The organism is Pseudomonas sp. PSB11 (assembly GCF_014596605.1).
In the GTDB taxonomy this organism is placed as follows: Bacteria; Pseudomonadota; Gammaproteobacteria; order Pseudomonadales; family Pseudomonadaceae; genus Aquipseudomonas; species Aquipseudomonas umsongensis.
This window is the reverse complement of the sequence record NZ_NOIO01000018.1, coordinates 1-54421: the sequence shown is the minus strand read 5'-3', so window position 1 is coordinate 54421 and position 54421 is coordinate 1. Positions and strand designations below refer to the sequence as shown.

The following is a 54421-nucleotide window of genomic DNA, read 5'->3' as shown; positions in this document are numbered from 1 at the left end:
TCGGTGGCTTCGGTGCGGCCATAACCCAGGGTGATCAGCGGAATCCTGTCGACTTCCGCCCGCTCACTCAGGGCATAGGCCGCCGGCGCGCCGTTAGGTTGATAGACCGCCACGGGCGCGCCATCCAGGCCATTCTTGAAGCGCTCGTAACATTCGATGCCCTTCTCCGCCGTCCACTCGGTTTCGCATTCCTGCCAAACCAGTTTCACCCCATTGATCCCGCCTTCGACCTCGTTGATGTAGTTGAGGTAATCGATCATCCCGGCCCACACCTGTACGCCGCTGGAGGCGTAGGCGCCGACCCGGTAAGTGGCCAACGGAAAGAACTGCTGGTCCGCCGAGGCCTGGGCCATCGGTACTGCACTGCCGAAAACCGCCAGCGCCAAAGCGGCGCCGAGCAGGGAGCGTTTCAAGGATGCGCGCATGTTGTTTCTCTAGTAGTGGGAAGGATTCAGAAGCGCAGCGGCCAGTGGCCCAGCCGTTCACGAAGATTGCCCAGCAGGCGGATCAAGCCTTCCGGTTCCTTGATCAGGAACAGGATGATCAGCACGCCGAAGATGATTTTTTGCAGGTTTTGCAGCTGCCCGGCATCCACCGCGCCACCGAGCAAGGCTTGGCCGAGGTGGCTGAGCAGGATTGGCAACAGGCTGATGAATGCCGCGCCGATGAAGTTGCCGGCGATGCTGCCCATGCCACCGATAATGATGATGAACAGGATCTGGAATGATCGATTGATATCGAAACTGCTGGCACTGGCGGTGCCCAGGTAGGCAAAGGCCCACAAGGCGCCGGCGATGCCCAGGTAAAACGAGCTGACGGCAAATGCCAGGAGCTTGTAGCGCGCCACGGGAATACCGATGACGGCAGCGGCGGTGTCCATGTCGCGGATCGCCATCCAGTTGCGGCCGATCTGGCTTTTCACCAGGTTCACCGCGACCCAGGTCAGCAGCAGCACAGTGGTCAGGGTCAGCCAATAGCGGCCCAGCGGCGTGTTCAGGTCATGGCCGAACAGCGCCAGTTTCGGTGCGGTAATGGTGCCGGACGAGCCGTAGTTGTAGAACCAGGGGAATTTGACGAACAGCCACTCCAGGAAAAACTGCGCCGCCAGGGTGGTGACCATCAGGTAAAAGCCCTTGATCCGCGAACTCGGCAGCCCGAAGAAAAAACCCACCACCGCACTGATCAAACCGCCACCCAGCAACGCCACTGGCAGACCCAGTTCAGGCAAGCGCAACAGAAAACCGTACGTGGCAAACGCCCCGACCGCCATGAACCCGGCCGCACCCACCGAGGTTTGCCCGGTGTAGCCAGTCAGCAGGTTCAGGCCAAGTCCGGCCAGGGACAGCACCAGGAACGGAATCAGAATGGCGTTCAACCAATAGTCGTTGCCGGTCAGTGGAACGACGACAAACGCGATCAGCAACAAGCCGACCAGACCGAATGGCACGCGGCGCCGGACCAACACCGCCGGTGCGGTTTCACGGGTAAGGGAAATCGACATGGGTTCAGACTCGCTCGATGGCGCGCTCGCCGAACAGGCCGGCGGGACGGATGTAGAGGAAGGCCAGGGCCAGGACATAAGCAAACCACGGCGTGATGCCGCCACCGATCAGCGGGCCGATGTAGACCTCGGCGAGGTTCTCCGCCGCCCCGACGATCAGCCCGCCGACGATCGCCCCGCCAATCGAGGTGAAACCGCCGATGATCAACACCGGCAACGCCTTGAGCACCACCAGCGACAGGGAAAACTGCACCCCTTGTCGCGCCCCCCAGAGCAACCCGGCCACGAGTCCGACCACCCCGGCCACGGCCCAGACGATCTGCCAGATGCGGTTGAGGTTGATGCCGATGGACAGCGCGGCGGTGGTGTCGTCCGCCACCGCCCGCAACGAGATGCCGATGCGGGTCTTGTTGAACAGCAGTGCCAGCACCGTCACCAGCACGATGGCCGCAGCGGCGGCGATCAGGTCGAACTGACTGACCATCATTGCGCCGATGAACAGCGGCACGTCGTCGATGCCCAGGTCCAGCGCCCGGACCTGCGAGCCCATCAGGCCTTGCGCCAGGCCTTCGATGATGAAGGACAGGCCGAGGGTGGCCATGAACAGGGTGATCTGCGAGCGATTGACCAAGGGTCGCAGCACCAGCCGCTCGATCAACAGCGCGCCAACGATCATTACCAGCACTGTCAACAGCAGTGCCAGCGCAAACGGCACACCCTGATCGTGCAGGCTGACGAAGGTCAGCGCGGCGAACAACAGCATTGCGCCCTGGGCGAAATTGAACACACCGCTGGCCTTGTAGATCAGCACGAAGCCGATGGCGACCAGCGAATACAGGGTTCCGGCGAGCAAGCCGCCGAGCAGGGTTTCGAAGAAGAACGTCATCAGTGCACCACTCCCAGATACGCCGCGATCACCTCGGGGTTGGCCTGCACCTGGGCAGGCGTGCCATCGCCGACCTTGCGCCCGTAGTCGAGTACCACCACATGGTCGGACAGGCCCATCACCACGCTCATGTCGTGTTCGATCAACACCACCGTGGTGCCAAGGTCACGGTTGATGTAGGCGATGAACCGGGCCATATCCTGTTTTTCCTCGGCGTTCATCCCGGCCATCGGCTCGTCGAGCAGCAACAGGCTCGGGCCGGCGATCAGGGCGCGGCCCAGTTCGACGCGCTTTTGCAGGCCGTAGGCGAGGTTGCCCACCGGCACATCGCGTTGGGCTTGCAGTTCGAGGAATTCGAGGATGCCTTGGGCCTGCTGGCGAAACTGTTCGGCTTCAAGCCGGGCTCGCGGCAAACCCAATGCCTGCTCGATGAAGCTGCTGCGCAGATGCCGCGACAGGCCGGTCAGCAGGTTGTCGATCACGCTCATTTTCTTGAATAGCGCGTTGTTCTGGAACGTGCGGCCGATGCCCCGGCGCGCAGCGCTCAAGGGATCGATGCGCTTGAAAGACTGCTGCTCGAACACGATCGAACCGGCATCGAATCGGTACACGCCGTTGAGCACATTGAGCAACGAACTCTTGCCCGCCCCGTTGGGGCCGATCAACGCGCAGATCTCGCCACGGCGCACATCGAACGACAGGTCGTTGATCGCCTTGACGCCTTTGAAGGACAGGGAAATACCGCTGACTTGCAGGATGGAATCGGTCGAGATCATGCGATGTTCCGTTTGAATTCGGCGAGCCAGGCAGGCGTGGGTTGCGCTTGCGCGGTGCGCGTGGCTTGCCAGATGAAGTGCAGGTTGTGAAAGCCCAGCAGGCGGCGCACGCGGGTCTTGATCAGGCGTTGCAGGGGCTTTTGCGGCTGGGCGATGGCCCAGTCGCACAGGCGGCGGCGCCAGGTGCCCGGTGACGCGAGGCGTCTATCGATTTCCGCGGCGAGCGCTTGCAGGCGCTCGGCGGAAAGCAGCAGGCCCGCAGGCGCCACCTCGCGGCGATCACGACTGGCACTGCCGGGGCTTTCCGGGAAGGCCAGGGTTTGCCCGACACCGAGCCATTGTTTGAACAATACCGCCAGGCCATCCCGCCACTCGGTACCCTCCTCGCTCCATAACTGCTCGGCGTTCACACCGAGGCGAAGCCGTTGCGGATGCTCTGTCGGGCCCAGCAGCTCGGCGAAGTCGAGCAGCGACTGGCCCTGGTTGAGCCAGAGTTGCCGCGCCTGCCGGCCCTGCACGAAGGCGTGGCCAGGGTTGCTGCGCCACAGGACGTGGTGCAAGGCGGGGGCGTCGAGGTTGTCGGCGATGGCCAGCACCTCGCCGCCGATGTGCTGAGCCGCCAGGGCCAGCAGCAACAGGTTCGGCTCGAAGGCGCCACTGACGGCCAGCCGCGAACCCTCATCGAATCCTTGCTGGCGCAAACCATCGGCCAGGCGCTCGACATCGCGCAAGACATCGATCCAGCGCCAGGCAAACCATTGCCCGTGACGCTTGTGCCGCAATGCCGGCTGCAACGGGCGGACTTGCGCCCAATGGCGCAATTGCTCCAGCGCCTTGGGCGCGCTGACCTGCCATTCCTTGATGTCCGCAACCGGCGGACGCTTGAGTTCGTGCACGCTCATGGGTTGACCTCTATGTCATGGGCAAAAGCGTGCGGTGGTCCGCTGGGCTGTGATCTATGCAACGACCGCGATCCCATGTGGGAGCGGGCTTGCTCGCGAAGAGGCCGGCGAATCCAACAGCGTTTTCGTCTGTTAAACCGCTTTCGCGAGCAAGCCCGCTCCCACAGGGATCTGTGGTGTGCGCAGGTTTTCAGGCGCTAGCCACCTTCTTCTCCTGCTGCCGCAACCCCACCAGATCGCGATAACCGCTGGCCGGATGAATCTGCGGCAAGCGCGGCCCCTCACCGAACAGCTTCTCGCGCAAGGTCCCCGGCGCGTATTCGGTCTTGTACACACCGCGTTTCTGCAACTCCGGCACCAGCAACTCCACCGCATCGATGAACGTTTCGTGGGTCAGTGCATAAGCCAGGTTGAAGCCATCCACATCGGTCTCCTCGACCCATTCCTGCAACAGATCGGCAACGGTTTCCGGACTCCCGACAAACAACGGGCCAAAGCCACCGATGCCTACCCAGTCGGCCAGTTCATTGGGGGTCCAGACCTTGTTCGGATCGGCCGTGGAGAACGCCTCCACCGCCGATTGAATGGCATTGGTGTGCACATGCTTGAGCGGTTCATCCGGTTTGAACTGACTGAAATCGATGCCCGTCCAGCCGGAAATCAACGCCATCGCGCCCTCATAACTGACCCAGCGCTTGTATTCCTCGAACTTGGCCTTGGCCTTGGCGTCGGTCTCGCCGAGGATCACCGTCTGCAGGTTGAAAATCAGGATCTTCGACGGATCACGCCCCGCCTGCGCCGCACGCCTGCGGATGTCGGCCACGGTTTTCTTCAGCAGCACTTTCGACGGTGCGGCGACGAACACACACTCGGCATGCTCGGCGGCGAACTGCTTGCCGCGACTTGACGCGCCCGCCTGGTACAACACCGGAGTGCGTTGCGGCGAGGGCTCGCAGAGGTGAATCCCCGGCACCTGGAAGTGTTTGCCGACATGTTGGATCTCGTGGATTTTGCTCGGGTCGCTGAAGATCCGCCGCTCGCGATCGCGCAGGATCGCGCCCTCTTCCCAACTGCCTTCCCAGAGCTTGTAGCAAACCTGCAGGTACTCTTCGGCAAAGTCGTAGCGGGCGTCGTGTTCAGTCTGGGTTTTCTGCCCGAGGTTCTTCGCCCCGCTCTCCAGGTACGAGGTCACGATGTTCCAGCCAGCGCGGCCCTTGGTCAGGTGATCGAGGGTCGACAGGCGTCGGGCGAACGGGTACGGATGCTCGAACGACAGCGACGCGGTCAGGCCAAAGCCCAGGTGTTCGGTCACCAGCGCCATCGGCGGGATCAGTTGCAGCGGGTCGTTGACCGGCACCTGGGCCGCCTGGCGGATCGCCGCATCGCCGTTACCGCGGTAGACGTCGTAGATGCCAAGCACGTCGGCAATAAACAGCCCGTCGAACTTGCCGCGCTCGAGGATTTTCGCCAGATCGGTCCAGTATTCCAGGTCCTTGTACTGCCAGGAACGATCCCGCGGATGCGCCCATAACCCCGGCGACTGATGGCCGACGCAGTTCATGTCGAAAGCATTGAGACGGATTTCACGGGCCATCAAACGGCTCCCTTGGTTGATGTGTGCAAGCTGGGTGGGTGAATGCCGTTGAGGCGAAAGTTGCCGATGAGCTGGAGCTTGCCGCGCAGCGGATCGTGCAACGAACCCGGCAACGCGGTGCGCTGCCCCGTGAGTTCGAATTCGGCGTTGCTGGCTGTGCTCAATGCCTCGGCACTGGCCAGACGGGATTCGGCTTCGGCGATGCTGACTTCGATGTCGTCAGTGCCACTGGCGAGAAATTCTTCAGCGCGTTCCAGCAGCGCCGCGGCCACTTCGATGCGGATGTGCACATCGCCAAGACGGCTGATCACCAGAGGCTCATCAGTTGCCTGGTTGTGCTGGCGGACGAAACGCAAGGTCGCATCGAGCAGACTGCGCGCGTTGTGCAGGTCATGTCGGCTGTTGGCCAGGGGTTGTTGCCCGGCAGCAATCGGTTGGGTCAAGGCGTTCATGGTGGGCTCCTCAGTTCCAGGCGTGGCGCGCAGGCTTTACGCCGTTGAGCAGGTAGTTGCCGATCAAGTGGTATTTCCAGCGTGCCGGGTCGTGCAGCGTATGGGTGCGGGCGTTGCGCCAGTGACGGTCGAGGTTGTATTTGCCGAGCACCGAGCGGGTACCGGCCAGTTCGAAGAGCTTGCTGCTGGTGAGCAAGGCGATTTCGGTGGACAGTACTTTCGCCTGGGCGACCACCACCGAGGCGTGCGCCACCGTGTCTTCATTGGCGTCGAGCAGCGCGGCGTCAATGGCCTGGCCGGCCTTTTTCAGGATCGCTTCGCTACCCCGCACACGCCATTCGAGATCGCCGATGGCGGCAATGCTGAACGGGTCCTGCCAGCCGTGGTCCTGGCCGCTGTCGATCCATGGCCGCGCTTCACGGGCGTAGCGCTTGGTTTCTTCCAGGGCACCCACGGCGATACCGGTGTCCACGGCGGCCTGGATGATTTGTGAGATCGGGCCGTCGGCGGTTGGCTCATCGAAGGCTTTGTGGGCCGGGATCACCGCGCTGAGCGGGACCTGCACCGCGTTCAGGGTCACGCCTCCGCTGGCGGTGGTGCGCTGGCCGAATCCGTCCCAACTGTCGATCACCGTCAAACCGGGATTGTCGCGCTCGATGAAAGCGATGAACGCCTGGTTCTGTTCGTTGACCGCCACCGCCGGCACGATGTGCGCAAACAGCGCGCCGGTGCAGTAGAACTTCTCGCCGTCGATTTGCGCGGTGTCGCCGTTGAAGTGAATACGGGTTTCAAAAGCCCCGGCGTTTTTGCTTTTCGATTCCGAGAAGGCGTTGCCGAAGCGGTAACCCTGCAGCACTTTGCCGAAGTAGTATTGCTTCTGCTCTTCGCTGGCGGTTTGCGCCAGGATGTCGAGCACGCCAAGGTGGTTTTGCGGGATCTGGCCCAGGGAAGAGTCGGCGGCGGAAATGATCTTGATCACTTCGGCGACGGTCACATAAGACACTCCGGCGCCACCGTAGGCTTTTGGCACGGTGATGCCCCAGAGGCCGCTGGCGGAGAACTCGTCGAGCTCGGCAACCGGGAGGCGGCGCTCGCGATCACGAATGCTGGCTTCGACGGCGAAACGCGCAGCCAGCCTGTGGGCTACGGCAATCGCCTCAGCGTCTGAGCGAATCACATGGGCAGTACGGGGGGATTGGGCTGAGGCTGTCATGGGCCGACTCCGGTTTCTGGGTGAATGCACCAGAGCTTTTGCAGGAGTCGTGCCTGAATTTAAATTCGTTATTTATCAATATGTTAACGAATTATTAGAGAAAAGCTTTTAGCTTCAGAACAGCAAAATGTTTATCCAGTGTTGACCGGCCAACAGTTCAGATCACCACATTGCGCACGAAGCGCACCGCGACTTCTCCCTCGTTGCGATAGGAATGCGGCTGGTTGCTGGCGAACATGAAGAACTCGCCGGCTGCGATCTTGTGCGGCACCTCGCCGACCATCACCGTCAGGCAGCCTTCGAACACGTAGAACTGTTCACTCCAGCCTTCGGCGTCAGGCTCCGACGGATAATGCTCGCCCGGTTCCAGGCGCCATTCCCAGAGTTCGACTTCACGGGTGGCATTGGCCTTGGCCAGCAGTACCGCCTTGCTACCGGGGATCGTACCGGCCCAGGCCAGTTCGTTGATGCGGCTGTGGTCGCGCACATCGGGGGCCTGGATCAGGTCGCTGAAGGCCACGTCCAATGCTTCGGCCACACGGTCGAGGGTGGTCAGGCTAACGTTCTTTTCGCCGGCCTCGATCGCCACCAGCATCCGGCGACTGACACCGGATTTTTCCGCCAGTGCGGTCTGGCTCATATCGGCGGCATGGCGCAACCGCCGAATGTTCTGGCTGACGTGCTGCAGGACCGAAGCCCGGGGCGAGGAATCTTTGTGCACTATATTGCTCACTTAATGGTGTTGCGCAGTATACTGCCCAACTTCGGGCGCATTGTGCGTCCCCCTCAAACAGTGTGCAAGATCATGACGTCGGTGAACTCCTCCCAGGCTCCCTCCCGTTTCCTGCGACTCAGCAAGGCCGAGTGCGTGCTGGTGTTGATCACCATGGTCTGGGGCGGGACCTTTCTGCTGGTCCAGCATGCGATGACCGTCAGCGGCCCGATGTTTTTCGTCGGCCTGCGCTTTGCCGCCGCCGCGATAATCGTCGCCCTCTTCTCCTGGCGCAGCCTGCGGCAATTGACCTTGTTCGAGCTCAAGGCCGGCGCTTTCATCGGCGTGGCAATCATGCTCGGCTATGGCTTGCAGACGGTCGGGTTGCAGAGCATTCCCAGCAGCCAGTCGGCGTTCATTACCGCGTTGTACGTACCTTTCGTGCCATTGCTGCAATGGCTGGTATTGGGGCGTCGTCCGGGCCTGATGCCGAGTATTGGCATCATGCTGGCATTTACCGGGTTGATGCTGCTGTCGGGCCCTTCCGGGGCGGCATTGAACTTCAGCCCCGGTGAAATCGCTACCTTGATCAGCGCCATTGCCATTGCGGCGGAGATCATTCTGATCAGCAACTTTGCCGGTCAGGTCGATGTGAAACGGGTGACGGTGGTGCAACTGGCAGTCACCTCGCTGCTGTCTTTCCTGATGGTGGTGCCGACCCAGGAACAGATTCCTGATTTCTCCTGGTTGCTGTTGTTCAGTGCTCTTGGGCTGGGCGCGGCGAGTGCGGCGATCCAGGTGGCGATGAACTGGGCGCAGAAAAGTGTTTCGCCAACCCGGGCCACATTGATTTATGCCGGTGAGCCGGTGTGGGCGGGGATTGTGGGGAGGATCGCCGGGGAACGGCTGCCGGCGATTGCGTTGCTGGGGGCGGGGTTGATCGTGGCGGCGGTGATTGTCAGTGAGTTGAAGACCAAGGGTAAGGCCGCTCTGGCTGAGGAAGCGTTGGAGCGGGAAACCCAGGGTTAACCGCAAAATCTGCAACGTCTGGAAGATAGCTTTCGCGAGCAGGCTCGCTCCCACAGTTGAAATGCATTCTCCTGTGGGAGCGAGCCTGCTCGCGAAGAGGCCGGACCTGCTGAACGCAGGCTTCGAAACAATGTGAAGCAAGACTTTTCCGTCTACCTTGTAGGATTCTGCGACAGCTTGGCGTTTGGCGATCCGGGAGCTGGCACGTATGATGCTTTACAAACTTCCGCAGATTAGAAGCCTATGTCCCTGATAGTTCTACTGCTTCTGCCTTTCATAGGCAGCTGTCTGGCAGCGGTGCTGCCTCACAACGCGCGTAATACCGAATCGTTATTGGCTGGCCTGGTCGCTTTGATCGGCACCGTCCAGGTCGCCCTGCTGTACCCGCAAATCGCCCATGGCGGCGTGATCCGCGAAGAGTTCCTTTGGCTGCCCAGCCTTGGCCTGAACTTCATCCTGCGCATGGACGGTTTTGCCTGGCTGTTCTCGATGCTGGTGCTGGGCATCGGCACGCTGGTGTCGCTGTACGCCCGCTACTACATGTCACCGGACGATCCGGTACCGCGTTTCTTCGCGTTTTTCCTGGCGTTCATGGGCGCCATGCTCGGGCTGGTGATCTCCGGCAACCTGATCCAGATCGTGTTTTTCTGGGAGTTGACCAGCCTCTTCTCGTTCCTGTTGATCGGCTATTGGCACCACCGGGCCGACGCGCGACGCGGTGCATATATGGCGCTGATGGTCACCGGCGCGGGCGGCTTGTGCCTGCTGGCGGGGGTCATGCTGCTTGGCCATGTGGTCGGCAGCTATGACCTGGACAAGGTCCTGGCCGCCGGCGACCTGATTCGTGCTCATGCCCTCTACCCTATCCTGCTGCCCCTGATCCTGATCGGCGCGCTAAGCAAAAGCGCGCAATTCCCCTTCCACTTCTGGCTGCCCCACGCCATGGCCGCGCCGACACCGGTTTCGGCCTATCTGCACTCGGCAACCATGGTCAAGGCCGGGGTGTTCCTGCTGGCTCGCCTGTGGCCGTCGCTCTCGGGCAGTGAAGAATGGTTCTACATCGTCAGTGGAGCCGGCGCCGCCACCCTGCTGCTCGGCGCGTACTGCGCGATGTTCCAGAACGACCTCAAGGGCCTGCTGGCTTACTCGACCATCAGCCACCTGGGCCTGATCACCCTGCTGCTGGGCCTGAACAGCCCGCTGGCCGCCGTCGCCGCGGTGTTCCACATCCTCAACCACGCCACGTTCAAGGCCTCGCTGTTCATGGCGGCCGGCATCATCGACCACGAAAGCGGCACCCGCGACATCCGCCGGCTCAACGGCCTGTTCAAGCTGATACCGTTCACCGCGACCCTGGCCATGGTCGCCAGCGCTTCCATGGCCGGCGTGCCGCTGCTCAACGGTTTCCTGTCCAAGGAGATGTTCTTCGCCGAGACCGTGTTCATCAACGCCACGGCCTGGATCGAAGCCACCCTGCCGATCGTCGCGACCATCGCCGGGACCTTCAGCGTCGCCTACTCCTTGCGTTTCACCGTTGACGTGTTCTTCGGCCCGACCGCCACCGACCTGCCCCACACCCCGCACGAGCCGCCGCGCTGGATGCGCGCGCCGGTCGAGCTGCTGGTGTTCACCTGCCTGGTGGTGGGGATCTTCCCGGCGCAAGTGGTCGGCCCGTTGCTCGCCGCCGCCGCGCAACCGGTCGTGGGCGGCACCTTGCCCGAGTACAGCCTGGCGATCTGGCACGGCTTGAACGCGCCGATGATCATGAGCCTGATCGCCATGTCCGGTGGCATCGTGCTGTACCTGCTTTTGCGCAAGCAGCTCAAGCTCGGTCGCTTCCATTACCCGCCGTTGATTGGCCGCTTCAACGGCAAGCGCCTGTTCGAACGCAGCCTGGTGCTGATGATGCGCCTGGCCCGACGCCTGGAGCCACTGATCAGTACCCGGCGCCTGCAGATGCAATTGTTCCTGATGGTGCTCGCCGCGGTCCTGGCCGGGTTGATCCCGATGTTGCACAGCAGCCTGCACTGGGGCGACCGGCCGAAGATCCCGGGCTCGATCGTGTTCGTCATCCTCTGGCTGCTGGCGATTGCCTGCGCCCTCGGCGCCGCATACCAGGCCAAGTACCATCGTCTGGCCGCCCTGACCATGGTCAGCGTCTGCGGCCTGATGACCTGCGTGACCTTCGTCTGGTTCTCGGCCCCGGACCTGGCGTTGACGCAACTGGTGGTCGAAGTGGTGACCACGGTGTTGATCCTGCTGGGCCTGCGCTGGCTGCCACGGCGAATCGAAGAGGTTTCGCCGCTGCCGAGCAGCCTGCGCAAGGCGCGCATCCGCCGCATCCGCGACTTGCTGCTGTCGGCCGTGGTCGGCGGCGGCATGGCATTGCTGGCCTATGCGATGCTGACCCGACAGACGCCGAACGACATTTCCTCGTTCTACCTGAGCCGCGCCCTGCCCGAAGGCGGCGGCAGCAACGTGGTCAACGTGATGCTCGTGGATTTCCGCGGCTTCGACACCCTGGGTGAAATCACCGTGCTGGTGGCGGTGGCCCTGACCGTGTTCGCCCTGCTGCGGCGTTTCCGTCCGCCGAAGGAAAGCCTGCAGTTGCCGGCCCAGCAGCGCCTGCTCGCGCCGGACGTGGTCACCGACCTGGTCAACCCGCGTCACGCCAGCGACACCGCGCTCGGCTTCATGATGGTCCCGGCGGTGCTGGTGCGTCTGCTGCTGCCGATCGCCCTGGTGGTCTCGTTCTACCTGTTCATGCGCGGGCACAACCAGCCGGGCGGCGGCTTTGTCGCGGGCCTGGTGATGTCGGTGGCGTTCATCCTGCAGTACATGGTCGCCGGCACCCAATGGGTGGAAGCGCAAATGAGCCTGCGCCCGTTGCGCTGGATGGGCGTCGGCCTGCTATTCGCCACCGTGACCGGCCTGGGCGCAATGGTCGTCGGTTATCCGTTCCTGACCACCCACACCTGGCATTTCGACCTGCCGCTGCTGGGCGACATTCACCTGGCGAGCGCGCTGTTCTTTGACGTCGGCGTGTACGCCGTGGTGGTCGGTTCGACGCTGTTGATCCTGACCGCCCTTGCCCACCAATCGGTGCGGGGTCACAAGACCGCGGCCCAGCCCAAACTTGTCGTCATCAAGGAGGCTGTCTGATGGAAGAAGTCATCGCCATCGCCATCGGCGTCCTGGCCGCGTCCGGCGTCTGGCTGATCCTGCGTCCACGGACGTTCCAGGTGGTCATGGGCCTGTGCCTGCTGTCCTATGGCGTCAACCTGTTCATCTTCAGCATGGGCAGCCTGTTCATCGGCAAGGAGCCGATCATCAAGGACGGCGTACCCCAGGATCTGCTGCATTACACCGACCCGCTGCCACAAGCGCTGGTACTGACTGCGATCGTCATCAGCTTCGCCATGACCGCGCTGTTCCTGGTGGTCTTGCTGGCGTCCCGGGGCTTGACCGGCACCGACCATGTGGATGGCCGGGAGCCTAAAGAATGAATCCGATGTCGCACCTGATCGCCGCGCCCATCCTGCTGCCGCTGCTGACCGCCGCGATCATGCTGATGCTCGGCGAGAAACATCGCCCGCTCAAGGCCAAGATCAACCTGTTCTCCAGCCTGCTGGGGCTGGGTATTTCAGTTCTGCTGTTGCAATGGACGCAAACCACCGGCATCGCCGGTTCCATTGGCGTGTATCTGCCGGGCAACTGGCAGGTACCGTTCGGCCTGGTGCTGGTGGTCGATCGCCTGTCGGCGCTGATGCTGGTGCTGACCGGCATTATCGGCGTCTGTGCGCTGCTGTTCGCCATGGCGCGCTGGGACAGCGCCGGTTCGAGCTTCCATGCGCTGTTCCAGATCCAGCTGATGGGCCTGTATGGCGCCTTCCTGACGGCGGACCTGTTCAACCTGTTCGTGTTTTTCGAAGTGCTGCTGGCCGCGTCCTACGGCCTGATGCTGCACGGGTCGGGCCGGGCGCGGGTGTCGTCGGGGCTGCATTACATCTCGATCAACCTGCTGGCTTCGACCCTGTTCCTGATTGGCGCGGCGCTGATCTACGGCGTCACCGGCACCCTGAACATGGCCGACCTGGCGCTGAAGATCCCGCTGGTGCCCGAAGCCGATCGCGGCCTGTTGCATGCAGGCGCGGGCATCCTGGCGGTGGCGTTCCTGGCCAAGGCCGGGATGTGGCCGCTGAATTTCTGGCTGGTGCCAGCGTACTCCTCGGCAAGCGCGCCGGTGGCGGCGATGTTCGCGATCATGACCAAGGTCGGCATCTACACCTTGCTGCGCCTGTGGACCCTGCTGTTTTCCGGTCAGGCCGGCGCCTCGGCGTACTTCGGTGGCGATTGGCTGATCTACGGCGGCATGGCCACTATCGTCTGCGCGGCCGTGGCGATCCTCGCGGCCCAACGCCTGGAGCGCATGGCCAGCCTGAGCATCCTGGTGTCGGCGGGGATTCTGCTGGCGGCGATCGGGTTCGGCCAGCCAAACCTGATCGCTGCGGCACTGTTCTATGTGGTCAGCTCGACCCTGGCGCTGAGCGCGCTGTTCCTGCTGGCGGAGTTGATCGAACGCTCGCGCTCGGCCAACGAAATGCCCCTGGAGGATGAAAACGAGATGCTGCCTCGGCCGCTGGAATCGTTGTATCCGATCAAGGGCATCAACCTCGACGACGACCAGAAAGCCGTGGTCGGCCAGGTGATTCCCTGGACCATGGCGTTCCTCGGCTTGAGCTTCATCGCCTGCGCCCTGCTGATCATCGGCATGCCACCGCTCTCAGGCTTCATCGGCAAGCTCGGCCTGCTCAGCGCCTTGCTCAATCCGATGGGCCTGGGCAACGCTGGCGACGCGCCGGTTTCGAATGCCGCGTGGGGCTTGCTGACGCTGCTGATCCTCTCGGGCCTGGCGTCGTTGATCGCCTTTGCCCGCGTCGGCGTCCAGCGTTTCTGGACACCGGCAGAACGCCCCTCGCCTGCGCTGCGGCGCCTGGAATGCGTACCGATTTTCGCGCTGCTGGGGTTGAGCATCCTGCTCACGCTCAAGGCCGAACCGCTGCTGCGCTACACCCAAGCGGCCGCCAACGCCTTGAACAACCCGCAGCAGTACGTGATGGCCGTGCTCGGCACCCGCGTGGTGCCAGGCCCGCAGGCCAGTGCAGCGCTGCTGGAGGTGCAACCATGAAGCGCCTGCTGCCTGCGCCATGGCTGTCGCTGGCCCTGTGCCTGTTGTGGTTGCTGCTGAACCTGTCGCTCAGTCCCGGCAACCTGTTACTGGGCGCCCTGTTGGGGCTTTGCGCGCCTTTAATGATGCGCAAGCTGCGTCCGCTGCCGATTCGCATTCGTCGGCCCGGGGTGATCCTGCGTCTGTTCCTGCTGGTCGGTCGCGATGTGCTGGTGTCCAACCTGGCGGTCGCCTTCGGTGTGCTCAATGCTCGCCGCCGACCGCCACGCTCAGGGTTCGTCAAGGTGCCGCTGGACCTGCGCGACGCCAATGGCCTGGCCGCGCTGTCGATGATCTGCACGGTGGTGCCGGGCACGGTCTGGTCGGAGCTGGCGCTGGATCGCAGCATCCTGCTGCTGCATGCCTTCGACCTGGATGACGAAGTGCTGTTCATCCAGCACTTCAAGGCGACCTACGAGCGCCCGTTGATGGAGATTTTCGAATGAGCAGCTTGTTGTCCAACGCCATCCTGCTGAGCCTGTTCCTGTTTTGCGTGGCGATGATCCTGACCCTGATCCGCCTGTTCAAGGGTCCATCGGCCCAGGACCGGGTCCTGGCCCTGGATTACCTGTACATCGTGGCGATGCTGATGATGCTGACGCTGGGCATTCGCTATGCCAGTGACACTTACTTCGAGGCCGCGTTGCTGATCGCGCTGTTTGGCTTCGTCGGCTCGTTCGCCCTGGCGAAATTCCTCCTGCGCGGCGAGGTGATCGAATGAGTGCGCCATTGTCCTTGTGGGTGGAAATACCCGTGGCCATCCTGCTGGTGCTCGGCAGCCTGTTTGCCCTCATTGGCGCCACTGGCCTGTTGCGGATGAAGGATTACTTCCAGCGCATGCACCCACCGGCCCTGGCCTCGACCCTGGGCGCATGGTGCGTGGCCCTGGCTTCGATCATCTTCTTTTCTGCGCTCAAGTCCGGGCCGGTCCTGCACGCCTGGTTGATACCGATCCTGCTGGCGATCACCGTACCGGTGACCACCTTGCTGCTGGCCCGGGCGGCGTTGTTTCGTAAACGCATGGCGGGGGATGATGTGCCGGCGGAGGTTTCTAGTCGGCGTACGGAGAGTGGGGGTTGATTGAAAGAGCTTTGGCGTACATATCCATTGCTGCGGTAACGGATATGTACACATGAAAGACAATTATCGCCTGCCAGGACGCCATCGCCGGCAAGCCTGGCTCCTACAGTGGGGGATCGGGGACATCCGCCCGCGCCGAGGCGTCAACGAGAAGCAAAGCTGATCCTAAACCCAGGCCACCGCCAACAACCCAGCCCCCAGCACCACACACAAGGGCGAATAGACCCAGGTGTCCAGCCGGGCAAACCGCGACCCCTTGACCTCCTTGAAAAACCCCACCAGCTCCGAGTCGCCAATGGCCCGGGCAAACAGCAATAGCGCAATGGCGCTGATCACCCACTGCAACCCGCGATGATCCACCTGCGGCAGCCACCAGCCAACCCGCAAGCACACCAACAGGGCAATGGTCAGCAACGCCGCCGCCACCAGCATCGTCATCCAGCCACGGGGCTTGAAGGCCGGCTGCAATCGCGCTCCGCCCTCCACCGGCACCTGCGGCACCACCGCCACGACGGCCCATTTACCACCCAACGCCCAATACACGTGTGCCAGGGCGATTGCCGCAATTACCGTCGCCAGCCATTGAGCCAACACGAAGGTCATGGTCTGAAATCCTTGAAAGGGATTTGAACAGACTCATCCTAGTTGGCTTTTTTCGCCGTGCACGCGCTCAAGCCAACGACCCGACCAACGCGTTTGCAGCCGCTGCCTACAAGGCGGCTGATACCTTGTCCGCGATATCCTTGGGCAACCAGGCCTTCCAGACCTGCGGATGGGCCTTCATGAACGCTTCGGCGGCCTGACGCGGTGGCGTGTGCTTTTCACTCATCTCGGCCAGCGCCCGGTTCAACGGGTCGATGGGAAAATCGACCTTGGCAAAGAACTCGGCAATCTGCGGGTACTGCTTCTGGAACGGCGTGGACACGCCGATAGACAGCTTCGAGGGCAGCGAGCGGGTCGGTTGCGGATTGGGGTTGTCGGCGTCGGTCAGGGTTTTCCAGGCCTGCGCATCGAAGGGCGGCTCCTCCAGCTGGATCAGCTTGAAGCGACCGAGCAGCGGCGTGGGCGACCAGTAATAGAACAACACCGGTTTACCCCGGCGAATCGACGAGCTGATCTCCGCATCCAGCGCAGCGCCCGAACCGCTGCGAAAATTCACATAGCTGGCATCGAGCCCGTAGGCCTTGAGCTTCTGCTTGTTGACCACTTCCGAGGTCCAACCGATAGGGCTGTTGAGAAAGCGTCCCTTGTTCGGCGCTTCAGGGTCCTTGAACACGTCTTTGTACCTGGGAAGGTCGGTGACACTGCGCAAGTCCGGCGCCAGCGCCTTGATGCCCTTGGCCGGGTCGCCCTTGACCACGTACTCAGGCACCCACCAGCCTTCCGTGGCGCCCTTGACCGTGTCGCCCAGGCTCACGACCTTGCCTTCCGCCTCCGCCTTGACCCAGACCGGGCTGCGCCCCGCCCACTCCTCACCAATGACCTGGATGTCATTGTTGGCCAGTGCGGTTTCGAGGGTGATGGTAGTGCCTGGCAAGGTGTCGGTCGGCAGCCCATACCCTTTTTCGACGATGATCCGCAGGACATCGGTGATCAGGCTGCCGCTTTCCCAATTGAGGTCGGCGAAGTGGATCGGCGCGCTGGCAGCCAGCACCGCAGCGGGTGACGCCAACAATCCGAACGTGGCCACGACAGCGGCCAGCAACCGGCGAATGCCTTTCATGCTTGTGCACCTCGTGCTGTTCACAGCAATAGCAGGATGGCCTGGCAGAAGACCGCAAAGCCTCTGAATACTCAGTCAACTGACTGTAGTAGAGGTTCCTGCTTTCGAGGGACGCGGATCACTTTTCACAGGTTTGCTGCAGGCAGGCCAGCTCTCTCCTGACCATGCTGGCGTACGCCGCCGGTTGCAACGCGTAGATTTGCGAGGCCACCCAGTTCAGCCAGGCACCCTGCAGGACCGCCTTTTGCTCAAACAGACGCTGGGCCTCGGCTTGCGCACGGGCCTGGTGCTGTTGGTGGAAATCGGCACGGGGCAGGACCACTATTCACTGGCCTTGAACGTCACCAGTTCGCCCTTGCGCCACTTGGCGGCCTTGCCGGTCACGGCCTTGAGGGTCTTGGTAAGGCCTTCCTGCAGCTGCTGGTGGGCGGCGAATACCGTCACCACGTTGTGCCCTTCCTTGAACAGGATGGCTTGGCCGTCGGCCGTGGTCACGAAGGCGTAATCGCCCAGGCCGTAGACTGTCAGCTTGATGTCGCGGAACTTGATTTCCAGTTTGCCACCTTCGCGGCTGGGCAACACCGACGCGCTGAAATGATCGCCGACCTTGAGTTTGAGCCCCGGTTTATCGTCCACCACGAGCGCTGACTCGGTGTCGATCTCGGCAATGTAAATGCCTTCGGCGCTCTGCTCGGTAATGTAAACAAAACGTGACTGAAACTGTTTAACCAGCTTTGCGCGCAAATCGCCCAGCACGAACAAAGCATGCATATCGAGATTACTTACTGCCAAGGAAACATCCCCACATCTGAAAATGACGCCGCACGCGAAAAAAGCGCACGGCCAAAAAAGCGGCAATGCCGAGGTGAAGCCAGATAACCCGGGTTGAGATCCTGGATGCGCAGAGCGCTCATCCCTCTCGAAGCTTGAGCAGATTACTGGATGCTGCTCACGTCGTCTCGCCCGGCGTTCGACAAAGGCTGAAGGAAAACACCCTTGGAACCGCCAGAGAAATACGGACTATCAACTTTAGGGAAAAAACTCTTATAAAAAAGCACTTTTCTTACATATCGCCAGCCAGAAATTGCTTTAGATAAGCCTTGTCCACCCACCAGTGACGCTGATTCTAGAGCAGCGATGCTCACCGAGACTACCCATTACGACGTACATTACGTCGGCTAACCCAAGAAAAGGACTTCATATGTGCACACTGACACACTTTGCCCATCCCCAGGCATCTTACTCCAACACCCCACCTTCCCTGCACCCCGCCGAGTTCCTTGCGACCGAAGACGCTCCCCGCTGCCCCTCGCCACCACGATTTCATGTGGTTCTGGCGGGTATCGCCTTCTTTCATATCAAAGAAACTTCCACGGGGCACGTAAGAGGTTTCCGCGGCGATCATAACCAGGCCTGTGCCCTCGCCCGCGCGCTCGAGTCACATAGGTGACACTTTCATCCCGTTTTCCCGGAAGGTTTCGTCAAGCCGGCGACTTTACTCAGCCGCCGGCCTCCAACTACTGCCATACTCCCCGACCAATCAAACGCGCCTTCCCGTGGCGGGCGCGCTAAACAACAATATTTCATGGGAAGGCCGTAACGTGACGGAATTTGATATCGGCGAGTTTTTCATCAGGGGCGAAGCCAGAGAGATCGACGGCGAGTTCCAGGCCGTGATCGTGATGCGCGCCAAGCCACCGCTGAAAACCGTGACCTATCATCAGGTCGAGAAAGATCGCTGGTTCAAGTCCTCCGACATCGCCGCCCTTGCCGCGCAGGAGTCGGCCAAGGAACTGAAGGCGGCCGTCGATGCAGGCGCCTTGAAAACCTGACACGCGCCATTGCGGTCTATGCTCACTGCTGCGTTGGAACATCGTTTTCGAACTTAATGAAGCACGGCTCCCTCAGATGCAACAGAGACGTTCTTCATCTCTATCACTCGACACGACAGATGACCTGCAAGGAGATCAAGATGGAATCACCGACCCACGACCTGAAAGGCTTGTTCGACCAGCTCGGGCTGGATTCGAGCCAGCGAGCCATTGACGATTTCATTGCCAGCCATTCTCCCCTGCCCGACGACAAGAAACTCATCGATGCCGAGTTCTGGACCCCCCAGCAGGCAGGCTTCCTCAAAGAACAATTGCGTGAAGACGCCGACTGGGCGCGAGTGGTCGACGACCTGAACCTGCGCATGCATCAGGTTCACTAGGATCAGGCACAGTGCAGGTTGCCTGGCGATTCGGCGTGCAATTGCGCCAGCCAGGCGGCCTTGCACGCTTCAGCTTCATTGCGACTGGAATAGGCCGTGCCACGGCGTTCGCCATTGAGCAGCACCACCCAGCAGATACTTTGCCCCAACGCCCGCAAACTGGCGGGTACTCCGCTCCCGATCATGACCGCGACATCAACTTTACTGTGCATGTTGCGCCTCCAACTCCGTTAGCAACCTAACTAATAGAGGTATGGTAACGACTCCGTGGGCGCGCAAACAATATCGGCTTTGTACAGATTCGTTACCAAAACTGTAACAGTCGCAATCCATTATCGAGGGTTTTGCGGTTTGTAGCCCAGGCGCAAACCACCCCAATGACGCCCCTTGAGCATGATCGGCACTGACAGGTCGTGCATGAGCTCTCCAGTGTCACGGGTATAGGTTTGCAACAGCACGGCTTGCTGATGACTGCCACAGCGGATCCCCGTCCGGTCGGCGAACTTGCGTTTGCTGCGGTTGTGCAGGGTATCGTGTTGTATATCGCCGGTCAGTGGTTGGCTGAACGCCTGGTTATGCGTCGGCACATAGCCCTGCTGGGTACAGGCAATGGCGAATACCAGGCCTTCGTGGCGTGGCAGCAGCGGCTCCTGGATCGCCGGCAGGACCTGATCGGTGTAACGATCAAAGCGCGTTCGGTATTTGGCCGGGTGGGTATCGGGAATCGCCTGGTAATGCCGGTCGAACAGGTCTTCGAGGCTGATCTGCCCCGCATCGATATCTGCTTCGAAGCGCGCGGCAATCTGGCTCGCGCCTTCCCTGGCCAGGTCATAGATCCGCTGGTGATAGTCATCCAGGCCGACTTCGGCGAGGCGCTCGCTGATGGTCTCGGCCTGGCCTTCCATCTGCACCGCTGCCAAGGCCAGGCGCTGGGTCTGTTGGTCACTGATCGCAAGGTCGCTGCGCATCTGCTCGATGGCGTGAAACAGGCTATCGAGTTGTTCACGGTTGGTTTCGGCACCGCGAGCGATTGCCCCGACCTGGCTTTCGACACCGGCAGCCAGGCGGGCAATGTTTTCCAGGTGCTGGCCCGTCTGTTCGACCTGGCCTACGCCGGTGTCGAGGTCGCTGGACAACTGGCGGATCTGCTCGACCACTTGTGCGGTGCGCTGCTGGATATCGGCCACCATGTCGCCGACCTCTCCGGTGGCCGTGGCCGTGCGCGCGGCAAGCCCGCGAACCTCATCGGCCACCACCGCAAAGCCACGACCGTGCTCACCGGCTCGCGCCGCTTCGATGGCCGCGTTCAAGGCCAGCAAGTTTGTCTGGCTGGCAATGGACTGGATCACCAATGTGACCCGCTGAATGTCATCGCTGCGCAAGCTCAGGGCTTCGATCAGCTCACGGCTGTTATTGGCCCGCTGGCTGAGTTGGTGCATGCGGGCAATGGATTCGATCAACTCGGTACGCCCGGCCACGCCGCTTTGATGCGCTTCACTCGCGGCACTCAGGGCCTGGTGACTGAGGGCCGAGGTGGCCTGCTCGGTCGCGATCATGACTTCGGCATTGCCAACGATTTGTGCTGCCGCCCCCAGTTGCGATTGCAACTTGTCGGCCAGTTGCTTGACTGAAAAGGCCACGCCAGCGGCGGACAACGCGTTATGACTGGTGGTGTAGGACAGTTCGCGGGTTAACGCCGAGAGTGTGCCGGACGTATCGGCAGGCACGGCTTCAGGCATTGCGCGCGAGCGCAGGCGTGGCAGCCAAATGATCAGCACGGCCATCGGCAGGCCAAGGTAGAGCGACCAGCCGCCCAGGGTCATGCCACACAATAGCAGCATCAGGGCGATGCTTTGCAGTGTCGGCGTCAACCAGCGGTTGTTCGGCAAAAGCGTGGGTGCAGGCACGGCCGCCACCCGAGATCCGTCTCTCGTCATCGTTATCACCCCGCCAATTTCTAGTTGTTGTCTTCGCATTAAACGCCAGCACAAGGCCATTATCCATGAGCCTTTAGTCGGGGACGTTGCAGCAGATCAATAGAAGTTCGGGGGGATTGTGTAGACGTCGAAAAGCAAAGATCGCAGCCTGCGACAGCGCCTACAGGGGGCTGCCAACGGCTGCGATCTTTTCCAGGCAGCCCAGGTTAAGTGGGCTGCCCAACAGAATCAGGCCTGACGCTGGTGTTTGTCGATTTGCTCGTGGCGTTCTTGAGCTTCGATGCAGTACTTGGTGGTCGGGCTGATCAGCAGGCGCTTGAGGCCAATAGGCTCGCCGCTGTCATCGCACCAGCCGAAGCTGTCTTCCTTGATGCGTTCCAGGGCTTGTTCCAACTGAGGCAGCATGCGCTGATCACGATCAATCGCGTTCACCAGCCAAGTGCGCTCTTCTTCGACGGAAGCGGCGTCCGCCGGGTCGGCCGGGGTGTCCAGGCTTTCGATGGCGATGCGGTTCTGTTCGATGCGCTCATGGGTTTCGACTTTCATGTTTTGCAACAGCTCAGAGAAAAAAGCATGTTGCTCGGCATTCATGTAGTCATCCGCCGGCATGGCCAGCAACTTGTCCTTTGTCATTGATATCTCTATAAAAAACGTGCATTAAGGCGAATTAGGGAGCGTTGCGGCGGACCATCGAAGGTCATCGCAACGGCGCCGTTTATACCAAGCGCCACCCGGCACTCAATTTACGAGGGGCGGCAGTCTAAGGCCGACTTGACGCCTCAGCAACTGAAAAGACAGCGAATTTGTCCGACAAAGCCTCGAAAATGCTCTAAGACAGGCATCCAGGCGGATATCGGAGTGCGTTTATAGCAAGAAATTCAATCCTGCGAAGCTTATATAAAAGACAAACCGCTGAGCTGCATGCCCCGGTTTGCAGGTCGACCGGGCTCAGCTAAGGTTGTCGCTCGCGTAATGGCTATCTCAAGGAGCGGTTAAATGAAGCTGATCGGCATGCTGGATTCACCTTACGTGCGACGCGTCGCCATTTCTGCCAAGCGCCTGGGCATCGCCCTGGAGCACGAATCGGTGTCGGTGTTCAGGACCTTCGAGCAATTTCGGCAAATCAACCCGGTGGTCAAGGCGCCGACCCTGATACTGGATGACGGTGAAGTGTTGATGGATTCGACGCTGATCATCGATTACCTGGAAGCATTGGCCGGCCCGGATCGCAGCTTGATGCCTGCGGGTATCGAACATCGCCTGCGGTCACTGCGCCTGATTGGCCTGGCATTGGCTGCCAGCGAAAAGTCGGTGCAGCTTTATTATGAACGCAACCTACGCCCGGCAGAGATTCAATACGAGCCTTGGGTTAAACGGGTCGAGGGGCAATTGGCAGCCGCCTATTCGGCGCTGGAACGAGAGCTGGAAAAGCAGCCGCTGAAAAATGACGGCTCGATTGACCAGGCTGGTATTACCCTCGCTGTTGCGTGGAGCTTTACCCAGTATGTGGTGCCGGATCAGGTTCCGGTTGAGCGGTTCCCAAAAATCGCTGCGTTCACCCGCTATGCCGAGGGGCTTGAGGTGTTTATCGACACGCCGATTGACTGACGGCGTTACGGCCACCATCGCATCGCCAGCAAGCCGGCTCCTACAGGTGCGTTTCACACCTTTACATCCACCAGCAAAAACGCCGCTTCTGCCAAAAAGGCAGAAGCGGCACAGGCACGAGGCCAGGAACTATCAGTGCATGAACAAGGCGATCAGGATGATGATCGGGATCGGTACGCCGAGAAAGAACAGTAGTAATGAACGCATGATGTTTCTCCTGGGTTAACGAATCGGTGCGGTGGTGACGTAAGTGTCGGTTTCCAGATACACCACGGCATCCCGGCGACGACCGCCGAAGGTGGCAGCCAGGCTGGCGAAGAACGCACCGGCCAGCAGCGCGACGAACATCCACAAGGTGGTCCAGGCTGCTACTTTGGCGGCGGTGTCGGCCGCTTGTTGCGCAGCCAGCTTGGCGTCCGCCACGGCTTTTTGCGTGCGGGCATAGACTTCGTCGACACGACGTTCAGCATCTGCTTGTGTCATGTTGGTCCGTTGCGCCACCAGTTGTGCCAGGTAAGTACGGTCTTCAGCTGCCAACTGACCGTCTTTAAGTGAGCGCACGAAAATGCGCGTCACTGTGCCTCTGGCGGCGTCATCGCTGACGGCGGCTGGCTGGTCATTACGAAACAGGCTGTCGATGTAGTAGCCGTACTGATCGCTGTCAGTGTTGGCTGCCGCGGTGCCCGCTGCTGCTGTCATGGCAGTGGCGGCGCCACCGGCCACCTGCGCCCCGGCCTGCACGCCACCACTGACGATGCTGCTGACCGAACCGGCGACCAACGTGGCCGTCACCAGTGTCGCTACGCACCAGGCGAGGAAACCATGGGCGGTATCGCGGAAATAAACTTCATCGCCATGCATATAAGCCCACTTCACCCGCAGCCGGCCGGCGATATAGCCACCGGCGCCGGAAGCGACGATTTGCGTGACAGCCAGCCAGACAATCGTCGAAATGCCCAGGCCCTTGGCGCTCATGCCTTCATTGGCCCACGGCGAAACGGCCGAAAACCCAAGGCCGAATCCAAGCAGTACCAGGATCAGCGACAACGCCGCCGCCGCCGCGGCCCCGGCGAAGATCGCCCCCCAGGACACGCCCGACACTGTGCTCGATTCATCCGTGGCGGGATAGAAACCCTCAGAGGATCTATTCATTGTTGTATCGCTCCAGGCAGAAAGATGGTGTTACAAGTCTCGAAAGAGCAATTGCAGTCGCCGTGCCAGTCGCGGGCTTTCAATAAATCCTTTTATTTCAGCAGCTTAGAAACTTTGAACTTCCCAACCCCATGCAAATTGCAATGAACGGCTGGATGCAGCGGGTTTTATGCATTGACCGACGATGGATTTGTCCATGAACTTTTATTTAGTAAGCCTTCGATCATTTCTTGGCAAAATGCTGCACTACGTTGTGAATACCTAATCAGGCCAGCCTTATGACCCGCATCTTGACCATCGAAGACGACGCCGTGACCGCACGGGAAATTGTCGCCGAACTGAGCAGCCACGGGCTCGACGTCGATTGGGTCGACAACGGTCGAGAGGGACTTGAGCGTGCGGTCAGCGGCAACTATGACCTGATTACCCTCGACCGCATGTTGCCCGAGCTCGACGGCCTGGCGATTGTCACCACATTGCGCACCATGGGCGTGGCCACGCCTATCCTGATGATCAGCGCCCTCTCCGACGTTGACGAGCGCGTACGCGGCTTGCGTGCCGGGGGCGACGATTACCTGACCAAACCCTTCGCCACCGATGAAATGGCCGCCCGGGTCGAAGTCCTGCTGCGCCGGCAGAACACCGTGACGGCCCAGGCGACCACGCTGCGGGTGGCAGACCTGGAGCTGAACCTGATCAGCCACGAAGCCAGCCGCGACGGCCAGTTGCTCACCCTGCTGCCCACCGAATACAAACTGCTGGAATTCCTGATGCGCAACACCGGGCAGATCCTCTCGCGGATGATGATTTTCGAAGAGGTCTGGGGTTATCACTTCGACCCCGGCACCAATTTGATCGACGTGCATATCGGCCGCCTGCGCAAGAAAATCGACCCACCTGGCAATGTTCCATTGATTCGAACGGTGCGAGGCTCGGGTTATGTCATTGCCGAACCCGTCTAAAGGCTGGCGTTCTTCGACCAGTCGCCTGCTGGCCCTCTACAGTGCGTTGTTCGTGGCCTGGAGCGGGATTCTCATGGGGGTCATGTATTACGAGGTGTCCGCTTACCTCGACAACCTGGCCAAGCACTCGCTGATGCAACGCCAGCATCTGTTCTCGCACTTCCAGGGTGATCAACTGACGGACGCCCTTGCCGTCAGCATGACCTTCGACATCCGCGGCATTGACGCCTACGGCCTGTTCGATGCCGAACATCGTTATCTCAGTGGCGCCCTGCGCCACATTCCCAAAGGCCTGCCGCTGGACGGCAAGATTCACATGCTCAACGACTGCGCCGAGTCCGACGACCCGACCCTGCCCGTCGACAGCTGCGACGCGGTGGCAACCCAGACGAAAGATGGTCGCTGGCTGATCCTGGTGCGGGACAACGGTTCGTTGTTTGCCGTGACCCGGATCATCCTCCATGCCTTGTTCTGGGGCGTGACCCTGACCATCTTGCCCGGCATCGTCGGTTGGCACCTGTTGCGCCGCCGACCGCTAAGGCGGATTCGAGCGATCCAGGGCAGCGCCGAAGCCATCGTCGCCGGGGACCTTACCCGGCGTCTGCCGCTGTCCAATCGCCGCGATGAACTGGACATGCTGGCCGCCATCGTCAACGCCATGCTCGAACGCATCGAGCGCTTGATGAACGAGGTCAAGGGCGTGTGCGACAACATCGCCCATGACTTGCGCACTCCGCTGACCCGCCTGCGCGCGCAGCTCTACCGCATGCAACAACAGGCCGGCGAAGGGTCGCCGCAAGCGACGCAATTGGACGCGGTGCTGGCCGAGGCCGACACCCTGATGGCGCGTTTTCGCGGGCTGCTGCGGATTTCCGAACTGGAGGATCGCCAGCGCCGGTCCGGTTTCGTGCAATTGGACGCGGTGTCCTTGCTACAGGAACTGCATGAGTTTTATCTGCCGTTGGCCGAGGACGATGGCCTGACGTTTGAACTGCAACTGCCCACATCGCTGCCTTCGCTCAATGGCGATCGCGCCCTGCTGTTCGAAGCGGTGGCCAATCTGTTGAGTAACTCGATCAAATTCACCCCGCCCGGTGGCCAGGTGATTTTGCGTGGGGTCAATGAGAACGGGCACACCCGGATCGAAGTACTCGACTCCGGCCCCGGCATTGCGGAGGTTGAACGCGAGGCGGTGTTCCAGCGCTTCTACCGCGCAGAGGCGGGCAATCAGAAAAGCGGTTTCGGCTTGGGGCTGTCGATCGTCGCGGCGATTGTCGGCCTGCACGGCTTTACCCTGGAGGTCGGCACCAGCGAACTGGGTGGCGCACGGTTGGCGATCGATTGTCGGGAGAGCCTGATTGCCCCGACCTGATACAAATCTGCAGAACTGACACAGAACCTGTGGGAGCGGGCTTGTGTGGCGAGGGGATTTATCCCCGTTGGGCTGCGAAGCGGCCCCGGCATTCCTTCAGGCATACCGAGTTGGCTGGCTCTGCGACTGCTTCGCAGCCGAACGGGGATAAATCCCCTCACCACATTCTATGGTTGAGGGCTTCCCCTCAACCATAGAATCTCCCACGGCGGATCTGTGGTGTTTGTCAGGCCGGGTAATTGGCCCGCAGGGCCTCAAGCCCGCCCTGATAAATCCCGGTAAACAACGCCACCACTTCCTCATCGCTCACACCCACCGGCTCAAACCGACCGGACCAGGTCACCCGGGCGCCCTGCCCCTGCGCTTCAACGCGGATCGTCGCCAGATAATCAGTGGCCGGAAACGGCGCCTGCAAGATCGAGTAGCTGTAGGTCTTGCCATCGTTGTCGAACGCTTGCAGACGTTCGATCACTACCGCGCCGTCCGCCGTCTGCAGGCTGCGCACCCGCCCGCCTTCGCTGAGCTCGCTCTTGGGAATGAACGGCAGCCAGTCCGGCAGCGAATTGAAACCGCCGATCAAGTGCCAGACCTGATCGGCCGAGGCCGGGATGTCGATGAATGCTGATGCAGTTGCCATGTAATGCTCTCTCTTGATTGTCGGGGTCAGATGGCCAGGCTGTCGACGACACCGCCATCGACTCGAAGCGCCGCGCCTGTGGTAGCCGAGGATAGTGGCGAAGCAATATACGCCACCAGGTTGGCCACTTCCTCGACATTCGCCACGCGCTGGATGATGGACGTCGGCCGCTCCTTGCGTACAAAGGCGTCGGCTTCTTCCTGGACGCTGCGCCCGGACGCGGCAATGGCATCCTTGAGCATCAGCTCCACGCCGTCGGTCAATGTCGGGCCCGGCAGGATCGCATTGACCGTTACCCCGGTGCCCGCCAGCCGCTTGGCCAGTCCGTGGGACACCGCCAGGTTGGCGCTTTTGGTCACACCATAGTTGAGCATGTCCGCAGGAATCGCGATTCCGGATTCCGAAGACAGGAAAATCACCCGCCCCCAGCCCTGCTTGACCATGTCCGGCACGTAATGCCGTGCCAGGCGCACACCGGAGATCACGTTGACCTCATAGAAGCGCGCCCACTCGCTATCGGGTGTGTCGAAGAAATCCACTGCGGCATAGATTCCCAGGTTGTTCACCAGAATGTCTGCCCGCGGTTCGGCGGCGAACAGTTTTTCCGCGCCCTCAGCCGTCCCGAGATCCGCCGTGAGCCCGCGCACTTGTGCGCCGGGCACCTGCTGGCGAATGCTCGCCAGCGCCTGCTCGACCTTGGCCGCCTCGCGGCCGATCACCACCACCGTGGCGCCGGATTCAGCCAGTGCCTTGCTGATGCCAAGACCAATGCCGGCAGTGCTGCCGCTGACAATGGCCAGTTTTCCACTCAGATCGATTTTCATGCTCAAGCTCCAGTGATCGGCAACGGTGCGCGCTCGGACACCAGCTTCGCGTCGCGCAACGCTTGCCAGAAAGCGGCGGGAATCACCGCCGACAGTGCGGCCACATCTTCGGCAATCCGCTGCGGGCGACTGGCGCCTGGAATCACCGCTGCCACGGCCGGGTTGGCCAACGAAAACTGTAATGCTGCCGCTTTGATGTCGACACCATAGGCCAGCGCAATGCGCTTGATCTGCTCGACCTTGGCGACAATCGCCGGGCTGGCCTTCTGGTATTCGAAGTGTTCGCCACCCGCCAGAATGCCCGAACTGTATGGCCCGCCAACCACGATTTCGACGTTCTGCGCCAGTGCCGCGTCCATCAGACGCTGCAAGGCACGATCATGGTCGAGAAGAGTGTAGCGACCGGCCAACAGAAAACCGTCCGGCTGCGCTTCACTCAGATCCAGGGTCAATTCGCACGGCTCGACTTTGTTCACCCCCAGGCCCCAGCCCTTGATCACGCCCTCTTCGCGCAAGCGGGTCAGCACCTTGAAGGCACCAGTGCGGGCCTGGTTGAAGTATTCCAGCCATTGATCGCCGTAGAAGTCCTGGGCGATGTCATGCACCCAGACGATGTCCAGGCGATCGGTTTGCAGGCGCTTGAGGCTGTCTTCGATCGAGCGCAGCGTCGCATCGGCGCTGTAGTCGTTAATGATCTTGTTCGGGCGCCCATGCTCGAACACCCCGCTCTTCTCCCCCAGATCGCGGGCGGCGGCGTCTTCGACCTCGTCGAGAACCACCCGTCCGACCTTGCTGCTCAGCACATAGTCATCGCGGTTGTAGCGCGACAGCGCCTGGCCGAGGCGAATTTCCGACAGGCCCGAACCGTAGAACGGTGCAGTATCGAAATAACGCACGCCGGCATCCCAGGCGGCGTGCACGGTGGCTTGCGCCTCCTCTTCAGGGATGGCGCGGAACATATTGCCCAGAGGGGCGGTACCGAAACCCAGCGCGCCGGGCAGTTTGTCTTTCAAGCTCATAAGTGAAACCTCTCGAATCAGGAAAACCTGTAGGAGCAGATCCTAGATTGCGACGTTCGGACCGTCCAAGACATAATATGCAGCACTTGAGTCCCTGGAGGTCTTACATGATTGACATCCGTCAATTGCGCTACTTCGTCGCCGTCGCCGAGGAAGAACACGTCGGTCGCGCCGCCGAACGCTTGCATATGTCCCAGTCACCCCTGAGCCGGCAGATCGCCCAGCTCGAGGAACGCCTGGGCCTGACCCTGTTCGAGCGCAGCCAGCAACGTATCCGCCTGACGCGCGACGGCCAGACCTTCCTCGCCGAAACCCGCGCCCTGCTGACCCACGCCAACCGCCTGGAATCCCTCGGTAAACGCCTGGGGCGTGGCGAAGAAGGCGGCCTGTGCATCGGCTACATCGAAAACGCCATGCACGCCGGCGTCTTGCCCAATGCCTTGCGCGTGCTGCGTGTAAGCCGCCCGAACGTGCACGTCGCGCTGTACAACCAGAGCTCCGCCGAACAACTCGAGGGCCTGCGTCAGCGTAGTCTGGATATCGCCCTGGTCAGTGAGCCGCCGACCGATGACGACCCAGACCTGCTGGGTTTCCAGGTGCTGGATGACCCAATGTTGCTGGCCCTGCCCGAACATCACCCGCTGGCCAGACAGGCACAACTGGCCGCCACCGACCTCGCCGAACAGGAATGGATCGGCGTTCAGCACCAGAATGTCACCGGCCGCGAGAACTTCGTCAGCGCCTGCATCCGCGCAGGCTTCACCCCGGATATCCGCATGGAAGCCACCGGCCCTTTCACGGCAATGGCGTTGGTGGCCTCGGGGTTGGGCATCGCCATGATCCAAAAAGGCCTGAGCCGCAACGCACCGCCGGGCGTGGTGCTGCGGGAAGTGCCATGGATTCCCCTCACCCGGCCGCTATGGGCGGCGTGGCACCGAATCAATCTGCGGCCGTTGGTGGAGAATTTCAGGAAGGTGCTGACGGACTCTGAACCCAGCGCATAAAACTGTGGGAGTGGGCCTGCTCGCGATCGCGATCAATGCAACGCCTGTCCTCGCGTCTCCCGCATCGACAAGGGTGAGCATTCGGGTGGTATTGCTGGCGTTTGATTTTTCCGAAGAAGAAATCGCCAATCTGCTGGCCTCTGCGCCATGTCCACGGGGAATCATTGGCCGAAAAAAACCTAGCAGTTCTGATAGTTCCAACTCGCTGCGTAAAAACCAATACTGAGCACCTGCCTGTTGGGCCTTTGGAGCACTCACCCATGCTATCGCCAGACGAATCCCTGCTATGCCAGTATCACTATGACGCTCTCGACCAATTGATCGGTCATGCGCCAGCGAACGAAGCACAGCATCAACGGTTCTATTGCAAAAGCCGCCTGGTTACCGAGATACAAGAAACGTTTCGTCATTCCATTGTCCAGTATGGTGAGTTGTTGCTGGCACAACAGCAGAGCGAGGGCGGCTCAGACAGCACCACGCTGCTAGCCATTGATCAGCAGCGCTCGGTATTGCAAACGTTCGCTCCGGACAATCACCGATACGCCATTGCTTACACACCTTACGGTCATCGCCCTGATGAGAGCGAATTGACCAGCCTGCTTGGATTCAACGGCGAGCGACCTGACCCGGTAACCAGGCGTTACCTGTTGGGGAATGGGTATCGGGCGTTCAATCCTTTCTTGATGCGATTTAACAGTCCGGACAATCTGAGCCCGTTTGACAAGGGTGGATTGAATTCGTATGCATACTGCGCCGGGGATCCAGTTAACAAAACAGATCCCGACGGGCATATAGCGTTAGGTCCGGGCCTGAAAGCCTTACAGTGGGCAAGACGGGCGAAAACAAAAGTATTAAAGCGCAATGGCATATTCGACTTACACCGAGAAACTACTCCCTCGCCACATATATTAAAAACGGGTGTGTCTCCTGAACAAGCCATAAAAGCTCATTCGCAAATTAACGCCCTGCAGTATGAGACCTCTACAAGCCTTGCTCAAAACATTGCATTACAAAAAGAACTGAATATTCCACCAGCACAACGCTCTCCCAGCCAAAATGAGCGTCGCTGGCTGGTCGAACACCTGTATAGGAAAATAAACGATTCAACCACAACCCCTATGCGTGGCAATTTCGCAAGCAATGAGCTTCTTCGCCTATCGAAACAGGAACTCCCCGACGCCCGACCAAATGGAATCGGCCTCCAACAAGCTCAATCAACAATTTTACAGTACCTGGATGCTTTTCATGCAATCGTTGCAACCCATAAAAATCCGAATGCCGAAGCATTTAGGTTTAAAGCGAATCAAATCAGACACGCCCACTTTGAGCGCATTTAGTTTTTGTATCGTTGGGGAATTTTGAACACGCAAACCGGAGGGCAAGACATCATTGATACCGCGCTCGAACGATTTACAGTCAGGGCACGGTCGAGCGCTTACCAACCCTCTCGCCAAAGGTTTAGTGCTTTACTGAAAAGATTATGCAACCTGTGAGAATCCACCATGAACCGCAACGACCTGCGACGCGTGGACATGAACCTGTTGGTGATTTTCGAAACGCTGATGTTCGAGAAGAACCTCACTCGGGCCGGCGAGAAGCTGTTCCTCGGCCAGCCTGCCGTCAGTGCGGCACTCGCGCGGTTGCGCGATCTGTTCGACGACCCGCTGCTGGTGCGTAACGGGCGTGTGCTGGAGCCGACACCGCGGGCGTTGGTGATTCTCAAGGAGTTGCAACCGGCCATGGACACCATTTCCGGCGCGGTGAGCCGGGCCAAGGATTTCGACCCGTCCATCAGCCGCGATGTGTTTCGCATCGGCCTGTCCGACGATGCCGAGTTCGGCCTGTTTCCGCCATTGCTCAAACAGATTCGCGATGAAGCGCAGAACGTCGTGGTGGTGGTGCGCCGGGTCAATTACCTGTTGATGTCGTCGATGCTTGCCAGCGGTGAGATTTCCGTGGGCATCAGCTACACCACGGAGCTGCCGGCCAACGCCAAGCGCAAGAAGCTACGGGACCTGAGCGTCAAGGTGCTGCGTGGCGATGACCGGCCGGGCGCCCTGACCCTGGATGAATTTTGCGAACGTCCCCATGCGCTGGTGTCGTTTTCCGGGGACTTGAGCGGCGCTATCGACAATGACCTGGCGCGCATCGGCCGCTCCCGGCGTGTGGTCCTTGCAGTGCCACAGTTCTCGGGCCTGCGCGCCTTGCTGGCGGGCACTGACATGCTGGCCTCGGTGCCCGACTATGCGGCCTGTGCGCTGATCGATGGCAGCAGCCAGCTGCGCGCCGACGACCCGCCCTTCGAGATCGTGCCGTCGGAACTGTCCATGGTGTGGAACGGCGTCAACGATAACGATCCGGCAGAACGTTGGTTGCGCTCGCGAATAGTGGAGCACATGTCGGCGCCACTGCCGGGGCATTGAGCGCGTTGAAGTGCGGGTCGGTCTCGCGCAGGTAGATCGGCAGGTCCGTCATCGGCGGCATGGCCGGAATTTCGAAGTACATCTGGATCACCCAGCCACGGTGATAGCTGGCGTGATTGACCACGTGCAGCAACATCGCGCCGGCCGTCATGGTGCCGCTTTCGCCGGAAACGAAAGTGAACCTCAAGGGTTTGTCCAGCGAGGCATCGGTTTGCCGTGCGCTCCAGTTGCAGTACCAGCGATCCACGTCCTGTTGCGCCAGGCGCAACACCGCCAGTTCAGGGTGCACCAGGTCATGGGAGGTCTTGAAGCCGTGCCCTCGGCCTTCGAGGTGAGCCTGCCAGATACAGTCCACCACATAGATGTGATTGAGCGTGCCGATCATGTTCTTGAAGACGCCGGCGCGTTCTTTTTCGACTTCACCTGGCGGCAATAGCGCCAGGTTGTCGAAGAGACGCTGGTTGGCCCATTGTTTGTAATCGGCAAGCATGCGGGCAGTGCGTACGTTGATCATCAGATGTCTCCGATGGCGAAGAGCACGTCTTCCAAGGATAGCGCTATCTGCGCTCAGCGGCGTGGGCGCTGATTATCGGTCACCCTCGCCCTTGCACTTGTGGCGAGGGGATTCATCCCCGTTGGGTTGCGAAGCAACCCCGAAACCTGCAACTGCGGTACCCTCACGCACATCGCATTTGCAGGAATTACGACTGCTTCGCAGCCGAACGGGGATGAATCCCCTCGCCACAAAATCTTCGACAGTTACCTATCCAGCGCCCCCATTACGTGCTCGGCCAGCGCCAGGCAACTGGTCAGGCCCGGCGATTCGATGCCGAACAGATTGACCAGCCCCGGCACCCCATGCTCGGCCGGGCCACTGATGCGAAAATCGGCGGCAGGCTCGTTCGGGCCGCTGATTTTCGGGCGAATGCCACTGTAGGCCGGTTGCAGGCTGTCATTCGGCAAGCCCGGCCAGTAACGGCGGATCGCTGTGTAAAAGCCGTCGGCCCGGGATGGATCCACCCGGTAATCGACCCTGTCGACCCATTCCACATCCGGCCCGAAACGCGCCTGGCCACCGAGGTCGAGGGTCATGTGCACGCCCAGCCCGGCGCTTTCCGGCGCCGGGTACACCAGGTGGCGGAACGGCGCGCGGCCGCTGAAACTGAAGTAGCTGCCCTTGCACAACCGCGCCTGGGGAGCGTATTGCCGTGGCAGGCCAGTAATGCGGCTCGCCACCTCCGGCGCGGACAATCCCGCGCAGTTGATCAGCTCGCGGCAGCTCAAGGTCATGGGCTCGGTGCCGCCCACGTGCAACTCGAAACCCTCTTCAGTACAACGGACCGACATCAGCGGCGTATGAAAGACCAGCGACGCGCCCCAGGCTTCGGCATCAGCCTGCAGCGCCAGCATCAGGCCATGGGAGTCGACGATGCCGGTGGACGGCGACCACAGCGCCGCAACGCAAGACAACTCAGGCTCCAGCGCCTGGGCGTCCTCCAGCCATTGCAGGTCATCGACGCCATTGCGCCGGCCCTGCTCCAGCAAACCCTGCAAGGCCACACGCTGTGCATCATCGGTGGCGACGATCAACTTGCCCAGACGCTGATAGCTGACGCCGCGCTCGTCGCAGTAAGCGTAAAGGCGTTGCTTGCCCTCCACGCACAACTGCGCCTTGAGACTTCCGCTCGGGTAATAGATACCGGCGTGGATCACTTCGGAATTGCGTGAACTGATCCCCACTCCAATCCCTTCGCCGGCCTCGACCAGGATCACTTCGCGCCCGCCCATGGCCAGGCTCCTGGCCACCGCCAGCCCGACCACACCAGCCCCGACCACCACACAGTCGACATCAACGCTCATCAAACCCGCCCTCGCTCCCGGTAATCGATCAGGCTGGAGAATATCGCGCCGCGCCCGCGCTCGCCCGGCGTCAACCAAGTGCCATTGACATCCAGCAACAGGTTTTGCCCGGTATCCAAACCGGCTTGAGCGCTACGGGCAAACTCCCTCAAATGAGTCGAGGCAGTACGCGAACACCTATTGGTTGAAGTTTTCCCGCCCAAGTGACATAAAACCCTGAAATCCTGACAGCCGACCAGATGCGATAACGCTTATATCGTTTGCGAATTATCATTATTCCAACGTGTCAACACAGAAACCTATGAACGATATCGCCCGCACGCCCGTCACCGAGTCCCCGTCCGACCCATCGCGCCTGATCGTATTCCTCGCCTACCCCGAAATGGGCCTGCTGGATTTGACCGGCGCGCAAACCGTATTCTGGGCGGCTTCGCGCTACCTCAACAGCAGCAATCTGCCCGGCTACAAACTGCAGACCGCCAGCTTGACCGGTGGCCTGATCCATACGGCGGAGGGCCTGGCCGTCGACACCGTGCCATTGAGCACGTTCAACGACCAATCGATCGACACGCTGATCGTTCCCGGCGCACCGGCCATTATCCTGGCGATGAACAACGTCTTGAGCCTGGTCGAGTGGCTTAAGCAGGCATCGACCAAAGCCAGACGCACCGCCTCGGTGTGCAGCGGCACGTTCCTGTTGGCCGAGGCCGGATTGCTCGAAGGTCGGCGTGCCGCCACCCATTGGGCGATGTGTGGCACGCTCAAGGAGCGCCATCCGTCCATCGAAGTCGACAACGATGCGATCTTCGTTCAGCAAGGTTCAGTCTGGACTTCTGCCGGGGTCAGCGCCGGAATCGACCTGGCACTGGCGTTGGTCGAAGAAGATTGCGGAAGAGAATTGGCACTGCTGACGGCGCGGGAGATGGTGGTGTTTCTCAAGCGCCCCGGTGGCCAGGCCCAATACAGCCAGTTGCTGCAATCGCAAACCAGCGAAGGTGCGGCCTTCGACGACCTTCACCTGTGGATCACGCAGAACCTGTCTGGCGCCAATCTCACCGTCGAGACACTCGCCCAACAGGTTCAGATGAGCCCGCGCAACTTTGCCCGGGTCTACAAACTCAAGACCGGCCGCACGCCGGCCAAGGCCGTGGAAGTACTGCGCGTGGAAGCTGCGCGACGACTGTTGGAAGATTCAGAGCGCAATATCGATCAGATTTCCCGGCTGTGCGGCTTTGGCGATGAAGAGCGCATGCGCCTGACCTTCCAACGCAACCTCGGGGTTTCGCCGCGGGACTATCGCAACCGTTTTTCGCGCTGAAAACCTGCCCGGGACAACGCAGGGGAACTCCTGACGACCGCCATGCATCCTAAAGGGTGAGAGACTTCCTTTTTGCTTCACGTCTTCAGAGGACACCGTCATGCGCCGTCTGATTATCATTTCTTCCCTTTTGCTGTGCTTACCTGTCGGCTCCGCGATGGCCGATGTGGATGCAAAGGATGTCGCCACGTCGGCCGGGGTTTCCGCCTCGCTGTACTCGACATTCAAGGATGACAAACTGATGATCCCCGCCCGGGATGACGCCTCCAGCTTCGTGGCCAGTGGCGGCGCGATTCGTGGCGTTTATCTGGAGCAGGTACTGCAGCGGATTCGCCAACAGCATCCTGACCTCAACAGCGCCAGCGACGAAGACCTGGCTCGCGCCATCCTTGTCCAGGAAGGCGTTCCGGCTGGTCAGTAATGATCTATGTAGCGCGGTGTTGTTGATATCCCCATCGCGGACTTGCCCGCGATGGGGACCAAAAGCGCACACTCAATCTATCGATAACGCGCCGCTGCCGTGGAATTGCCGAACAGCCCGGACAGCACCTGGCGCTGCGCTTCGTAGCGATCCCACTGCTCCCCGTCGTGTAATCCCGGAATGGTCACCACTTCCCCCCTCTCCAGCCCCACCAGTGCGGCATCGACCATGTCTTCGGCGGACATCACAATCTCCTGCGGCAAATTCTCCACCGGGTTGCCAGCCTCGCTCCAGAAGTCGGTGGCGGTCGCGCCCGGCAACACGGCCTGGATACGAATGCCTTTATCCGCCAGTTCCCGGTGCATCGATTGGCTCAGGCCCAGGACAAATGCCTTGGTCCCGCCATACACACCGTTGAGGATTTCCGGGGCGATGGCGACGATCGACGAAATGTTGATCACGGTCCCGGCACCGCGTTCGACGAAGCCCGGTACTGTCGCATAGGCCAGGCGTGTCAGCGCGGTGACGTTGAGGCCGATCATGTCTTCCATGTCATCCACGGGGCTGCCGAGCAACGGCATGACCGCGCCAACGCCAGCGTTGTTAAGCAACAACGTGATGCTCGCGTCACTTCGCAGTATCTTTTCGACCCGCAACAAGTCGGTTTTGTCTTTCAGATCCGCGGCGACCACTTCCACGTTACGGCCGGTCTGGTCGCTCAGCCGGTTGGCCAGCGTGACGAGCTTTGCCTGACTGCGCGCGACCAGGATCAGGTCGTAACCCTGCCGGGCGAGACGGTCGGCATACACTGCGCCGATGCCCGAAGAGGCGCCAGTGATCAACGCAGTGCCTTTGGAGGAGAGAGCCATGTTCATTTTCCTTCACAGTGAGGCGAGACAATCGCCGGTCAGGAACTGTTATAAATGGACTCGCGTCTGTCGCAAATGACGTTTAACCTACGTTTTCAGGACATCTATTTTTCGGACATCTGGTTTGAGGATCGGCGATGATCAGCGTGGCGTTTGTAGTGTTCGAGGGTTTCCAATCCATGGCGCTGGCAGCCATGCCGGTATTCGAATATGCCAATTTCAGTGCTGGGCAAGCCCTGTATGACGTGCGTGTACTGTCCGAAGACGGCCGCACCTTGCGCGCTTCTGGTGGCCTGAATGTTGGCACCGAGGCGTTCGACGAACGGCTGTTCGATACGGTGATCGTGGTGGGTGGCGACACCATCCTCGAGCAGGCGCCCGAGGGTGTACTCGACTACGTGCGTGCCAGCGCCAGGACTGCCCGCCGTACCGCGTCGATTTGCTCTGGAGCCTTTGTCATGGCCCAGGCCGGATTGCTTGAGGGCCGGCGGGCTACCACGCATTGGGCTTATGCACGGCAACTGCAAGAACGCTTTCCATCGATCAAGGTTGAACCCGACCGAATCTACGTCATCGACGGCGCGATCTGGACCTCCGCCGGCATGACCGCCGGCATCGACCTGGCGCTGGCCATGGTCGAAAAGGATCACGGTGCCGAACTCGCACGTGCCGTAGCGCAGAAACTGGTGATGTACCACCGCCGTGCTGGCGGTCAATCACAACACTCGGCGCTGCTGGAACTGGCGCCGAAATCCGACCGTATCCAGACCGTCCTCGCCTACGCTCGGGAGCACCTCGCGCAGACGTTATCGGTGGAACAACTGGCCCAAGTGGCGAGTCTCAGTTCGCGGCAATTCAGCCGTGCGTTCCGTACCGAAACCGGCCAGTCGCCCGCCAAGGCCATCGAGAACCTGCGCCTGGAGGCGGCACGGCAGATGCTTGAGGGTGGCCGCCTGACACTCGAGCAGATCGCCTTGGAAAGCGGGTTTATCGATCCGCGGCGCATGCGCGAAGCGTTCCTTCGAACGTTCGGGCAACCACCGCAGGTGTTCAGGCGCAATGCGCGATCAGCGGCCCAATGATGATCGTTCCCCACGCAGAGCGTGGAACGATCGGCGCTACACTGGGAGTGTCGGGGGTATCGCCTATGAAAATCTCGGCCAAACTGGCGTTTTTCGCCATCGTCTCCACCCTCGCCTACCTCATGCTGGCAATTTGGGGGCTGGGTGGCTTCGCGGCGTTTTTTTCCCATGCCGCCTTGGTGGTGGTTGCGCTTGCAACGCTGGTCATGGCCATCGCTTCGCTGTTTACCGAGGTCAACCTGAGTTCCGGTGAGCGCGAAGACAGGGCCAATCGCTGGGTACTGCCAGCGTTCGGGGTGATCGGGATATTGAGTGGTTTTTTCCCGGCCTACACCGACCGCGTCGACTTCTGGACCTTCGGTGGCGAAGGCGTGCGTTGGCTCGGGGCGCTGCTCTTCATCATCGGCGGCGTGCTGCGAATGTGGCCGGTGTTCGTGCTCGGCAAACGCTTCAGTGGGCTGGTGGCGATCCAGCCGGGGCATCGCCTGGTGACCGACGGGATCTATCGTCGCTTGCGCAACCCCAGTTACCTGGGGATGTTGGTGATTGCCGTGGGTTGGGCCCTGGCGTTTCGTTCGGGGGTCGGGTTGCTGCTGGCTGCGTTGACGGTGATTCCGCTGATCGCGCGCATTCATGCCGAGGAAGCATTGTTACGGGCGCAATTTGGCAGTGAATATGACGCTTATTGCGCCCGGAGCTGGCGGTTGATCCCGAAAATCTACTGAGACACACCCCCACTGTGGGAGCGAGCCTGCTCGCGAAAGCGCAGTGTCAGGCAACGTTTATGTCGGCTGGAAGTCAGCGTTCGCGAGCAGGCTCGCTCCCAGGGTGGAGCGTGCGAAGTCGAATCACGCCGTGGGCGTCTACGCGGGCAACGACCTCGTCATAACCTGCCAACGTGGCGTGCGCCGTCACAATCGGCTGCTCATGCGTCGCCGTGACAATCAGTAAATCCGCCCCCGCCGCCTCGGCTGCGAGAATGCCTACCGCTGCATCTTCAAAAACCAGGCAATCCGATATCTCTACATCCAGCCGCTGCGCAGCCAATCGATAACCGGCAGGGTCAGGTTTGCCAGCGGCGACATCTTCGGCAGTGACCAGCACAGCCGGCTCGGGAATCCTCGCGGCTGCCATCCGCCGCAACGCCAGCGCCCTCGGGGCGGAGGTCACGATAGCCCATTGATCGGCTGGTAAAGACTGGAGAAAGCGCGCCGCGCCCGCCACTTCTTCGACGCCCTCGACATCCTCGATTTCAGCTTCGGTGATCCACGCCGCTTCGGCCTCGGCATCAACTCCGGGCAATGCCAGGCGATTGATGGTGTCGATGGCGCGGACGCCGTGAATGGTCGGCAGGAAGGTCTCGACATCGACGCTGTGACGCACGGCCCAAGCAGCCCAGACGCGCTCGGCGGCGGCAATTGACGTAAGGATGGTACCGTCCATGTCGAACAGGAAGGCACGGTAAGGGACGTTCAAGACGGATTCGGGAGCAGACAAAGGGTCCTTCCTATCTCAAGGATCGGGGGGATGCCCTTGGAAATGTACACGATCAATCGAACTGTCGCAGGCTGCAATCTTCAAGATCCAACGATACAGCCTGCGGCAGCTCCTACAGCGGACGTCGTGATTTCAGGGCGCCGTCCACGCAATCAAGCAATTGACCCAGCGCCCAGGGTTTCTTGATAAACGAGACATCATGCCGGACCCCGGAAGTTTCAGGGGTTTCGAAGCCGGACATGATCATGATCGGTTTGTCCGGCCAACGATCTCCGAACAAATTGGCCAGGTCCGCGCCGTTGAGCGTTCCCGGCATGGTGATGTCCGTGAGAAGCATCCCGACTTCGGGTGCGTGGCTCTGTAAATACTCCGATGCGGCGTCCGCGCTGGTTTGCGCTTGCACGACATAGCCTTCCTCTTGAAGAATTTCGCAAAGAAACTCCAGGATCAGCGGGTCGTCTTCAACTACCAGAATCAACCCGCCATGAAGCTGTCCGCCCGCTGTCGATTCTCGACTCATGACCTTGCCGCTCCCTGATCACACCAGTTTATATGCGGGCTTGAAATCCGCTACCTACAGGTATGAGCGGTGGTCTCTGCGGAAATTCATTTTTGATACAAACAGAAGACGAAATCGGTGTTTGCGAGACGTTTACCGGGACATCGGGTCTTTTTTCATAGCGTCCTTGGACATGGCGTCTTTCTTCATGCCGTCCTTGCTCATGGCATCCTTGGACATGGTGTCCTTGCTCATCGTGTCCTTGGCCATCGAATCCTTTTTCATGGCGTCCTTATGCATGGCGTCCTTGGACATCGAATCTTTGCTCATGCTGTCCTTGCTCATCGTATCGCCAGCAAAAACACTGGCAGCGCCGATGGCCAGGCACATGGACAGAACAACAGTGGTCAACTTTTTCATGGTGGAACTCCTTGATGCATTGGGTGTGGACGAGGGGGATTGCCGGGGTTGCGTCAGCTGCCACCGAACCAGTTGTAGCCTTGGTCTTCCCAGTAGCCGCCGCTGTAGGTGTTGCTGACGAAAATCGCCTGGATGTGCTTGGGATTCTTGTAGCCGAGCTTGGTGGGCATGCGCAGTTTCATCGGGAAGCCGTATTCGCGCGGTAGCACAGCGCCGTCATAGGTCAGCGTCAACAGGGTTTGCGCATGCAGTGCGGTGGCCATGTCGATGCTGGTGTAGTAATCGTCGGCGCACTTGAAGCCGACGTATTTGGCGTCAGTATCGGCTCCGACCCGTTTCAGGAAGTCGCTGAAGCGCACACCGCCCCAACGACCGATCGCGCTCCAGCCTTCGACGCAGATATGCCGGGTGATCTGCTCCGTTTGCGCCATGGCGCGCAGCTCTTCGAGCCGCCAGGTGCGCTTGTCCGCCACCAGGCCGGTGACCTCCAGCCGATAGCTGTCCTCCTCCACCGTCGGCGCTTCGTCGATGCCGTAGAAGGCATTGAACGGAAATGGCCGGGTGATCATCGACGCCGGGTAGGTCGGCGCCATGGCATTGGGGTTGAACAGCCAGCCTTGCACCCGGTCGTTAAAGCGCGACATGGAGGACAACGCGGTCTCGACGCTGTCGTTGTCGGTGAGGTTGCAACCGGACAACATGGCCACGCCGCCGAGTGTCAGGCCACGCAGCAGGAACGAGCGGCGGGAGCGGTCTTCGATCTGCGGGGCGAGGATTTTACGCGCGTCGGTCAGGATGGATGACTCATCCAGCCCGACGTCTTGAATGGGCTTTTTCATATGGGCTCCTTGCGACCGACAATCATGGCCAACAGTGTTTTGGGAACCAGTGCCACCATCACCAGGTGGACCGCGACGAAGGCCACCAACAGCGCCATCGCGATGAAATGCACATGGCGCGCACCTTCGTAGCCCCAAAGCAATTCACGCAACAGCGGGAACTGCACCGACTTCCACAGCACCAGCCCGGAGATCACCAGCAGCGTGATATCGACCATCACGAACAGGTACGCCACACGCTGCACCTGGTTGTAGTGACTCAGGTCGGCATGCGCCAAGCGGCCCCGCAACGCGGCCCACAGGTCATGCAGCACGCCCTTGGGGGACACCGGGAAGAAGCGTCGTTTCAGGCGACCACTGATCAGGTTGATGAGCAGATACACGAGGCCGTTGAGGGCGAGAAACCACATCGCCGCGAAGTGCCATTGCAAGGCGCCGCCCAGCCAGCCCCCCAGGGTGATCGCCTTGGGAAAGCTGAAATCGTAGAGCGGCGAGGCGTTGTAGATGCGCCAGCCACTGGTCACCATCACCAGCACCGCCAGGGCGTTCAGCCAATGGGTGAGCCGCAGCCAGAGAGGATGGCTGGCCTTGGGTGAAGCAGTTGACTGCGACATGTCCGGCTCCCGGTTGTGGTTCGTTGGAGCCGAGTATGGGGGCCGGAAGATCGCCAAATCCTCACGTAAAGTTAAATTAAATGTGATAACTCACTATTCCCCCTCCCTGTAGGAGCTGCCGCAGGCTGCGATCTTTTGACTTTGCTTTTAAGATAAAAAGATCGCAGCCTGCGGCAGCTCCTACAGAGTCGCGCAATATTCGGGATGCAATTATGGTTAAATGCCGCCCCCTGAAATTGCCGACCCAGACCGATGAATCCTGAAGCCCTCGCCACCCTCCACGCGCATTTGTCGACCGCCCTGGCGGCGGCTCCCGCCGAAACCCGCCGCCTGTTCCACGGCCGTGGTCGCTGCTGGCCGGGGCTGGAGCAAGTGACCGTCGACTGGTTGCAGGGTGTGGTGCTGGTGGCGTTGTTCAAGGAACCCGAGCCTGCGCAACTGGACGCCTTGAAGCAGCTATTGCAGGAGCTCACGCAGTCAGCGGCATGGACGCAATCCGGCGCGCATACCTTGCTGCTGCAACACCGCTACCTGCTGCAAAGCACCACCGAATGGCTACTCGGGGACGTCATCGAGGAAATGACCATCACCGAGGGCGGCCTGAAGTATCGAGTGGACCTGGGGCGCAAGCAGAACACCGGGCTATTCCTCGACATGCGCTATGGTCGCGACTGGGTGCGGGCCAATGCCCAGGGCAAACGCGTGCTGAACCTGTTCGCCTACACCTGCGGCTTTTCGGTGGCGGCCATCGAAGGCGGCGCGGCCCACGTGGTCAACCTGGACATGTCCAGCCCCGCCCTGAGCCGCGGTCGCGACAATCACCGGCTCAACGGGCATGACCTGGGCAAGGTAACCTTTCTCGGTCACGACCTGTTCAAATCCTGGGGCAAAGTCATCGGCAAGGGCCCCTATGATCTGGTGATCATCGACCCGCCATCCTTCCAGAAAGGCAGTTTCCTGCTGACCAAGGACTACCAACGGGTGCTGCGTCGCCTGCCGGAACTGCTCGCCCCCCGAGGCACGGTGCTGGCCTGCATGAACGATCCGGCCTTCGGTGCGGACTTCCTCATCGACGGGGTGACCCGCGAAGCGCCGAGCCTGCGCTTTGAACGGCGGCTGGACAATCCGCCGGAGTTTCCGGATGCCGATGTAGAGTGTGGGTTGAAGGCGCTGGTGTTTACCCTGGCGGATTAAGCACCAAGGCAAACAACTCACCATGCCCGTTCACGTTGAGCTTGTGATAGAGATTGCGCCGATGCACCTTCACCGTCTCCGGGGAAATACCCATCCGCTGGGCGATGGCCTTGCTGGAGAAACCCTGGAGAATCAGGCGTGCGGTTTCGATTTCGCGCACCGACAAACGTGCATCGAAGCGATCGAGCAAGGTCGCCAGGTCCCCGGCTACGGCTTCGACCGCCTGGCCTTCCGGCGGTAGCAATTGCAGGTGCCGACGCATCGCCGCCAGCACCCAGTCGCGTACGCACAGCAGGCGTCCCTGCTCTTGCAGCGTGAAGCGTGTCGCGCGTCCGAGGGACAAACCGAGGACGGCGCCGTCGACGTTGACCATGAACTGCAATTCGTCCCCACCTACCACCGTGCGAAAGTAGCTCAGGTAGTACTCGCTTTGCTGAAACTGGTCCGGCGCCACCGAGTCGAGGCTGTGCAACCCATCGGCGATGCCGGCGCAGACGGCCAGGTAAAACGGGTCGAGCAAGTACATGCCGGCGCTGTAGTCCGCCAGTTCTTCATGCTCATCTCCGCTGCCCCTGGCGTCGAAATCGATCAGCAGGCGCGGCACCCGCCCTGGTTGCATCACCGCGACCAAGGCGTTGTCCAGCGGCACCAGCAAGCGCAGGGTGTCGACCAGCGCACGCCAGAATGCGTCCTGGCCCAACACGCCAAATACCCGCGCCAGTCCGTGGTGCAGCGGTAACTCTTTCAACAACGCGTCCACGCACTACCCCTTTTGAGTAACCCATCATGGGAATGGGTAACGGCCACCCCGATCGATACGCTGCAAACTCCTGATCATCACCGGCCTGCAGCAGGCCAGGAGTGCCGCATCATGATTGGTCACCGCTCGTATTTCAATCTGGGGCTGGGCGCCTGTCTGGTGGCTTCGCTATCAGCGGTTGCTGCCGATGGCCCCACCGTGCACGTGTACAACTGGTACGACTACATCGGCCCCAATACCCTGCATGACTTCAAGCGGGACACCGGTATCCAGCCGGTCTACGACACCTTCGACAGTGCCGAAGTCCTCGAAGGCAAACTGCTCACCAGCCGCAGCGGCTACGACGTGGTCGTGGCCAGCAACTTCAGTCTGCCAACCCTGATCAAGGCGGGCGCCCTCGCCCCTCTGCCCCGCGCCGAGATGCCCGATTTCAACAACATGGACACCGATCTGCTGGCGAAACTGGCCAACAACGATCCGGGCAACCAGTACGCCGTGCCGTATCTGTGGGGCACCAACGGCATTGGTTATAACGTGGACAAAGTGCGCGCCGTGCTGGGCGACAAGGCGCCGGTGGATTCCTGGGACCTGGTGTTCAAGGAAGAGAACCTGGCCAAACTTGGCGAATGCGGGGTGGCGATGCTCGACTCGCCCGCGGAAATGCTGCCGGTCGCCCTGCACTACCTGGGCCTGGCGCCCAACAGCACCAACCCTGAAGACTACAAAAAGGCCGAAGCGCTGCTGCTCAAGCTGCGGCCACATATCGCCTACTTCAATTCGTCGAAGTTCATCAGTGACCTGTCCAACGGCAACATCTGCGTCGCCGTGGGTTGGTCCGGCGCCATGCTCGAAGCCAAGGCCACCGCCGAGCAGGCCGGCAATGGCGTGAAGATCGCCTACAGCTTGCCCAAGGAAGGAGCACCAGTGTGGTTCGACACGCTGGTATTGCTCAAGGACGCACCGCATCCGCAACAAGGCCTGGCCTTCATCGACTACCTGATGCGCGCCGAGGTCATCGCCCCGGTCAGTAATCACCTCAACTACCCCAACGGCAACCGTAACGCGACAGCGCTGGTGGCCGAAGCGACGCGGACCAACCCGGCTGTTTATCCGTCGGCTGAAGCCATGGCCACCTTGTTCACCCTGCAACCCTTGCCGCCGGCCACCGAGCGTGTGCGCACGCGGATCTGGAGCAAGGTCAAGAACGGTCAGTAGCTGCACCACCGCCAATCCCTTGTGGGAGCGAGCCTGCTCGCGAAAGCGGAGTGTCAGTCGACATCAACCTTGCCTGATGCACCGCATTCGCGAGCAGGCTCGCTCCCACAGGTTCCGCGCCCGAACGATTTCCTTTTTGTCATTACCTTGAAGATGAGAACCCCCATGAAACCACGTGCCCGCGATCTCAACATCCAGTTTGGCCAGCTGCAGCCCGGTCCCCTCAACGCGATCACCGATGTACCCGGCGTGCGGGTCGGTCATAGCGATGTACGCGGTCGCACCGCCAAGGGTCGCGATATCGTCACCGGGGTGACCGTGATTGAGCCCCGTGCCGGTTCCACCAGCCAGCAACCGTGTTTTGCCGGGGTCCATGTGCTCAATGGCAACGGCGATGCCACGGGCCTTGAGTGGATTCGCGAAGCGGGTCTGTTGACCAGCCCGATCGCCTTTACCAACACCCATAGCCTGGGCGTGGTGCGCGATGCCTTGATCGTACTGGACCGTGAGCAGCAACCTGACGACGGGCGGCTCTACTGGAACATGCCGGTGGTGCTGGAGACCTACGACGGCTTGCTCAATGACATCAATGGCTTCCATGTGAAGCCCGAGCATGTCGCCCAAGCCCTGCACGCGGCGGTCGGCGGCCCTGTAGCCGAAGGCAATGTCGGCGGTGGTAGCGGCATGATCTGTCACGAGTTCAAGGGCGGCATCGGCACCGCTTCGCGACGCTTGAGCCGTGCCCAGGGTGGCTGGACGGTGGGCGCGATCGTCCAGGCCAACCATGGCATTCGCAATGAGTTGCGCGTCGATGGCTACCCGGTCGGGCGCTACATGGAACAGGTCGACTCACCGTTTCTCAAGGCGGCACTGCCGCACCCGGGCATGGGCTCGATCGTGGTGTGCCTGGCCACCGACGCGCCCTTGCTGCCGCACCAATGCACCCGCCTGGCCCAACGCGCCAGCCTCGGCCTGGCCCGCACCGGGGGCGGCAATGAAGACCACAGCGGCGACATCTTCATCGCGTTCGCCACCGGCAACCAGCATGTGCCGCCAGCGGCTTACGAGAGTAAAAAAGCGCCAACCTGCGATAACCTGAGCATGGTCAATAACGATCACATCAGCGAATTGTTCCTGGCGGCCACCGAGGCTGTCGAAGAAGCCATCATCAACGCCTTGCTCGCAGCCGAAACGACGGAAGGTAACGGCCACGCGGCGCCGGGGCTGGATGCCGAAACGCTGCTCAAGGCCCTGAACCAGGCCGGTTGGCCCGGGAAGGACAATCGCAGAAGCTGACACTTGTGGGGGGATTCGACTAGTGGTACTTGAGACCGCCCCCCCAACTTCCTACGATGGAGTTGCGCAATCGCTTGCTTGTCCAAGCCGTTGCGTAGGTGGTGAGTGCACTGAACCCCTATCAAGCTCACCGCCTGCTTCATGCGCATCTTGAGCCTCAAGGGCTCTACTTCTCCCCATCAAAGAGCTTTGAGGCTCTTTTTTAACTGCGCGAAAACCAGACCTGAAAAAGCCCGGCACCTGGCCGGGCTTTGTGCATTCTGATACCCATCGCAAATCACCCTGTAGGAGCGAGCATGCTCGCGATGGCTTCAAGGACAACGCGTTTCCCCAGGCAGCACGCGTCATCGTTAACGTCCATCACGAGCATGCTCGCTCCTACAGGTTATCCGCGTTGCTCCAATCGCTCGCGCACGAACTCGCTGGCCTTGCGCGTCAACTGGTCCAGATGCCGGTCCCGCTGTTTCTCGGCATCGAGCATCGCCCGCTTGCCGTGCTTTTGCAGCAGGTAGGTATGAATCTGCCGCACCTCCAGTGAGCTGTAGATGGGCGCCACATCCAGCAACGCCCTCAAGCCGTCGCTGCCATGATCACGGGTGTTCATCAGCACCTGGGTGGCACGCACGCCCACCACCTCGAAGCCCATCGACTCAAAGTACGGCACCTTCGCCACTGCGCACGCCAGTTCGGCATGCGGGTAACGACCGACCATCTCGCGCAGCATCCTGCGTGCAATCCCCTGTCGGCGATGACCGGCATCCACGGCCATATAGGCCACGCTGCATGCGTCGGGATCGTCCTTGACCGGCAGGTACAACAGGAAACCTGCGACCTTGTCCGGATCATCCAGATCCGTGGCGACGATCAACTCCACCTCAATGCCTTTCGTCCCGTTCAAGGCCTCCAGATACAGATGCACTTCGTAGCCGATCGCGTACTGGTAGACGTTGTACAACAGGTTGCTCGGCGCGATGGCGACCATGCTGATGTCGGTCAGGTTGTCGACCACCATCTGCAGGATCTGGCTGTTGACCGACTCAGGGCACGGGGTTTTGTAGTGGGTGATCTGGGGCATTGCGGGGATTGACTCCGGGGAATGGGCGCGACTGCCTATCATAGCGTGCCGGACCGCGTTACTCGCCTGTCTTGATCGATTCATGAGCCACACCCATGACTCTAGCGTTGAAAACCGCTAAAACTTTTCGCTGATCGCGCAGGTCAGTCAATGGATGAGGGCTGTTATCGCCAATCAACCATAGGAAACGCACCGATGCTCGACGTCATGACGATTTCCCGACGAGAACTCCTGATCGTGGGCGTGGTAACCGCAGCGGCCGTGATCCTGCCTCCGTTCATTTCTGCACAGGCTTCGGCCGCCAACGCGGCGCAGCCGGTCAAGACCAAACTGTCGATCTGGGTGAACGATGCTCGGCAGGAAATGGAGTTTGACACCCGCACCACCCTGCTCGACCTGTTGCGCGAACACCTGCAGCTCACCGGCACCAAGAAGGGTTGCGACCACGGCCAATGTGGCGCTTGCACGGTCATTGTCGACGGCCGGCGCATCAATTCCTGCCTGACGCTGGCAGTGATGCACGAAGGTGCGAAAGTCACCACCATCGAAGGGCTCGGAACGCCGGACCAGCTGCATCCGATGCAGGCGGCGTTCATCAAGCATGACGGCTATCAATGCGGATATTGCACGCCGGGGCAAATCTGCTCGGCAGTCGCGGTGCTGGGTGAAATCCGCGACGGCATTCCCAGCCACGCCAGCCCGAATCTCACCGAACCACCCAGGCTGATCGCCAGCGAACTCCAGGAACGCATGAGCGGCAACATCTGCCGCTGCGGTGCGTACTCCAACATCATCGCGGCGATCACCGAAGTCGCGGAGGCCAGCGCATGAGACCCTTTAACTATCTGCGTGCGCAGTCGCCGGCCGAAGCCGCGTCGCTCTCTGCACAGGTCCATGGCTCGCGATTCATTGCGGGCGGCACCAACCTGTTGGACCTGATGAAACTGGACATCGAGACGCCGACGCAACTGATCGACGTCAACCACCTGGCACTGGATCGCATCGAAGCCACGCCCGAAGGTGGCTTGAGAATCGGTGCGCTGGTCAGGAACACCGACCTGGCCGCCGACCCGCGCATCAGGAAAGATTATGCGGTACTCGCGCGCGCCCTCCTCGCTGGCGCCTCTGGCCAGCTGCGCAACATGGCCACGACCGCCGGCAACCTGCTGCAACGCACCCGCTGCCCGTACTTCTACGACACCCATCAGGCCTGCAACAAGCGCCAGCCCGGCAGTGGCTGCGCCGCCATCGGCGGATTCAGTCGGCAACTGGGCATCATCGGTGTCAGCGATGCCTGCATTGCCACCCATCCCAGCGACATGGCCGTGGCCATGCGCGCACTCGATGCCCAGGTTGAAACGGTTCGACCCGACGGCACGACACGCGTCATTGCCATCACCGACCTGCATCGATTGCCCGGCAATACGCCGAATATCGAAACCGCCCTGGCGCCCCACGAGTTGATTACCGCCGTGACGTTGCCGGCGCCGATTGGCGGCACGCACATTTACCAGAAAGTCCGGGACCGCGCCTCCTACGCATTCGCCCTTGTCTCGGTGGCCGCGGTGATCCAGCAGGACGGCTCCGGCCGCGTGGCCCTGGGCGGCGTCGCGCCCAAGCCGTGGCGCGTAGAGAGCGCAGAAACAGCGATGGCCAAAGGCGCAAAAGCGCTCTCGGAACAACTACTGGCCGGCGCCACCCCCACCCATGAAAACGCCTTCAAACTGACACTGGTCGAGCGCACGCTCGCTTCGGTAATGGCGCAAGCGAGGGCCCAGGCATGAAATTCGACACCCCGGCCACCACCAACCCCATCGACCAAGGCAAGTTCATCGGCCAGCCCACCCCGCGCATCGAAGGGCCGCTGAAAACCACTGGCCAAGCGCCCTACGCCTACGAACACCATGACGCCGTGCCGAACCAGGCCTATGGCGTGGTGGTCGGTTCAGCCATTGCCAAGGGGCGCATCGCTACGATGAACCTTGCGCCCGCCGAGTCGTCGCCCGGGGTGATCGCCATCGTCACCGCCGCCAATGCCGGCAAGCTCGGCCAGGGCAAATACAACACCGCCAGGTTGCTCGGCGGGCCAGAGATCCAGCACTACCACCAGGCCGTGGCCCTGGTGGTCGCCGAAACCTTCGAACAGGCACGCGCCGCCGCAGAACGGCTGGAGATTACCTACACAAGCACAGACGGTGCATTCGATCTGGCCAGCTCACGCGGCTCAGCGGTGGAACCCAAGGAGCAGATGGAAGACACCCTGCATGGGGATTTTGAAACGGCGTTCGCGGCGGCACCGGTGCAACTGGACGCCACCTACACCACGCCTGACCAGGCCCACGCGATGATGGAACCCATGGCCTCGATGGCCGCCTGGGACGGCGACCGCCTGACCCTGTGGACCTCGAACCAGATGATTGACTGGTCGGTCGCCGACCTGGCGACCACCTTGGGCATACCGAAGAAAAATGTGCGCCTGATCTCGCCGTACATCGGCGGCGGGTTCGGCGGCAAACTGTTTATCCGCGCCGACGCGCTCCTGGCCGCCCTGGGGGCGCGCATGGCCGGCAGACCGGTCAAAGTGGCGCTGGCCCGGCCGCTGATCTTCAACAATTGCACCCACCGCCCCGCGACCATCCAACGCCTGCGCATCGGTGCCGGCAGCGACGGCAAGATCAGCGCCATGGCCCACGAAGGCTGGTCCGGTGACTTGCCAGGCGGCAAGGTGGAACTTGCCGCGCAACCCAGCAAACTGCTGTACGCCGGGGAAAATCGTCGCGTGACCATGCGCCTGTCGACACTCGACCTGCCTGAAGGCAACGCCATGCGCGCACCGGGTGAAACGCCGGGCATGATGGCGCTGGAAATTGCCATGGACGAAATGGCCGAGAAGCTGAAACTCGACCCCGTGGAATTTCGCATCCTCAATGATACCCAGGTCGATCCCACGAAACCGGATCGGCCCTTTTCCCAGCGCCACCTGGTCGAATGCCTGCGCACCGGTGCCGAGCGTTTTGGCTGGGGCCAACGGCACACGCAACCGGCCACCCAGCGCGAAGGTCGCTGGTTGATCGGAATGGGGGTTGCCGTGGCCTTTCGCAATAACCTGCTGGTGAAGTCCGGTGCTCGAGTCCGCCTGAATGATCAGGGAATCGTCACCGTGGAAACCGACATGACCGATATCGGCACCGGCAGCTACACGATCATTGCCCAGACAGCCGCAGAAATGCTGGGCGCCAGCCTGGACAACGTGGTCGTGCGCCTGGGCGATTCGAGCTTTCCCGTTTCGGCGGGCTCCGGTGGGCAGTTTGGCGGCAACTGCTCGACGGCGGGGGTGTATGCCGCCTGCGTCAAGCTGCGTGAGGCCGTTGCGCAACGCCTGGGGGTGAAGGTCAACGAAGCGCAATTCACCGATGGCGAAGTGCGCGCGGGTGGTAAAAGCGTGCCGTTGCGCGATGCGGCGAAGTCGGGCGAAATCGTCGCCGAAGACAGCATTGAATTCGGCGAGCTGAGCAAGCAGTACCAGCAATCGACCTTCGGCGCGCACTTCGTCGAAGTCGCGGTCGACAGCGCCACCGGGGAAACCCGCGTGCGCCGCATGCTGGCGGTGTGCGCGGCCGGGCGCATTCTCAACCCGACATCGGCCCGCAGCCAGGTGATTGGCGCGATGACCATGGGCGTCGGCGCGGCGCTGATGGAGGACCTGGTGGTGGACAAACGCCTGGGCTTTTTCGTCAATCATGACCTGGCCGGGTACGAGGTGCCGGTGCATGCCGACATCCCCCACCAGGAGGTGATTTTTCTCGATGAGACCGACCCGATGTCCTCGCCGATGAAAGCCAAGGGGGTTGGCGAGCTGGGTATTTGCGGGGTCAGTGCCGCCATCGCCAATGCGGTGTACAACGCCACGGGGATTCGGGTGCGCGACTACCCGATCACGCTGGACAAGCTGCTGGATAAGCTGCCGCCGATGATTTAAGCGCCAGGATCAGGGCGCCGGGGCACCGGCGCGAATCCGCAGGCCACATCGCCAGCGAGCTTTGTGGGTGCTGGCCTGCCGGCGATGGCCGCCACTGGATGCACCGGCAGACCATGCACCCTTCCCGCTGGCAATCGAAGCCGAGTGGGCGGGTCAGCTGATTTTATTCACCGGCAGATAAGTGCCCGTCAAATGCACATCGACATGATTTTTCGGCCGATAATTCGCGATCGTGATCACCCGTTGCTGCACGGTGTCATCAATGCATTCCTGACCGAACGGGGTCTTGCCGATCGGCCGGAAATAGCGCGCGTTCAACAGTCGATAGGTGCCCCCCAGGAAGTCCTGATAGGAGTCGGTGATCTCCGGAAGCGCATTCGGTGGCCGGGGGATTTTTTTTGGATTGAGCTCCAGTCCGCATTCCATCGCCTTGTTCGCCATCCAGCGTAATGGAATGTCGGACAGCGAGTTATCGGCATAACCGCCCCCCACATTGGCGTGCGCGCCGCAGAACCAGACCTGCTCCATCACCTGATTGGGCTTGGCAATCGGGTCCCATAACGTGCATTCGTAATTGGCCCGATGTTCGTCGATGGCGACGGCATGGAAGGCATTGCGCACAATCCCGCTGAGCTCGGTGTCGTGAAACTCATAGTACTTGTGGTTGAACCACTCGGCCGACTTGAACGGAACACCCAAGGCGCCGACCGTGTCCCAGACACCCAGGAAATGGATATCGATTTCCCGGGAGTAACTCTGGCGGAAGAACCTGGCGTTTTCCGTATCCGCGCTCGAATCACGGGTGCGGTACAGGGTGTAGGCCTCATCGATACGGTCGATGTGTTTTTTCGTCAGCAGCCCGACGTTGCGGATCAGCCCCACCAGGCTACGCGCTGAGTAGGCACCGCGGCTGAAACCGAAAATGAACACCTGGTCGCCCTCCTCGTACTGCTTGGCCAGGGCGATATAGCCATCCTTGATCTTCTTCGACAGCCCGACGCCAAAGGCCCCGCCCTCGAGCTTGTCGTACCAGTCTGTACCCACCCCCGCGACATAGATTTTCTTCTGCACCGTGCCGTCCTTGTGGCTGGGGAGGATCGCGTCATGCAACTTGACCACGTTGGTGCTGGCGTCGCCATCGATCTCCGGCGCCTGATCAGGCAGGTTCCAGGTGCCGTCGAATGCGACGATGATTTTCTTTGGCATATTCATCTCCCGTCACTGTTCACTACCCCCGCACGCTCGCTAGCGCTGTGGCGCGACCATGCGAAACTGGATATTGATTTCGTTGGAAACAAAACTGTCGGCCCACTCACCTTCCCCGATCTTGAAGTCATTGCGCTTGAGCGTCAGCTCGCCGACGAAGATCCCGACCCCGCCCTCGGCCTTGAGCAGGACCGGCACATCCACCTTGCGCGTCAAGCCTCGCAGCGTCAGATTGCCGGTAATCAGGTAGCGGTCATTGCCGAAATCCTTGATGCGCGTTGATTCGAAGGTCGCCTGCGGATAGCGCTCGGTGTCGAACCAGGCAGGCTTTAGCAGTTCGGTATTGGCGTCTTCACTACCGGCGTCGATGCTGGTCAGATCGATGGTCAGATGGGCGCGGGCGGCCTCGGGGTTTTTCGTATCGAATTCAAGGTCCCCGACGAACTGGCTGAACGTGCCGTAGACCCTCGACCCCGCCTGATTGTAGGTGAAGCTGATGGTGCTGGCCTTGGGGTTCACATCTGAGTACTCAACGGCGTCAGCCTGCGCAGCAACGCCCAACGCAAACAGGACGACCAGGATCGAGAACCGCAGGAATCGAGAGTTCATGAAACACTCCGGGCCGGGGCGCCCTCATGGGCAAGTGTCGAACACACGCTAGCCAGCAACAGGAGGACTAAAGCAAAGAACGGCCGTCAATTCCACTGGCCGCAAGGATTTGTAACCACTCGTCCCTAGATTGCCCACGCCCGTTGCAACAACCCGATGACCTCGGCATCCGACGTCTGGGAAAAATCCATGTACCAATGCCCGATCGACATGAACCAGTCGGGCATGGTCGGGCAGATCAACTCATCCACTTCACGGCGCAACGCCTGGACCGTTTCAACCGGCGCCACCGGCACCGCCACCACGAGGCGCGCTGGCGCCTGTACTCGCACCGCTTGTACTGCCGCCAACATCGAGGCCCCTGTCGCCAACCCGTCGTCGACCAGAATCACCACCTGGTCCTTGAGCTGCACCGGCGTCCGCGTGCCTCGATAAACCCGTTCGCGACGCGAGAGCTCTTGGGTTTCCCGGGCGACCACAGCCTGGAACGCGGCTTTTTCAATGGGGTGAGCCCGCAGCGCCTGTTCATTACGAATTTCGATACCGCCACTGGCAATGGCGCCCATGGCGTACTCCGGGTGGGACGGAACACCCAGCTTGCGCACCAGCATCAGGTCCAGGCGCACGCCGAGCGCCGTGGCCACTTCATAGGCCACAGGCACGCCGCCCCGGGGCAAGGCCAGGACGATTACATCGGCGCGATGGGCATAGGGGAGCAGCGGCTCCACCAAGCGTCGACCGGCGTCGATGCGGTCGCGCAGGATGGATTGCGATGACTGATTCATTTGAAAACCTCCCCGGGCGATCAACACCTGTCGGTTCGCATCACATCATCAATTGTCGGTTCGACGGTGACGGTCAGCAAGCTTGAACACGAGGACAATGCTCAACCGCAATTCCTTGTGGGAGCGAGCCTGCTCGCGAAGACGGCCTGACAGCCGATCCATCTCTCACGGCTGCACCGATCCACTGTAGGAGCCAGGCTTGCCGGCGAAGGCGGCCTCACAGCCGACTTTTCTCCTTCAGGTGTACATATCCATTCCTGCGGTAACGGCCACTTACGGTTTCGCTTTTACAGCGAGTCACTTGGAAAAGCCCCAAGTAACCAAGGGCTCTTGCCCCTGGCGTTCGGCCCCTCGCTGAGGCTCGGGGTACCCTCGCTCCGGTCCTGCTCCGTGGGTCGCCGCGATGGGCCATCCTTGGCCCAGCGCGGCTAAACCGGCATCCTTGCCGGTTTACCCACTGCGCAGAACCTCCACTCGGCCTCTCGATATAGGTTGTCCGTTCCTTTCCTCCTCCATACTTCGGTGTCTGGAAGTCAGTTTTGATCAGGGAAGGAACATGCACCTGTGGGCTACGAATATGCCTCTCAAGCACGTGATGATTACCCCCTCACTTTCGAGCCCCCAGGTGCGCTTGCGCC

At 61.0% G+C, this 54421-nt stretch carries 59 protein-coding genes (1 of these 59 cut by a window edge); 26 read left to right on the top strand and 33 right to left on the bottom strand.

The window, feature by feature from the left end:
- The 9 genes from CGA21_RS19885 to CGA21_RS19845 form a co-directional block, all read right to left on the bottom strand.
- Positions 1-425, bottom strand: the beginning of a protein-coding gene (locus tag CGA21_RS19885; RefSeq protein WP_110750776.1) for an ABC transporter substrate-binding protein. 916 nt of this gene lie to the left of the window's left edge; 425 of the gene's 1341 nt are visible here — the first part of the coding sequence; its start codon is at positions 423-425; its stop codon lies off the left edge, out of view.
- Positions 426-451: 26 nt separating this feature from the next.
- Complete coding sequence (locus CGA21_RS19880; protein ID WP_110750778.1) at positions 452-1501, bottom strand: branched-chain amino acid ABC transporter permease; 1050 nt, start codon at positions 1499-1501, stop codon at positions 452-454.
- Positions 1502-1505: 4 nt separating this feature from the next.
- Entirely contained in the window at positions 1506-2387 is an 882-nt protein-coding gene (locus CGA21_RS19875; RefSeq protein WP_110750780.1) for a branched-chain amino acid ABC transporter permease, read from the bottom strand.
- Positions 2387-3163, bottom strand: a complete 777-nt coding sequence (locus CGA21_RS19870) for an ABC transporter ATP-binding protein (RefSeq protein ID WP_020800960.1) — start codon at positions 3161-3163, stop codon at positions 2387-2389. The genes CGA21_RS19875 and CGA21_RS19870 overlap by 1 nt, the downstream gene beginning before the upstream one ends.
- Entirely contained in the window at positions 3160-4065 is a 906-nt protein-coding gene (locus CGA21_RS19865; protein WP_188264862.1) for an AMP-binding protein, read from the bottom strand. Before CGA21_RS19865 ends, CGA21_RS19870 begins: the two co-directional genes overlap by 4 nt.
- A 190-nt stretch (positions 4066-4255) precedes the next feature.
- Positions 4256-5659, bottom strand: coding sequence for an LLM class flavin-dependent oxidoreductase (locus CGA21_RS19860; RefSeq protein WP_188264861.1), 1404 nt, complete (start codon positions 5657-5659; stop codon positions 4256-4258).
- On the bottom strand, positions 5659-6111 hold the full coding sequence (locus tag CGA21_RS19855; protein WP_110750785.1) for an acyl-CoA dehydrogenase: 453 nt from the start codon (positions 6109-6111) through the stop codon (positions 5659-5661). Before CGA21_RS19855 ends, CGA21_RS19860 begins: the two co-directional genes overlap by 1 nt.
- Positions 6112-6121: 10 nt before the next feature.
- Complete coding sequence (locus CGA21_RS19850) at positions 6122-7324, bottom strand: SfnB family sulfur acquisition oxidoreductase (RefSeq protein WP_110750787.1); 1203 nt, start codon at positions 7322-7324, stop codon at positions 6122-6124.
- Between the two features lie 157 nt (positions 7325-7481).
- Positions 7482-8045: a helix-turn-helix domain-containing protein gene (locus tag CGA21_RS19845; RefSeq protein WP_020800954.1), complete on the bottom strand. Its 564-nt coding sequence runs from the start codon at positions 8043-8045 to the stop codon at positions 7482-7484.
- A gap of 15 nt (positions 8046-8060) precedes the next feature.
- On the opposite strand from CGA21_RS19845, the gene CGA21_RS19840 reads away from it, so the two are divergent.
- The 7 genes from CGA21_RS19840 to CGA21_RS19810 all read left to right on the top strand — a co-directional run bounded on the left by CGA21_RS19840 (position 8061) and on the right by CGA21_RS19810 (position 15372).
- Positions 8061-9065 carry a DMT family transporter gene (locus CGA21_RS19840; protein WP_188264898.1) on the top strand — a complete coding sequence of 335 codons (1005 nt, stop codon included), beginning with the start codon at positions 8061-8063 and terminating at the stop codon, positions 9063-9065.
- 243 nt (positions 9066-9308) lie between these two features.
- On the top strand, positions 9309-12227 hold the full coding sequence (locus CGA21_RS19835; protein WP_188264860.1) for a monovalent cation/H+ antiporter subunit A: 2919 nt from the start codon (positions 9309-9311) through the stop codon (positions 12225-12227).
- Positions 12227-12571 (top strand): Na+/H+ antiporter subunit C, encoded by a 345-nt coding sequence (locus CGA21_RS19830; protein ID WP_007986256.1) that lies wholly within the window; start codon positions 12227-12229, stop codon positions 12569-12571. Before CGA21_RS19835 ends, CGA21_RS19830 begins: the two co-directional genes overlap by 1 nt.
- A complete protein-coding gene (locus CGA21_RS19825) occupies positions 12568-14253 on the top strand; it encodes a monovalent cation/H+ antiporter subunit D (RefSeq protein WP_188264859.1) in 1686 nt (561 codons plus the stop codon). The genes CGA21_RS19830 and CGA21_RS19825 overlap by 4 nt, the downstream gene beginning before the upstream one ends.
- The gene (locus tag CGA21_RS19820; protein WP_188264858.1) at positions 14250-14738 is read left to right on the top strand and encodes a Na+/H+ antiporter subunit E; all 489 of its coding nucleotides are present in this window, start codon (positions 14250-14252) and stop codon (positions 14736-14738) included. The genes CGA21_RS19825 and CGA21_RS19820 overlap by 4 nt, the downstream gene beginning before the upstream one ends.
- Positions 14735-15013 carry a K+/H+ antiporter subunit F gene (locus tag CGA21_RS19815; RefSeq protein ID WP_008063386.1) on the top strand — a complete coding sequence of 93 codons (279 nt, stop codon included), beginning with the start codon at positions 14735-14737 and terminating at the stop codon, positions 15011-15013. The genes CGA21_RS19820 and CGA21_RS19815 overlap by 4 nt, the downstream gene beginning before the upstream one ends.
- Positions 15010-15372: a Na+/H+ antiporter subunit G gene (locus CGA21_RS19810; protein WP_008063389.1), complete on the top strand. Its 363-nt coding sequence runs from the start codon at positions 15010-15012 to the stop codon at positions 15370-15372. Before CGA21_RS19815 ends, CGA21_RS19810 begins: the two co-directional genes overlap by 4 nt.
- Positions 15373-15537: 165 nt before the next feature.
- Here the strand turns inward: CGA21_RS19810 and CGA21_RS19805 are convergent, their stop codons facing one another.
- From CGA21_RS19805 to CGA21_RS19790, 4 genes are all read right to left on the bottom strand, one after another.
- Complete coding sequence (locus CGA21_RS19805) at positions 15538-15975, bottom strand: DUF3995 domain-containing protein (protein WP_020796720.1); 438 nt, start codon at positions 15973-15975, stop codon at positions 15538-15540.
- A 106-nt stretch (positions 15976-16081) separates the two neighbouring features.
- On the bottom strand, positions 16082-17095 hold the full coding sequence (locus CGA21_RS19800; protein ID WP_188264857.1) for an ABC transporter substrate-binding protein: 1014 nt from the start codon (positions 17093-17095) through the stop codon (positions 16082-16084).
- A gap of 118 nt (positions 17096-17213) precedes the next feature.
- A complete protein-coding gene (locus tag CGA21_RS19795; protein WP_188264856.1) occupies positions 17214-17417 on the bottom strand; it encodes a hypothetical protein in 204 nt (67 codons plus the stop codon).
- Complete coding sequence (locus tag CGA21_RS19790; RefSeq protein WP_110750799.1) at positions 17417-17887, bottom strand: hypothetical protein; 471 nt, start codon at positions 17885-17887, stop codon at positions 17417-17419. Before CGA21_RS19790 ends, CGA21_RS19795 begins: the two co-directional genes overlap by 1 nt.
- Before the next feature lie 409 nt (positions 17888-18296).
- Between CGA21_RS19790 and CGA21_RS30005 the strand changes: the two genes are divergently transcribed.
- The 3 genes from CGA21_RS30005 to CGA21_RS19780 all read left to right on the top strand — a co-directional run bounded on the left by CGA21_RS30005 (position 18297) and on the right by CGA21_RS19780 (position 19307).
- Positions 18297-18545, top strand: coding sequence for a hypothetical protein (locus CGA21_RS30005; protein ID WP_110750801.1), 249 nt, complete (start codon positions 18297-18299; stop codon positions 18543-18545).
- 151 nt (positions 18546-18696) lie between these two features.
- Positions 18697-18927 (top strand): hypothetical protein, encoded by a 231-nt coding sequence (locus CGA21_RS19785; protein ID WP_008064250.1) that lies wholly within the window; start codon positions 18697-18699, stop codon positions 18925-18927.
- Between the two features lie 140 nt (positions 18928-19067).
- The gene (locus CGA21_RS19780) at positions 19068-19307 is read left to right on the top strand and encodes a DUF2789 domain-containing protein (RefSeq protein WP_110750803.1); all 240 of its coding nucleotides are present in this window, start codon (positions 19068-19070) and stop codon (positions 19305-19307) included.
- A 2-nt stretch (positions 19308-19309) separates the two neighbouring features.
- Here CGA21_RS19780 and CGA21_RS19775 read toward each other — a convergent pair whose 3' ends face one another.
- The 3 genes from CGA21_RS19775 to CGA21_RS19765 all read right to left on the bottom strand — a co-directional run bounded on the left by CGA21_RS19775 (position 19310) and on the right by CGA21_RS19765 (position 21877).
- Positions 19310-19519, bottom strand: coding sequence for a hypothetical protein (locus tag CGA21_RS19775; RefSeq protein ID WP_110750805.1), 210 nt, complete (start codon positions 19517-19519; stop codon positions 19310-19312).
- Positions 19520-19639: 120 nt separating this feature from the next.
- On the bottom strand, positions 19640-20863 hold the full coding sequence (locus tag CGA21_RS19770) for a methyl-accepting chemotaxis protein (RefSeq protein ID WP_411157080.1): 1224 nt from the start codon (positions 20861-20863) through the stop codon (positions 19640-19642).
- A gap of 609 nt (positions 20864-21472) precedes the next feature.
- Positions 21473-21877 carry a TraR/DksA family transcriptional regulator gene (locus CGA21_RS19765; protein WP_007935965.1) on the bottom strand — a complete coding sequence of 135 codons (405 nt, stop codon included), beginning with the start codon at positions 21875-21877 and terminating at the stop codon, positions 21473-21475.
- Between the two features lie 363 nt (positions 21878-22240).
- Here CGA21_RS19765 and CGA21_RS19760 point away from each other — a divergent pair, with 363 nt between their 5' ends.
- Positions 22241-22852, top strand: a complete 612-nt coding sequence (locus CGA21_RS19760) for a glutathione S-transferase (protein WP_188264855.1) — start codon at positions 22241-22243, stop codon at positions 22850-22852.
- A gap of 222 nt (positions 22853-23074) precedes the next feature.
- Here the strand turns inward: CGA21_RS19760 and CGA21_RS19755 are convergent, their stop codons facing one another.
- Positions 23075-24004, bottom strand: coding sequence for a hypothetical protein (locus CGA21_RS19755; RefSeq protein ID WP_188264854.1), 930 nt, complete (start codon positions 24002-24004; stop codon positions 23075-23077).
- Between the two features lie 278 nt (positions 24005-24282).
- Between CGA21_RS19755 and CGA21_RS19750 the strand changes: the two genes are divergently transcribed.
- Positions 24283-24966: a response regulator transcription factor gene (locus CGA21_RS19750; protein ID WP_020796732.1), complete on the top strand. Its 684-nt coding sequence runs from the start codon at positions 24283-24285 to the stop codon at positions 24964-24966.
- The gene (locus CGA21_RS19745) at positions 24944-26338 is read left to right on the top strand and encodes a sensor histidine kinase (RefSeq protein ID WP_188264853.1); all 1395 of its coding nucleotides are present in this window, start codon (positions 24944-24946) and stop codon (positions 26336-26338) included. The genes CGA21_RS19750 and CGA21_RS19745 overlap by 23 nt, the downstream gene beginning before the upstream one ends.
- A 226-nt stretch (positions 26339-26564) precedes the next feature.
- Here CGA21_RS19745 and CGA21_RS19740 read toward each other — a convergent pair whose 3' ends face one another.
- The 3 genes from CGA21_RS19740 to CGA21_RS19730 are packed head-to-tail and all read right to left on the bottom strand — an operon-like array spanning position 26565 to position 28818.
- The gene (locus tag CGA21_RS19740) at positions 26565-26975 is read right to left on the bottom strand and encodes an SRPBCC family protein (protein WP_110750816.1); all 411 of its coding nucleotides are present in this window, start codon (positions 26973-26975) and stop codon (positions 26565-26567) included.
- A gap of 26 nt (positions 26976-27001) precedes the next feature.
- Entirely contained in the window at positions 27002-27799 is a 798-nt protein-coding gene (locus CGA21_RS19735) for an SDR family NAD(P)-dependent oxidoreductase (protein ID WP_110750817.1), read from the bottom strand.
- A gap of 2 nt (positions 27800-27801) precedes the next feature.
- Entirely contained in the window at positions 27802-28818 is a 1017-nt protein-coding gene (locus tag CGA21_RS19730; RefSeq protein ID WP_188264852.1) for an aldo/keto reductase, read from the bottom strand.
- Between the two features lie 107 nt (positions 28819-28925).
- Between CGA21_RS19730 and CGA21_RS19725 the strand changes: the two genes are divergently transcribed.
- The 3 genes from CGA21_RS19725 to CGA21_RS19715 all read left to right on the top strand — a co-directional run bounded on the left by CGA21_RS19725 (position 28926) and on the right by CGA21_RS19715 (position 32245).
- Complete coding sequence (locus CGA21_RS19725; protein ID WP_188264851.1) at positions 28926-29822, top strand: LysR substrate-binding domain-containing protein; 897 nt, start codon at positions 28926-28928, stop codon at positions 29820-29822.
- A 260-nt stretch (positions 29823-30082) separates the two neighbouring features.
- A complete protein-coding gene (locus tag CGA21_RS19720) occupies positions 30083-31159 on the top strand; it encodes an RHS repeat-associated core domain-containing protein (RefSeq protein ID WP_110750820.1) in 1077 nt (358 codons plus the stop codon).
- A gap of 165 nt (positions 31160-31324) precedes the next feature.
- Positions 31325-32245 (top strand): LysR substrate-binding domain-containing protein, encoded by a 921-nt coding sequence (locus CGA21_RS19715; RefSeq protein ID WP_110750821.1) that lies wholly within the window; start codon positions 31325-31327, stop codon positions 32243-32245.
- Here the strand turns inward: CGA21_RS19715 and CGA21_RS19710 are convergent.
- Both CGA21_RS19710 and CGA21_RS19705 read right to left on the bottom strand, forming a co-directional pair.
- The gene (locus CGA21_RS19710) at positions 32166-32759 is read right to left on the bottom strand and encodes a DinB family protein (protein ID WP_110750822.1); all 594 of its coding nucleotides are present in this window, start codon (positions 32757-32759) and stop codon (positions 32166-32168) included. The two genes, CGA21_RS19715 and CGA21_RS19710, sit on opposite strands and share 80 nt — an antisense overlap.
- Before the next feature lie 245 nt (positions 32760-33004).
- Positions 33005-34105, bottom strand: coding sequence for an NAD(P)/FAD-dependent oxidoreductase (locus CGA21_RS19705; RefSeq protein WP_188264850.1), 1101 nt, complete (start codon positions 34103-34105; stop codon positions 33005-33007).
- Between the two features lie 301 nt (positions 34106-34406).
- On the opposite strand from CGA21_RS19705, the gene CGA21_RS19700 reads away from it, so the two are divergent.
- Both CGA21_RS19700 and CGA21_RS19695 read left to right on the top strand, forming a co-directional pair.
- The gene (locus CGA21_RS19700) at positions 34407-35423 is read left to right on the top strand and encodes a GlxA family transcriptional regulator (protein ID WP_110750824.1); all 1017 of its coding nucleotides are present in this window, start codon (positions 34407-34409) and stop codon (positions 35421-35423) included.
- Positions 35424-35523: 100 nt separating this feature from the next.
- The gene (locus tag CGA21_RS19695) at positions 35524-35844 is read left to right on the top strand and encodes a DUF2388 domain-containing protein (RefSeq protein ID WP_033044188.1); all 321 of its coding nucleotides are present in this window, start codon (positions 35524-35526) and stop codon (positions 35842-35844) included.
- Positions 35845-35921: 77 nt separating this feature from the next.
- Here CGA21_RS19695 and CGA21_RS19690 read toward each other — a convergent pair whose 3' ends face one another.
- Positions 35922-36713, bottom strand: a complete 792-nt coding sequence (locus CGA21_RS19690; protein WP_188264849.1) for an SDR family NAD(P)-dependent oxidoreductase — start codon at positions 36711-36713, stop codon at positions 35922-35924.
- 137 nt (positions 36714-36850) lie between these two features.
- On the opposite strand from CGA21_RS19690, the gene CGA21_RS19685 reads away from it, so the two are divergent.
- Together CGA21_RS19685 and CGA21_RS19680 are read left to right on the top strand one after the other, a co-directional pair.
- Entirely contained in the window at positions 36851-37795 is a 945-nt protein-coding gene (locus CGA21_RS19685; RefSeq protein WP_110750826.1) for a GlxA family transcriptional regulator, read from the top strand.
- Positions 37796-37860: 65 nt separating this feature from the next.
- Complete coding sequence (locus CGA21_RS19680) at positions 37861-38520, top strand: methyltransferase family protein (RefSeq protein WP_188264848.1); 660 nt, start codon at positions 37861-37863, stop codon at positions 38518-38520.
- A 73-nt stretch (positions 38521-38593) separates the two neighbouring features.
- On the opposite strand, the gene CGA21_RS19675 is transcribed toward CGA21_RS19680, so the two are convergent.
- The 5 genes from CGA21_RS19675 to CGA21_RS19655 form a co-directional block, all read right to left on the bottom strand.
- Positions 38594-39292 (bottom strand): HAD-IA family hydrolase, encoded by a 699-nt coding sequence (locus CGA21_RS19675; RefSeq protein ID WP_188264847.1) that lies wholly within the window; start codon positions 39290-39292, stop codon positions 38594-38596.
- A 112-nt stretch (positions 39293-39404) separates the two neighbouring features.
- Complete coding sequence (locus CGA21_RS19670; protein ID WP_110750832.1) at positions 39405-39812, bottom strand: response regulator; 408 nt, start codon at positions 39810-39812, stop codon at positions 39405-39407.
- 132 nt (positions 39813-39944) lie between these two features.
- Positions 39945-40211 (bottom strand): pentapeptide MXKDX repeat protein, encoded by a 267-nt coding sequence (locus tag CGA21_RS19665; protein ID WP_110750834.1) that lies wholly within the window; start codon positions 40209-40211, stop codon positions 39945-39947.
- Between the two features lie 53 nt (positions 40212-40264).
- Positions 40265-41050: a molybdopterin-dependent oxidoreductase gene (locus CGA21_RS19660; protein ID WP_188264846.1), complete on the bottom strand. Its 786-nt coding sequence runs from the start codon at positions 41048-41050 to the stop codon at positions 40265-40267.
- Positions 41047-41664, bottom strand: coding sequence for a cytochrome b/b6 domain-containing protein (locus tag CGA21_RS19655; protein WP_110750837.1), 618 nt, complete (start codon positions 41662-41664; stop codon positions 41047-41049). Before CGA21_RS19655 ends, CGA21_RS19660 begins: the two co-directional genes overlap by 4 nt.
- Before the next feature lie 252 nt (positions 41665-41916).
- Here CGA21_RS19655 and CGA21_RS19650 point away from each other — a divergent pair, with 252 nt between their 5' ends.
- Positions 41917-42858, top strand: a complete 942-nt coding sequence (locus tag CGA21_RS19650; RefSeq protein WP_110750839.1) for a class I SAM-dependent methyltransferase — start codon at positions 41917-41919, stop codon at positions 42856-42858.
- On the opposite strand, the gene CGA21_RS19645 is transcribed toward CGA21_RS19650, so the two are convergent.
- Positions 42842-43618 (bottom strand): helix-turn-helix transcriptional regulator, encoded by a 777-nt coding sequence (locus CGA21_RS19645; RefSeq protein ID WP_110750841.1) that lies wholly within the window; start codon positions 43616-43618, stop codon positions 42842-42844. The two genes, CGA21_RS19650 and CGA21_RS19645, sit on opposite strands and share 17 nt — an antisense overlap.
- A gap of 111 nt (positions 43619-43729) precedes the next feature.
- Here CGA21_RS19645 and CGA21_RS19640 point away from each other — a divergent pair, with 111 nt between their 5' ends.
- Together CGA21_RS19640 and CGA21_RS19635 are read left to right on the top strand one after the other, a co-directional pair.
- Positions 43730-44833, top strand: a complete 1104-nt coding sequence (locus CGA21_RS19640) for a polyamine ABC transporter substrate-binding protein (protein WP_110750843.1) — start codon at positions 43730-43732, stop codon at positions 44831-44833.
- 165 nt (positions 44834-44998) lie between these two features.
- The gene (locus CGA21_RS19635) at positions 44999-46129 is read left to right on the top strand and encodes a P1 family peptidase (RefSeq protein ID WP_188264845.1); all 1131 of its coding nucleotides are present in this window, start codon (positions 44999-45001) and stop codon (positions 46127-46129) included.
- Between the two features lie 385 nt (positions 46130-46514).
- Here CGA21_RS19635 and CGA21_RS19630 read toward each other — a convergent pair whose 3' ends face one another.
- On the bottom strand, positions 46515-47204 hold the full coding sequence (locus CGA21_RS19630; protein WP_179053758.1) for a GNAT family N-acetyltransferase: 690 nt from the start codon (positions 47202-47204) through the stop codon (positions 46515-46517).
- A gap of 207 nt (positions 47205-47411) precedes the next feature.
- On the opposite strand from CGA21_RS19630, the gene paoA reads away from it, so the two are divergent.
- Genes paoA through paoC form a run of 3 tightly spaced genes read left to right on the top strand, consistent with a single transcriptional unit; the run spans position 47412 to position 51183 of the window.
- Positions 47412-48035 (top strand): aldehyde dehydrogenase iron-sulfur subunit PaoA, encoded by a 624-nt coding sequence (paoA, locus tag CGA21_RS19625; protein WP_179053764.1) that lies wholly within the window; start codon positions 47412-47414, stop codon positions 48033-48035.
- On the top strand, positions 48032-48988 hold the full coding sequence (locus CGA21_RS19620; protein WP_188264844.1) for an FAD binding domain-containing protein: 957 nt from the start codon (positions 48032-48034) through the stop codon (positions 48986-48988). The genes paoA and CGA21_RS19620 overlap by 4 nt, the downstream gene beginning before the upstream one ends.
- On the top strand, positions 48985-51183 hold the full coding sequence (paoC, locus tag CGA21_RS19615; RefSeq protein WP_188264843.1) for an aldehyde oxidoreductase molybdenum-binding subunit PaoC: 2199 nt from the start codon (positions 48985-48987) through the stop codon (positions 51181-51183). The genes CGA21_RS19620 and paoC overlap by 4 nt, the downstream gene beginning before the upstream one ends.
- 153 nt (positions 51184-51336) lie before the next feature.
- Here the strand turns inward: paoC and CGA21_RS19610 are convergent, their stop codons facing one another.
- The 3 genes from CGA21_RS19610 to CGA21_RS19600 form a co-directional block, all read right to left on the bottom strand.
- On the bottom strand, positions 51337-52389 hold the full coding sequence (locus CGA21_RS19610; RefSeq protein WP_110750852.1) for a DUF2235 domain-containing protein: 1053 nt from the start codon (positions 52387-52389) through the stop codon (positions 51337-51339).
- Between the two features lie 39 nt (positions 52390-52428).
- The gene (locus tag CGA21_RS19605; protein ID WP_188264842.1) at positions 52429-52998 is read right to left on the bottom strand and encodes a YceI family protein; all 570 of its coding nucleotides are present in this window, start codon (positions 52996-52998) and stop codon (positions 52429-52431) included.
- Positions 52999-53123: 125 nt separating this feature from the next.
- Positions 53124-53783: a phosphoribosyltransferase gene (locus CGA21_RS19600; RefSeq protein ID WP_188264841.1), complete on the bottom strand. Its 660-nt coding sequence runs from the start codon at positions 53781-53783 to the stop codon at positions 53124-53126.
- Between the last annotated feature and the right edge of the window lie 638 nt (positions 53784-54421).

Excerpts from the sequence above, each read along its gene's own strand:
- CGA21_RS19880 (WP_110750778.1), bottom strand. The coding sequence starts at position 1,501 with ATGTCGATTTCCCTTACCCGTGAAACCGCACCGGCGGTGTTGGTCCGG.
- CGA21_RS19875 (WP_110750780.1), bottom strand. The coding sequence starts at position 2,387 with ATGACGTTCTTCTTCGAAACCCTGCTCGGCGGCTTGCTCGCCGGAACC.
- CGA21_RS19870 (WP_020800960.1), bottom strand. The coding sequence starts at position 3,163 with ATGATCTCGACCGATTCCATCCTGCAAGTCAGCGGTATTTCCCTGTCC.
- CGA21_RS19865 (WP_188264862.1), bottom strand. The coding sequence starts at position 4,065 with ATGAGCGTGCACGAACTCAAGCGTCCGCCGGTTGCGGACATCAAGGAA.
- CGA21_RS19860 (WP_188264861.1), bottom strand. The coding sequence starts at position 5,659 with ATGGCCCGTGAAATCCGTCTCAATGCTTTCGACATGAACTGCGTCGGC.
- CGA21_RS19855 (WP_110750785.1), bottom strand. The coding sequence starts at position 6,111 with ATGAACGCCTTGACCCAACCGATTGCTGCCGGGCAACAACCCCTGGCC.
- CGA21_RS19850 (WP_110750787.1), bottom strand. The coding sequence starts at position 7,324 with ATGACAGCCTCAGCCCAATCCCCCCGTACTGCCCATGTGATTCGCTCA.
- CGA21_RS19840 (WP_188264898.1), top strand. The coding sequence starts at position 8,061 with ATGGTGTTGCGCAGTATACTGCCCAACTTCGGGCGCATTGTGCGTCCC.
- CGA21_RS19835 (WP_188264860.1), top strand. The coding sequence starts at position 9,309 with ATGTCCCTGATAGTTCTACTGCTTCTGCCTTTCATAGGCAGCTGTCTG.
- CGA21_RS19830 (WP_007986256.1), top strand. The coding sequence starts at position 12,227 with ATGGAAGAAGTCATCGCCATCGCCATCGGCGTCCTGGCCGCGTCCGGC.
- CGA21_RS19825 (WP_188264859.1), top strand. The coding sequence starts at position 12,568 with ATGAATCCGATGTCGCACCTGATCGCCGCGCCCATCCTGCTGCCGCTG.
- CGA21_RS19820 (WP_188264858.1), top strand. The coding sequence starts at position 14,250 with ATGAAGCGCCTGCTGCCTGCGCCATGGCTGTCGCTGGCCCTGTGCCTG.
- CGA21_RS19815 (WP_008063386.1), top strand. The coding sequence starts at position 14,735 with ATGAGCAGCTTGTTGTCCAACGCCATCCTGCTGAGCCTGTTCCTGTTT.
- CGA21_RS19810 (WP_008063389.1), top strand. The coding sequence starts at position 15,010 with ATGAGTGCGCCATTGTCCTTGTGGGTGGAAATACCCGTGGCCATCCTG.
- CGA21_RS19805 (WP_020796720.1), bottom strand. The coding sequence starts at position 15,975 with ATGACCTTCGTGTTGGCTCAATGGCTGGCGACGGTAATTGCGGCAATC.
- CGA21_RS19800 (WP_188264857.1), bottom strand. The coding sequence starts at position 17,095 with ATGAAAGGCATTCGCCGGTTGCTGGCCGCTGTCGTGGCCACGTTCGGA.
- CGA21_RS30005 (WP_110750801.1), top strand. The coding sequence starts at position 18,297 with ATGTGCACACTGACACACTTTGCCCATCCCCAGGCATCTTACTCCAAC.
- CGA21_RS19780 (WP_110750803.1), top strand. The coding sequence starts at position 19,068 with ATGGAATCACCGACCCACGACCTGAAAGGCTTGTTCGACCAGCTCGGG.
- CGA21_RS19775 (WP_110750805.1), bottom strand. The coding sequence starts at position 19,519 with ATGCACAGTAAAGTTGATGTCGCGGTCATGATCGGGAGCGGAGTACCC.
- CGA21_RS19770 (WP_411157080.1), bottom strand. The coding sequence starts at position 20,863 with ATGATCGCGACCGAGCAGGCCACCTCGGCCCTCAGTCACCAGGCCCTG.
- CGA21_RS19765 (WP_007935965.1), bottom strand. The coding sequence starts at position 21,877 with ATGACAAAGGACAAGTTGCTGGCCATGCCGGCGGATGACTACATGAAT.
- CGA21_RS19760 (WP_188264855.1), top strand. The coding sequence starts at position 22,241 with ATGAAGCTGATCGGCATGCTGGATTCACCTTACGTGCGACGCGTCGCC.
- CGA21_RS19755 (WP_188264854.1), bottom strand. The coding sequence starts at position 24,004 with ATGAATAGATCCTCTGAGGGTTTCTATCCCGCCACGGATGAATCGAGC.
- CGA21_RS19750 (WP_020796732.1), top strand. The coding sequence starts at position 24,283 with ATGACCCGCATCTTGACCATCGAAGACGACGCCGTGACCGCACGGGAA.
- CGA21_RS19745 (WP_188264853.1), top strand. The coding sequence starts at position 24,944 with ATGTCATTGCCGAACCCGTCTAAAGGCTGGCGTTCTTCGACCAGTCGC.
- CGA21_RS19740 (WP_110750816.1), bottom strand. The coding sequence starts at position 26,975 with ATGGCAACTGCATCAGCATTCATCGACATCCCGGCCTCGGCCGATCAG.
- CGA21_RS19735 (WP_110750817.1), bottom strand. The coding sequence starts at position 27,799 with ATGAAAATCGATCTGAGTGGAAAACTGGCCATTGTCAGCGGCAGCACT.
- CGA21_RS19730 (WP_188264852.1), bottom strand. The coding sequence starts at position 28,818 with ATGAGCTTGAAAGACAAACTGCCCGGCGCGCTGGGTTTCGGTACCGCC.
- CGA21_RS19725 (WP_188264851.1), top strand. The coding sequence starts at position 28,926 with ATGATTGACATCCGTCAATTGCGCTACTTCGTCGCCGTCGCCGAGGAA.
- CGA21_RS19720 (WP_110750820.1), top strand. The coding sequence starts at position 30,083 with ATGCTATCGCCAGACGAATCCCTGCTATGCCAGTATCACTATGACGCT.
- CGA21_RS19715 (WP_110750821.1), top strand. The coding sequence starts at position 31,325 with ATGAACCGCAACGACCTGCGACGCGTGGACATGAACCTGTTGGTGATT.
- CGA21_RS19710 (WP_110750822.1), bottom strand. The coding sequence starts at position 32,759 with ATGATCAACGTACGCACTGCCCGCATGCTTGCCGATTACAAACAATGG.
- CGA21_RS19705 (WP_188264850.1), bottom strand. The coding sequence starts at position 34,105 with ATGAGCGTTGATGTCGACTGTGTGGTGGTCGGGGCTGGTGTGGTCGGG.
- CGA21_RS19700 (WP_110750824.1), top strand. The coding sequence starts at position 34,407 with ATGAACGATATCGCCCGCACGCCCGTCACCGAGTCCCCGTCCGACCCA.
- CGA21_RS19695 (WP_033044188.1), top strand. The coding sequence starts at position 35,524 with ATGCGCCGTCTGATTATCATTTCTTCCCTTTTGCTGTGCTTACCTGTC.
- CGA21_RS19690 (WP_188264849.1), bottom strand. The coding sequence starts at position 36,713 with ATGGCTCTCTCCTCCAAAGGCACTGCGTTGATCACTGGCGCCTCTTCG.
- CGA21_RS19685 (WP_110750826.1), top strand. The coding sequence starts at position 36,851 with ATGATCAGCGTGGCGTTTGTAGTGTTCGAGGGTTTCCAATCCATGGCG.
- CGA21_RS19680 (WP_188264848.1), top strand. The coding sequence starts at position 37,861 with ATGAAAATCTCGGCCAAACTGGCGTTTTTCGCCATCGTCTCCACCCTC.
- CGA21_RS19670 (WP_110750832.1), bottom strand. The coding sequence starts at position 39,812 with ATGAGTCGAGAATCGACAGCGGGCGGACAGCTTCATGGCGGGTTGATT.
- CGA21_RS19665 (WP_110750834.1), bottom strand. The coding sequence starts at position 40,211 with ATGAAAAAGTTGACCACTGTTGTTCTGTCCATGTGCCTGGCCATCGGC.
- CGA21_RS19660 (WP_188264846.1), bottom strand. The coding sequence starts at position 41,050 with ATGAAAAAGCCCATTCAAGACGTCGGGCTGGATGAGTCATCCATCCTG.
- CGA21_RS19655 (WP_110750837.1), bottom strand. The coding sequence starts at position 41,664 with ATGTCGCAGTCAACTGCTTCACCCAAGGCCAGCCATCCTCTCTGGCTG.
- CGA21_RS19650 (WP_110750839.1), top strand. The coding sequence starts at position 41,917 with ATGAATCCTGAAGCCCTCGCCACCCTCCACGCGCATTTGTCGACCGCC.
- CGA21_RS19640 (WP_110750843.1), top strand. The coding sequence starts at position 43,730 with ATGATTGGTCACCGCTCGTATTTCAATCTGGGGCTGGGCGCCTGTCTG.
- CGA21_RS19635 (WP_188264845.1), top strand. The coding sequence starts at position 44,999 with ATGAAACCACGTGCCCGCGATCTCAACATCCAGTTTGGCCAGCTGCAG.
- CGA21_RS19630 (WP_179053758.1), bottom strand. The coding sequence starts at position 47,204 with ATGCCCCAGATCACCCACTACAAAACCCCGTGCCCTGAGTCGGTCAAC.
- paoA (WP_179053764.1), top strand. The coding sequence starts at position 47,412 with ATGACGATTTCCCGACGAGAACTCCTGATCGTGGGCGTGGTAACCGCA.
- CGA21_RS19620 (WP_188264844.1), top strand. The coding sequence starts at position 48,032 with ATGAGACCCTTTAACTATCTGCGTGCGCAGTCGCCGGCCGAAGCCGCG.
- paoC (WP_188264843.1), top strand. The coding sequence starts at position 48,985 with ATGAAATTCGACACCCCGGCCACCACCAACCCCATCGACCAAGGCAAG.
- CGA21_RS19610 (WP_110750852.1), bottom strand. The coding sequence starts at position 52,389 with ATGCCAAAGAAAATCATCGTCGCATTCGACGGCACCTGGAACCTGCCT.
- CGA21_RS19605 (WP_188264842.1), bottom strand. The coding sequence starts at position 52,998 with ATGAACTCTCGATTCCTGCGGTTCTCGATCCTGGTCGTCCTGTTTGCG.
- CGA21_RS19600 (WP_188264841.1), bottom strand. The coding sequence starts at position 53,783 with ATGAATCAGTCATCGCAATCCATCCTGCGCGACCGCATCGACGCCGGT.